The sequence below is a fragment of the Pseudomonas sp. NBRC 111124 genome, assembly GCF_001320245.1.
Taxonomy (GTDB): domain Bacteria; phylum Pseudomonadota; class Gammaproteobacteria; order Pseudomonadales; family Pseudomonadaceae; genus Aquipseudomonas.
In genome coordinates this window covers 164170-220850 of the sequence record NZ_BCBA01000107.1, presented here as the reverse complement: position 1 = coordinate 220850, position 56681 = coordinate 164170, and the positions used below count along the sequence as shown (strand labels likewise).

Sequence of the window (56681 nt, the reverse complement as noted above, 5' to 3'; positions counted from 1 at the left end):
GGCCAGGCCCTTGAGGTCGTCGCGCTTGGCCAGCAGGCGTACCTGCTCGGCGGGCACATGGCCTTCGACGAACTTGCCGTCGATCACCCCGGTGTGGCACGACGCCAGGCGCGGCGCAACGCCCAGGCGCTGCTTGACGGCGCTCATGTTCGGCTCGACATGGTCGTTGACGGTGAAACCGTTGTCGCGCAAATGGCTGATCCAGGCCTTGCAGCAGCCACAGTTGGGGTCGCGATAGACATCGATGGTTTCGGCGGCCTGGGCCAGGCCGGTGATGGCCAGCAGGCCGAAGGTGAGCAGGTGTTTACGCAGCATGGTCAGGCAACTCCTGGGGCAATCAGTGAATTCAAGGCCAGGCAGTGGCCGGCCTGGCGGATTGTCATCAATGCACCTGTCAGCTGGCTGAGGTGCAGATTACGCTTTTGTCAGGTGACCTGTTCATCACCCCCGAGGTCACGCATGAGCAGGCCGTACTCTAACGTAACTTGCTCGGGAATCGGCAGGTACACCACATGGCCGTCGCCGGGTGCCACCTCGATGGCCTGCTGCTGACGGTCGAACAGGTGGTGCAGGTCAAAGTGATAGTTACCGCGAGGGGTCATCAATTCCAGGTGGTCGCCCAAGGCGAAGCGGTTCTTCACCTTGACCTCGGCCAGGCCATCGACGCGCCCCCCCGTCAGCTCACCGACGAACTGCTGGCGCTCGGACAGCGAGTTGCCACGCAGGTAGTTCTGGTACTCATCGTGCACATGGCGGCGCAGAAAGCCTTCGGTGTAGCCGCGCTGCGCCAGCGATTCGAGGTTGTCCATCAGGGCCATGTCGAACGGCCGCCCGGCTGCTGCATCGTCGATGGCCTTGCGGTACGACTGGACCGCCCGGGCGCAGTAGAAGTGACTTTTGGTACGGCCTTCGATCTTCAGCGAATGCACGCCCATGGCCGCCAGGCGCTCGACATGCTGGACGGCGCGCAGGTCCTTGGCGTTCATGATGTAGGTGCCATGCTCGTCCTCGAAGGCCGGCATCTCGCTGCCCGGGCGGTTGCTCTCCTGCAACAGGAAAACCTGCTCGGTGGGCGTACCCAGGCCCAAGGTCGGCTCGATTTCGCGGACGATATCGCCCGTGGCGTTTTCCGTGGCTGGCATGGCCTCGTATTTCCAGCGGCAGGCATTGGTGCAGGTGCCTTGGTTGGCGTCGCGTCTGTTCAGGTAACCTGACAGCAGGCAACGGCCGGAGTAGGCCATGCACAGTGCACCGTGAACGAACACTTCCAGCTCCATGTCCGGAACGTGCTGGCGGATTTCTTCGATTTCCTCCAGCGACAGCTCGCGCGACAGGATCACCCGGCTCAGGCCCAGCTGCTGCCAGAACTGCACGCTGGCCCAGTTGACCGTGTTGGCTTGCACCGACAAGTGCACCGGCATTTGAGGAAAATGCTGGCGCACCAGCATGATCAGGCCTGGGTCGGACATGATCAGCGCATCGGGCGCCATCTCGACCACCGGCGCCAGGTCCTTGAGAAAGGTCTTCAGCTTGGCGTTGTGCGGGGCGATGTTGACTACCACATAGAAGCGCTTGCCCAGGGCATGCGCCTCGGCAATGCCCAGTGCCAGGTTGGCGTGGTCGAACGCGTTGTTACGCACCCGCAGGCTGTAGCGTGGCTGGCCGGCGTAGACCGCGTCGGCACCATAGGCGAAAGCATAGCGCAGGGTCTTGAGGCTGCCGGCGGGGGCAAGCAGTTCGGGCTTGGCGGGTAGGTTCATGGGCGCACCGGGGCAAAGGCGCGGATGCTAACGGCTGACCAGCGGCGGGGTATTGATTTGAATCAAGACCGCTGCGGCACTTTTGCGCAGGTGGCGTGCACTAACAACCATGACACTTGAGGAGTCGCCATGAACCAAGACGCTCTACAGAACAAAGCCCTGGCAGTACTCCTGACACTGGTGACCATCGCCTTCGTGTGGATCCTGCTGCCGTACTACGGTGCCATCTTCTGGGCGGTAATTCTCGGCATCCTGTTCGCGCCGTTGCAGCGTCACTTGCTGATCCGCTTTGGCCGCCGCCGTAACCTTGCTGCGCTCGGCACCTTGCTGGTGTGCCTGCTGGTAGCCGTGTTGCCGGTGATCATCACCAGTGCCCTGCTGGTGCAGGAAGGCGCCAACTTGTACCAGCGTATCGAGAGCGGGCAGCTGGATATCGCCGGTTACGTCGAGCGTGGCAAGGACCTGCTCCCGGCCTTTGCCCAGCACGGCCTGGACCAGATGGGCATGGGCAACCTGGACGGGCTGCGCGACAAGATCACCAAGTGGGCTACCCAGGGCAGCCAGGTGCTGGCGAGCCAGGCGTTCAACTTTGGCCAGGGCACCTTCGAGTTCCTGGTGAGCTTCGGCATCATGACGTACCTGCTATTCTTCTTCCTTCGCGAAGGCGCCGACGTGGCGCGCCGGGTGCGCCTTGCGGTGCCGCTGCCGGAGCACCAGAAACGCCGCCTGCAATTGAAGTTCAACCGGGTGGTGCGGGCCACGGTCAAGGGCAATGTGTTGGTGGCCATTACCCAGGGTGCGCTGGGTGGTTTCATCTTCTGGGTGCTGGATATCCCCAGCGCACTGGTGTGGGGTGTGCTGATGGCCTTCCTGTCACTGTTGCCGGCGGTGGGGGCGGGGATCGTCTGGGCGCCCGTGGCGGCGTATTTCTTGCTCACCGGGGCGATTTTGCCGGGGGTGATCCTCGCCGCGTTCGGGGTACTGGTGATCGGCCTGGTGGACAATGTGCTGCGGCCGATCCTGGTGGGCAAGGACACGCGCATGCCCGATTACCTGATCCTGGTGTCCACCCTCGGTGGGCTGGCGGTCTTCGGGCTCAATGGCTTTGTGATCGGGCCGTTGATCGCGGCGCTGTTCGTCTCCAGTTGGGCGATTTTCGCCGCGACCAAACCACAGGTGCAGTTGCCGTCCTGAGTGGATGATTCAGCGGAAGCTGTAGGAAACACCGGCATAGACGGCAAAGCCTTCGCCCGGTGTCGAGCGTGCCACGTCCTGCCCGGCATCGTCGTAGCCCGGCGTCACCGTTGCCGCGTAGCGCGTGTTGGTGAGGTTGCGCAGGTCCAGCCAGGTTTGCCAGTCCTGCTTTGGCGAGTCCCAGCCCAGGCGTGCACCGAGAAGGGCATAGGCATCGGCATGGTAGCTGTTGGCGTAGTCGACCTGCACCTTCGACGCCATCTGCGTGTTGACCCCGGCGTAGAACCCGCTCGGCCAGTCGTAGCGTAGTTCGCCCTGGTAATAGTGCATGGGGATGCCGGGCAGGCGGTTGTCGTCGAACTTGTCGTCGTCGCGGTAGTGGAAGTCGCTGAAGGTGTAGGCCTGGCGCAGGCTCAGCTTGCCTGTGCCGGGTTGCTCCCAGAGGATGCTGTCGAGGCCGGCTTCGACGCCCTGATGCACGGTGGGGCTGGCGTTGAATTCCTTGAACGGCAAGCCTTGCACGACTTCTACGTTCAGCAGTTCATGACGCACCTGCGAGTAGTACCAGGCCAAGTCCCAATGCCCCAGCGCCGAATCGCCGCGCGCGCCCAGTTCCAGGGTGGTGGCGGTCTGGTTCTGCATCTTCATGGGCTGGTTGTTGACCGGCGCACTCCAGACCAGTGACCACGGGTGCGGTGGCTCCACCGAGCGGCTCAGGTTGCCATAGACCTGCAGATCCGGGCGAATGTCGTAGCGCAGGCCAACGCGTGGCGCATAGTCCCAATCATGCTGGCTGACCTTGCCGCCATCGGCCGGGTAAGTGACATCGCTTTCGCGGCGGGTGTAGATCATCGCAAGGCCAGTGGACAGCCACAGGTCGGGGATCAGCTCCAGGTCATTGCCCACATGCAGTACGGTGTCCGAACCCTGGTAGGTGAAGTCGCGCGTGCGGGCACCGACCACGTCGTTGACCCGCGAGAACTGCGAGGCGCCGCTGTTGGGCAGGTGCTTGGTGGTACGCCAGCCGACGGTGGTCCTGCTCTCGTGGCCGAACAGGGTGTCGCGGCGGAAGTAGTTCAGCGTGCCGCTGACATCGGCATAGGCCACCTTCAGGCGCATCGCGCCCTCGCGCAGGTCCATCGGATAGTCGTGATAGACCAGCCCGGTCTCCAGGCGCGAATCGTCATCGAGGAAAAAGGTGGTCTTGTTGCCCACCCAGGTGCTGCCCGGCTGCGGGCGGCTGTCGTTGCGCGACAGGTAGCCCGGGTTGGCAGCGCGTGGGTCGTGCTTGATCTGCGCCTTGGTCAGGCGCCCGGCCAGTTCGTTTTCGGTTTCCCGGTAGCGCAGGTAGAAGCGTGTTTCCAGGTTCGGGTTAAAGCGATAACCGACGTTGGCGGCGATGCCTTTGGCGCTACCGCTGCTGTGCGTCTGGTAGCCGTCGTACTCCGAGTCGGTCAGGGCCACATAGTAGTCGAGGTTGCCCAGCACTTGCCCGGAACTGATCTGTCGGTGCTGGTAACCGCGGCTGCCGGCCTCATAGCGCACCTGCAGCGGCGCGGCATCGTAGCCGGTATGGGTCACGTAGTTGATGGCCCCGCCCAGGGCCAGTGAACCTTGATCGAAGCCGTTTGCCCCCCGCAGCACTTCGGCGCGGCTCAGCCACAGCGGCTCAAACAGCTCATAGGGCGTACCGCCCGGCCCGGTAAGGGGCAGGCCATCGAACATTGTGTAGACCCCGGAACCATGGGCGCCAGGCGCACGGTTGATGCCCGAGCCGCGGATCGACAGCTTGATGCCGTCGTTACCCGCCGACTGCGCGAACACGCCAGGCTGGTAGGCCAGCACATCCTGGTTGCTGGCGACCCGGCCTTGCCCGACACGTTGCATGTCCACCAGGTTGCTGGCGCCAGGCACTGCTCGGAGGCGTTCGCGGGCGTTCTCCAGTTCGCTTTGTTCCTCGCCATTGATCAGCACCTGGCCCAGTTCGATGGCAGGCGCTGCCGTGGCTTGCTGACCGACGGTGAAGAGGGCCAGCAGGCCTAGGTAAGACGAGAGGGGCAAAACGGGACGCATCGTACAACTCCAGGCGATAGGCAGACGGACAACGGCGTTGTGACGCGCGAAAAGCCGATCGAAGCACGGCGATAAGAAATTTTCCTGTGTAGTTCGTGTTGGACGGATGTGTAAGACGGTTCTTTACAAGTTGCATCGCTGGAGCGGGCATGGCCGGCCTCCGTAAGGTGGCCCCTAGGCGGCAGCACTCCGCGCTGCCCAATCTGGCGACTACTTGGGGAACTCAGTGATGGATACCAACCTGCGACGGACACCTGAAAGCCATACCGGTGCGCCGATTCACCTGACACCGCGCGAACAGCAAGTGCTGTTGTGGTGCGCCTACGGCAAGACCTCATGGGAGATCGGTCAAATCCTGCAGTGCAAAGAGTCGACGGTGAACTTTCACATTTCCAACCTGCTGCGCAAGTTCGATGTGCCCACGCGCGTCGCAGCCGTCATCAAAGCCATCCGCTACGGCATGTTGGCCGAGTAGTGAGGAACGACATGCGTGCTGAACACATAATCCCGCAATCACCAACCGAGCCTTCGTACAAGGCTTCACGGTTTCCTGATTGCCACGATCCCTTCTGGCCACGCATCGAACTGAGCGTGGTACGTGAAAACCTGCAGCTTGGCGAGGAGGTCAGTGAGGCTCGCCTTGCCTTGGCGGTGCGCTGCGCCGCCATCGATGCCGCCAGGGAATTTGCAAGCTGGCGCAGCGTTATGCGTCGCCGTGGTTACCGTCGCCTTGAAGAGGTGGCCGGGCATGCCAGCGGCAGGGCGCTGTCTGTCTGCTATCGATACTTCATCGCCGCTGCGGTAAGGCGTGAGCTGCATGGCGGGCCGGCAGCTGGCGGAGGCACTGCACATGGATGAGCCTTATCTGATGGAGGCCGCCATCGCTGCCTTCTACGAATTGCTGGATACCGAAGGCCGGGCGTTGTTTGGTGCACTTTTGGGGGCCTTGCTGGTAAGCGCTGCCCGAGACCGGTTCATCATCGTGTCGCGCAGGCGGCTGACTGCCCGCAAGCAGGTGCTGCTGGTGTTTTTGACCCTGGGGGTCGGTTACCTGTTCGAGCCGCTGTTGCACGCGGTGGTGCCAATGCTGTCCCGTGGCATGGCCGCGTTCGCCGCTGCGGTGGTGGTTATCCCGATTACCTTGAAGGTGCTCGTCTGGCTGGACTCGGTGGACCTGCGCGAACTTGTCCAGCGCTGGCGCCGCCGGGGCTGACCCTACGGTGCCGCAGAGGCGCGTCTTGCCAGCTCCTGCAATTGCTGCTCGAGCTGACGGATACGTTGCTTGTCTTCGATATAAAGCAGTACTGACTGGCGGTCTGAATGGGAAAGCTCGCGCAGCCGGTCGAGCATGTCGCTCTGCCAGCTGTCCTGGCTTTCCACCACACGGCTGTCATCACGCTCACCCAGAAGCAGCCAATCCAGCGAGCAGCCGTGCTGCCGGGCAAGGTCTATGCAAAGTGAGTAAGGAATGCTGTCGCGTACCTTCCAGCTGCTCAGTGTCTGCGGGCTGACATTCAGAGCCCTCGCCAATTGAACGTCGGTCTCGGAGCCGGTAAGTAGCTTGAGGCGCACCAGCACCGATGCAAACAAGTGGCTACTCATAACAAATAATCCATGAGTGGTTTAACAACATTCCTTGGGCTTAAAATACTCGATATGAATATGCGCCCTTTGATTTGAGGAGATATCTTGGCATGAGAAGTAAACTGATGAAAAACCTTTCTATGACCGTAGCCAATGCTCGAGCCAATAAGAGGCTTTTCTTACAGCTTGATGGTTCAGGCAGCACATGCAGGTACGTTGCGTGAGCACTTATAAACTGGTCTGCCCCCACTGCAACAGCCGTATGCGCATTCGGACCAGTGAAGGTCGCCATGTCTTCCTGCGCGTAGCCTACTTGCAATGTATCAACGAGGCCTGCGGCTGGTCGGTGAGGGCGGAGTTTGAAATGACCCACGAACTGTCACCCAGCGGGATGCCGAATCCGGAAGTGCACTTGCCTTCGGCCAGCAAGGAGCTGCGCAAGTCTGCTGCCTTGGCGCGCAATGAAAGCTCGCCTGCTGGCTCAGGGCTGGAAAAGCCAATCGAGGTAGCCACCAAACGCAGATAAAAAAACACCCCGCATGAGCGGGGTGTTTGTTTTTCAGCAGGGATCAGCCCAGCAGTTGCAGGCCAGCGTGCTGGACCATGTCCAGCAGTGGTTGCGGATACACGCCCAGGACAAAGGCGAGAATGGCGATGGCCAGCAGCATCACGCCGCCGGTGCGCTGTTCCCACTTCAGCGGGGCGTCGTGGCGACGCAGGTTCGGCTCGACCAGGTACAGGGTGACCATGACACGCAGGTAGTAGTAGACGCCGATGGCGCTACCAATCACCAGGGCACCGACCAGCCACCACAGTTGCGACTCGACGCCGGTGGCGATGATGTAGAACTTGCCGATGAAGCCAGCGGTCAGCGGGATGCCGGCCAGCGACAGCATCATCACGGTCAGTACCGCAGTCAGGTACGGGCGGCGCCAGAACAGGCCGCGGTACTCGTACAGCGCGTCGGCGTCACGGCCGGCATAAGGCGAGGACATCAGGGTGATGACACCGAAGGCGCCGAGGCTGGTGATCACGTAGGTGACCAGGTACACGCCCATGGCTTCCAGGGCCAGGCCTTTGCTGGCAACCAAGGCGATGACCAGGTAGCCGAAGTGGGCGATTGACGAGTAACCAAGCAGGCGCTTGAGGTTGCTCTGGGTCAGCGCCAGCAGGTTGCCGATCAGGATCGACGCCACGGCGATCACGCCCAGCACGGTGCTCAGCACGCCGCTGCTGGCAGCAGGGGAGAGCATGAACAGGCGCACGACCACGGCGAACACAGCCACCTTGCTGGCGGTGGCCAGGAAGGCGGCGACCGGCGCCGGAGCACCTTCGTACACGTCCGGAGTCCACAGGTGAAACGGTACCAGCGACAGCTTGAAGGCCAGGCCGACCAGCATCATGCCCAGGCCCAGCTGAGCCAGCAGGCTAGGCATGCTGGTGGCGGCCAGGGCCTTGCCCAGCTGGTCGAAGGTCAGGCTGCCAGCATCCGCGTACAGCAGGGCCATACCGAACAGCAAGAAGGCCGAACCTGCGGCCGACAGCACCATGTATTTGATGCCGGCTTCCAGCGAGCGCTTGTTGAAGAAGGCATACGCCACCAGGCCATACACCGGAACCGACAGCAGCTCCAGGCCGATGAACAGGCCAGCCAGGTGGTTGGCGCTGACCAGCACCAGGCCACCGAGGGCAGACATCAGCAGCAGCAGGTACAGCTCTTCACGGTTGCCCGGGAAGCCCTTGGCGCCCTCGCCGAGGTAAGCGTGGGCAAGGGTGACGCAGGCCAGCGTGGCGACCAGGATGATCGCCATGTACAGGCAGGCGAACTTGTCGATGGTGATCAGCGAGGTGACCGCCAGCGGCGCGACCTTCAGCGCCGGCAGGATCGACAGTAGGGCCAGGTTCAGGCCCACGGTGGACAGCAGGAAGGTCTGCGAGTGGTTGCGCTTCCAGGCGATCGCCAGCATCACCACCACCGTGGTGAGGGTGGTGATCAGCATCGGCGCCAATGCGATGAAGTGTTGAGTGGTGAATTCCATAGCGCTCTTACCGGGCCGAAGCGAGTTGAGTGAAAGCGGAACCGAGCCACTGCTGCACACCACTCATGGTGGCGGCAGAGGTGTCGAGGAACGGCTGTGGATACACGCCCAGCAGGATCAGCAGCCCGGCGAGGCCGAGGACCATGATCAGCTCGCGATTGTCCATGCCGGCCAGCACGGTATCGGCCTTGGCCGGGCCGAAGTAGGCGCGGTGGATCATGATCAGCGAGTACACCGAGCCGAACACCAGGCCGGTGGTGGCGATCACGGTGATCCACGGTACGTGCACGAAGCTGCCGATCAGGATCAGGAACTCGCCAACGAAGTTGCCGGTGCCTGGCAGGCCCAGCGACGCGGCAGCGAAGAACAGGCTGATGGCCGGCAGGTAGGCGATGCGGTGCCACAGGCCACCCATCTGACGCATGTCACGGGTGTGCAGGCGCTCGTACAGCTGGCCGGACAGGATGAACAGCGCGGCAGCCGACAGGCCGTGGGCCAGCATCTGGATCACCGCGCCTTGCAGGGCTTGCTGGCTGCCGGAGTAGATACCGATCAGCACGAAGCCCATGTGCGAGACGCTGGAGAAGGCGATCAGGCGCTTGATGTCGGTTTGCGCAAAGGCCAGGAAGGCGCCGTAGAAGATACCGATCAGGCCCAGGGTCATGGCGATCGGCGCAAACTCGGCCGAGGCGTTCGGGAACAGCGGCAGGGCGAAGCGCAGCAGGCCGTAGGCCGCAGTCTTCAGCAAGATACCGGCCAGGTCCACGGAACCTGCGGTCGGTGCCTGAGCGTGAGCGTCAGGCAGCCAGGAGTGGAACGGCACCACCGGCAGCTTCACCGCGAAGGCGATGAAGAAGCCCAGCATCAGCAGGTACTCGGTACCGGCGGGCAGCTCGGCCTTGAGCAGGTCGCTGTAGTTGAAGGTGATCACCCCGGTGTTGCTGTAGTTGACCAGCACCAGGCCGAGGATCGCCACCAGCATGATCAGGCCGCTAGCCTGGGTGAAGATGAAGAACTTGGTCGCCGCGTAGATCCGGGTCTTCTTGCCGTCTGCCGAGCTGTGACCCCAGAGCGCGATGAGGAAGTACATCGGCACCAGCATCATTTCCCAGAAGAAGAAGAACAGGAACAGGTCCAGGGCCAGGAACACACCGACCACGCCGCCGAGGATCCACATCAGGTTGAGGTGGAAGAAGCCGACGTGGCGCTGGATCTCTTTCCAGGAGCACAGTACCGACAGCACACCGAGCAGGCCGGTGAGCAGGATCATCAGCAGCGACAGGCCATCGAGGGCCAGGTGGATGCTGATGCCGAAGCGCTGGATCCACTGGACTTTGTATTCCAGGGCCCAGGCAGGCTCGCCACCCGGAGCAGGGGCCAGGGTGTAGTCGCCATTAGCCCACAGGTACAGGCCGATGCCGAGCAGCAGGGACATGGTCAGCAGCGCGATCCAGCGCGGCAGGGTGGCGCCGAAGCGCTCACCCAGCCAGCACAGCAGGCCGCCGATGAAGGGGATCAGGATCAGCCAAGGCAAAATCATGACGGGTTGGTTTCCTTTCGCAGAGTCGCAAGGTTCGCAAAGTTCATGGTCATACCGCTGCCACTACCACAGCGCCGAGTACCAGCACTGCGCCAACGGCGATCGAAGCGGTGTACCAGCGCAGCTGGCCGGTCTCGGTCTTGCTCATGGCGACGTTGCCGCCGCGAGCCAGGCGCGGGATGAGGCCGATGCTGCGGTCAACCGGATCCTTGCGCAGGACGTGGCTGATCAGCAGGTAAGGTTTGACGAACAGCTTGTCGTAGATCCAGTCGAAGCCCCAGGCAGCGAACCACCAGGCCGACAACACGCGACCGATGCCGCTGTTGGCGACCGCGCTGACGAAGCTGCGCTTGCCGAGGAACAGCAGGGCCGACAGCAGGATGCCGGCGATGGCGATGGCACCCGAGGTGATCTCCAGCGCGTGCTTGGCTTCGCCACCGGCGTGGCCGGCGCTTTCCGGCAGTACGCCTGCCAGTGGCGGGGTGATCCAGGCACCGACGAAGGTCGACAGCACGATCAGCACGCCCAGCGGCAGCCAGTGGCTGATGCCGTGGCCAGCGTGGGCTTCGGTCTTCGCTTCGCCGTGGAAGGCGATGAAGATCAGGCGGAAGGTGTAGAGCGAGGTCATGAACGCGCCCACGAGGCCGGCGTACAGCAGGCCGGTGTTACCGCTGGCGAAGGCTTCCCAGAGGATCTCGTCCTTCGAGTAGAAGCCCACGGTCACGATCGGCAGGGCGGCCAGGGCAGCACCACCGACCACGAAGCTGGCGTAGGCCAGCGGCAGTTTCTTCCAGAGGCCGCCCATCTTGAAGATGTTCTGTTCGTGGTGGCAGGCAACGATTACCGCACCGGAGGCAAGGAACAGCAGGGCCTTGAAGAAGGCGTGGGTCATCAGGTGGAAGATCGCCGCGTCCCAAGCACCCACGCCCAGGGCCAGGAACATGTAGCCGATCTGGCTCATGGTCGAGTAGGCGAGGATACGCTTGATGTCGGTCTGCACCAGCGCGGCGAAGCCGGCCAGTACCAAGGTCACGCCACCGACCACGCCCACCAGGTGCAGGATGTCCGGCGCCAGCAGGAACAGGCCGTTGGTACGGGCGATCAGGTACACGCCCGCGGTCACCATGGTTGCCGCGTGGATCAGTGCCGAAACCGGGGTCGGGCCCGCCATCGCGTCGGCCAGCCAGGTCTGCAGTGGCAGCTGGGCCGATTTACCGACCGCACCACCCAGCAGCATCAGGGTCGCCAGCACCATCCAGGTGTCGCCAGCCTGGAACTTCTGCGGTGCCAGCACCAGCAGTTCCTGCACGTTCAGGGTGCCCAGCTGGGCGAACAGGATGAACAGGCCGATGGCCATGAACACGTCGCCGATGCGGGTGACGATGAATGCCTTGAGTGCTGCGTTACCGTTGTTGCGGTTGCTGTAGTAGAAACCGATCAACAGGTACGAGCACAGGCCCACGCCTTCCCAGCCGAAGTAGATGAACAGCAGGTTATCGCCAAGGATCAGGAACAGCATGCTGGCGATGAACAGGTTGGTGTACGAGAAGAAGCGCGAGTAACCGGCTTCGCCACGCATGTACCAGGACGCGAACAGGTGGATCAGGAAGCCGACACCGGTGACCACGCCGAGCATGGTGACGGACAGGCCGTCGACATACAGGGTGAAGTTGGGCGCAAAGCCATCCACCGACATCCACTGCCACAGCAGCTGGCTGTACGCGCCGCCCTCAGGCGGGGCGACGTTGAATTGCCAGATGACGTAGGCGGCCACGGCGGCCGAGAGGCCGACCGAACCGACGCCGATCAGCGCGGACAGGTTCTCCGAGAACCGACCGCGCGAGAACGACAGCAGCAGGAAGCCGATGAGGGGGAAGACGAAAGTCAGGAAGATAAGGTTCATCCGCGCATCTCACTGGCAGCATCGATGTCGAGAGTGTGGAAGCGGCGATACAGCTGCAGCAGGATCGCCAGGCCAATGCTGGCCTCGGCGGCTGCCAGGCTGATCACCAGAATGAACATCACCTGGCCGTCGGGCTGGACCCAACGGGCACCGGCGACGATGAACGCCAGGGCAGAGGCGTTCATCATGACTTCCAGGCTCATGAGCACGAAGAGGATGTTGCGGCGGACCATCAGGCCAACCAGACCTAAACAGAACAGGATGCCAGCGACTGCCAGACCATGCTCGAGAGGGATAGCACCCATGATTTACTCCTTCGCCTCGTTGCGGCCCAGGTGGAAGGCGGTGACCGCTGCAGCGAGCAGCAGCATCGACGCCAGTTCGACCACCAGCAGGTATGGGCCGAACAGGCTGATACCCACGGCTTTCGGGCTGACGGTGGTACCGCTGATGGCCGCGCCGCTCGGCGAGACGAACAGCACGTACAGCAGCTCCAGCAGCAGCAGGGCGCCAAGAATCACGGGCCCCGCCCAGATACCTGGCTTGAGCCAGCCGCGTTCCTGGGCGACCGAGGCCGGCCCGAGGTTGAGCATCATCACCACGAAGACGAACAGCACCATGATGGCACCAGCGTAGGCGATCACTTCCAGGGCGCCGGCGAACGGCGCACCCAGGGCGAAGAAGATCATCGCGACGGAGATCAGCGAAATGATCAGGTAGAGCAGGGCGTGCACGGGGTTGGTGCCGGTCACCACCCGAAGGGTGGAGACCACGGCGATCCCGGATGCGAAGTAGAAAGCGAATTCCATCTTTCTGTCCTTATGGGAGCAAGCTCTTCACGTTGATCGGCTCGGCTTCGTTCTGTGCAGAGCCTTTCGGCTTGCCAGCGATCGCCATACCCGCAACACGGTAGAAGTTGTAGTCAGGGTTCTTGCCGGGGCCGGAGATCAGCAGATCTTCTTTCTCGTACACCAGGTCCTGACGCTTGAACTCGGCCATTTCAAAATCCGGAGTCAGCTGGATCGCGGTGGTCGGGCACGCTTCTTCGCACAGGCCACAGAAGATGCAGCGCGAGAAGTTGATGCGGAAGAACTCGGGGTACCAACGGCCGTCCTCGGTCTCGGCTTTCTGCAGCGAGATGCAGCCAACCGGGCAGGCCACCGCGCAGAGGTTGCATGCCACGCAGCGCTCTTCGCCATCGGGGTCGCGGGTGAGGACGATGCGGCCGCGGTAACGCGGCGGCAGGTACACGGGTTCTTCGGGGTATTGCAGGGTGTCGCGCTTGCGGAACCCGTGGGAGAACACCATCGCCAGGCTGCGCAGCTGGGTGCCGGTGCCCTTAACGATGTCGCCGATATACTTGAACATGGGTCAAATCCTCACTGGGCCGCGACGGCTGGCGTGTTGTAGAGCACGATCGCAGCGGTCACCAGCAAATTGATCAGGGTCAGCGGCAGGCAGAACTTCCAGCTGAAGTCCATCACCTGGTCATAGCGTGGGCGCGGGATCGAGGCGCGCAGCAGGATGAACAGCATGATGAAGAACGCGGTCTTCAGGGCGAACCACAGGAACGACAGTTGCGGCAGGATGCCGAACGGGCCGTGCCAGCCGCCGAAGAACAGGGTCACCAGCAGCGCCGAGATGAGGATGATGCCGATGTACTCACCGACAAAGAACATGCCCCATTTCATACCGGCATACTCGATGTGGTAGCCGTCGGCCAGTTCCTGTTCCGCTTCCGGCTGGTCGAACGGGTGACGGTGAGTCACGGCGACGCCAGCGATGAAGAAGGTGCAGAAGCCGAAGAACTGCGGAATGATGAACCACAGGTTCTGTGCCTGGTATTCAACGATGTCGCGCATGTTGAACGAACCCACCTGAACCACCACGCCCATCAGCGCCAGGCCCAGGAACACTTCGTACGACACGGTCTGCGCCGAGGCACGCAAGCTGCCCAGCAGGGCGTACTTGTTGTTCGACGACCAGCCGGCGAACAGCACCGCGTAGACCGACAGGCCGGCCATGGCGAAGAAGAACAGCAGGCCGATGTTCAGGTCGGCGACGCCCCACAGCGGGGTGATCGGGATCACGCAGAAGGCGATCAGCAGGGCACTCATGGCCACGACCGGCGCCAGGGTGAAGATCATGCGATCGACGAAGGGCGGGTTCCAGTCTTCCTTGAAGAACATCTTCAGCATGTCGGCAGCGATCTGGAACATGCCGAACGGGCCGACGCGGTTCGGACCGTAACGGTCCTGCCACCAGCCCAGCAGGCGCCGCTCGACGAAGCTGAGCAGCGCGCCGCAGACCACCACCGCGAGCAGGACCACGATGGCCCGGACCACGGTGAGGATCACATCGATCACTTCGGGGGTGAACCAGCTCATTGTGCTGCCTCCTGCAGACCTTCGACGGATGCACCGAAGATGGCGGGCGGGATGCCAGCCAGGCCTTTGGGCAACGCAACCAGGCCAGCGCCCAGTTCTTCATTGATGCGCAGCGGCAGGCGCAGGGCCACGCCGGCCACGTTCAGGCTCAGCAGGGCGCCATCGTTGACACCCAGGCGGTCGGCTTCGGACTTGGCCAGGGCCACGTAGGCGGCCGGGATGCGCTCTTGCACCGGGGCGGCGCGCGAGGAGCTTTCTTCGCTGCCGAACAGGTGGAAGAACGGCACGGCAGTCCAGGTGCCACGGGCCGGGTTGAAGGCACCCGGAATGGCGTTGAACCAGTTCAGGCGATCGCCTTGCGATTCGATCAGGCGTACACCCGGGTCACCGGCACGCAGGTGGCCACCGACCTCGTCCTGAAACTTGTTCCAGGCTTGCGGCGAGTTCCAGCCCGGCGACCAGGCGAACGGCACCTGTTGGCGCGGTTCGGCCGAGCCCGAGTAGCCTTCCATGGAGAAGGCGAACGCGGTGTCCTTGTCTTGCGGGGTCCGCGGCTCGTGCACGCTGATGTTGGCGCGCATGGCGGTACGGCCGGAGTAGCGCAGCGGCTCACGGGCCAGCTTCATGCCCTTGATGCGGAACGCGGCGCTTGGCGCGGCGTTGACGATGCCGGCCAGTTGCGGGGCGGCTTCGGCGCAGGCGCTGGTGACGTGGTCCAGCTGGGTCCAGTCGACCGGTTTGTTCAGCAGGGTGGCACGCAGGGCGTGCATCCAGCGCCAGCCTTCGTGAACCAGGATGCTGCTGTCCAGGTATTGCGGGTCGAACACCTGGAAGAAGCGCTGGGCACGGCCTTCCTGGCTGACCAGAGTACCGTCGCCTTCAGCGAACGAGGCGGCCGGCAGCACCAGGTGTGCGCGGTCGACAGTCGGGGTTTTCGAGTGGTCGGCGACGATCACCACCTTGGCCGCGGCCAGGGCTGCGTCGACCTTGGCGGCCGGAACGCGGGCGTACAGGTCGTTTTCCAGCACGACGATGGCGTCGGCCTTGCCGCTGATGACCGCGTCAAGCGCGGCATCGACGGACTCGCCACCCATCATGGCCATGCCGAGGCTGTTGGCCTCAGGCACCACCAGGCTCAACGAACCGTTCTTCTCGCGCAGCTTCAGGGCCTTGGCGATGTTGGCGGCGGCTTCGATCAGCGCTGGGTCGGCCAGCGAGGTACCGGCGATGACCAGTGGGCGCTTGGCAGCGACCAGGGCGTCGGCGATGCGCTGGGCCAGGGCCTTGGCTTCGTCGTCCAGGCCGGCAACTGCCGGTGCGCTCGGGTCGATGGCGTGGGCCACGGCGAAACCGATGCGGGCCAGGTCGGCCGGGGCGGCGTGCACGCATTCTTCGGCAACGTCGTCCAGCTTGGTCTCAGCCAGCGAAGCGATGAACAGCGGGTACAGCGCGTGCTGGCCGATGTTTTTTACCGCCGCGTCGAGCCACGGTTGCACCTTCATGGCTTCGGCCATGGCCTCAGCCTTGCCTTTGGTGGACTGGCGCACGGCCAGGGCAACACGGGCAGCGGTCTGGGTCAGGTCTTCACCGAGCACGAACACGGCGTCGTGGTCTTCGATGTCGCGCAGGGTCGGCACAGGCAGCGGGCTGTTGTTCAGCACCTCAAGGGCCAGGCGTACGCGGGCCAGTTCGCCAGCTTCCATACCGGAGTAGAAGTAGTCGGCGCCGACCAGCTCACGCAGGCCGTAGTTGCTCTCGAGGCTGGCGCGTGGCGAGCCGATGCCGACGATGGTGCGGCCGCGCAGCAGGTCGGCGGCCTTGTCCAGGGCAGCGTCCAGGCCCAGCTTGGTGCCGTCGGCCAGGTGTGGCTGGCGCGGGCGGTCCTTGCGGTTGACGTAACCGTAGCCGAAGCGGCCGCGGTCGCACAGGAAGTACTGGTTCACAGAACCGTTGAAGCGGTTTTCGATGCGACGCAGTTCACCGTAGCGTTCGCCCGGGCTGATGTTGCAGCCGCTGGAGCAGCCGTGGCAGATGCTCGGGGCAAACTGCATGTCCCACTTGCGGTTGTAGCGTTCGGAGTGGGTCTTGTCGGTGAACACGCCGGTCGGGCAGACCTCGGTCAGGTTGCCGGAGAACTCGCTTTCCAGCACGCCGTCTTCGACGCGGCCGAAGTACACGTTGTCGTGGGCGCCGTACACGCCCAGGTCGGTACCACCGGCATAATCCTTGTAGTAGCGCACGCAGCGGTAGCAGGCGATGCAGCGGTTCATCTCATGGGCGATGAACGGGCCGAGGTCCTGGTTCTGGTGGGTACGCTTGGTGAAACGGTAGCGGCGCTCGTTGTGGCCGGTCATTACCGTCATGTCCTGCAGGTGGCAGTGACCGCCTTCCTCGCACACTGGGCAGTCGTGCGGGTGGTTGGTCATCAGCCATTCGACGACGCTGGCGCGGAACGCCTTGGACTCGTCATCGTCGATGGAGATCCAGGTGCCGTCGGAGGCAGGGGTCATGCAGGACATGACGATACGACCACGGGTGTCGTTCTCGTCGGTGTACTGCTTGACCGCACATTGCCGGCAGGCGCCGACGCTACCGAGCGCCGGGTGCCAGCAGAAATAAGGGATGTCGAGGCCGAGCGACAGACACGCCTGTAACAGGTTGTCTGCACCGTTGACTTCGAGCGCTTTGCCGTCTACGTGGATAGTGGCCATTGTTCAAAGTTCTTCGTTGGCCCGCGTGAGCGGGCGTGGCTAATGGAAATCGGTGAGCTTGTGACACGCCACGATCGACTCGGGCCTGCCGGCAAGCTGGCGAGTGGCACGGACCACCCGCCTCAATCATCTTGTTATGCGCCGACCACGATCGGCTTGGCCAGGTTGGGGCGCAGGGCATCGCCAGCCGCAGCTGGAGCGACACCGGCCTCGAACTCGGACCGGAAGTATTTGATGGCACTGCCCAGCGGCTCGACGGCACCCGGTGCGTGAGCACAGAAGGTACGGCCTGGGCCGAGGAAGTTGACCAGCCCCAGCAGCGTTTCGATGTCTTCGGCGCGGCCCTGGCCGTTCTCCAGTGCGCGCAGCATCTTCACGCTCCACGGCAGGCCGTCACGGCATGGCGTGCACCAGCCGCACGACTCGCGGGCGAAAAACTCTTCCATGTTGCGCAGCAGCGAGACCATGTTGACGCTGTCGTCGACCGCCATGGCCAGACCGGTACCCATACGGGTGCCGACCTTGGCGATGCCACCGGCGTACATCTGTGCGTCGAGGTGCTCGGGCAATAGGAAGCCGGTACCGGCGCCGCCTGGCTGCCAGCACTTGAGCTTGAAGCCGTCGCGCATGCCACCGGCGTAGTCTTCGAACAGCTCACGGGCGGTAACGCCGAACGGCAGTTCCCACAGGCCCGGGTTCTTCACTTTGCCAGAGAAGCCCATCAGCTTGGTGCCGTGGTCTTCGCTGCCCTCGCGGGCCAGCGACTTGTACCAATCGTTGCCGTTGGCGACGATGGCGGGCACGTTGCACAAGGTTTCGACGTTGTTCACGCACGTCGGCTTGCCCCACACGCCAACGGCGGCTGGGAAGGGTGGCTTGGAGCGCGGGTTGGCGCGGCGGCCTTCCAGCGAGTTGATCAGTGCGGTTTCTTCACCGCAGATGTAGCGGCCGGCACCGGTGTGCACGAACAGCTCGAAATCGAAACCGCTGCCGAGGATGTTTTTGCCCAGCAGGCCGGCGGCCTTGGCTTCATCGATGGCGCGGTTGAGGTTTTTCGCCGCGGTGGTGTATTCGCCACGCAGGAAGATGTAGCCACGGTAGGCCTTCAGGGCGCGGGCGCTGATCAGCATGCCCTCGACCAGCAGATGGGGCTGTTGCTCCATCAGCATGCGGTCCTTCCAGGTGTTCGGCTCCATTTCGTCCGCGTTGCACAGCAGGTAGCGGATGTTCATGGATTCGTCTTTGGGCATCAGGCCCCACTTCACACCAGTGGGGAAGCCTGCACCACCACGGCCCTTGAGGCCGGAGTCCTTGACGCTTTGCACGATGTCGTCGGCGGACATGTCGGCCAGTGCCTTGCGGGCAGCGGCGTAGCCGTTCTTCGACTGGTACTCGGCCAGCCAGACCGGCTCACCATCGTCACGCAGGCGCCAGGTCAGCGGGTGGGTTTCGGCCGAGCGCGCGATGCGGTTGGCCGGGCCGAAGGAAGTAATGGTCATACGTAACCCTCCAGCAGTTTGGAAACGCCAGCCGGCTGCACGTCACCGAAGGTGTCGTCGTCGATCATCAGCGCCGGGGCCTTGTCGCAGTTGCCCAGGCAGCACACCGGCAGCAGGGTGAAACGCCCGTCTGCGGTGGTCTGGCCGAGGCCGATGCCCAGCTCGCTCTGGATCTGGCTGACCACCGATTCGTGGCCGCCGATGTAGCAGACCATGCTGTCGCACACACGGATGATGTGGCGGCCAACCGGCTGGCGGAAGATCTGGCTGTAGAAGGTGGCCACACCCTCGACATCGCTGGCTGGGATGCCCAGCACTTCGCCGATGGCGTGAATGGCGCCGTCCGGCACCCAGCCACGTTCTTTCTGGACAATCTTCAGGGCTTCGATGGACGCCGCGCGCGGGTCCTCGTAGTGATGCATTTCGTGCTCGATGGCCGAGCGCTCGGTTTCGCTCAGGGCGAAACGGTCTGTCTGGATAAGCGTGCTGTTCATGCTTAGCGGTCCACGTCAGCCATAACGAAGTCGATACTGCCCAGGTACGCAATGAGGTCGGCGACCATGCTGCCTTTGATCACCGAAGGGATCTGCTGCAGGTGCGGGTAGCTCGGGGTACGGATCCGGGTGCGGTAGCTCATGGTGCCGCCATCGCTCGTCAGGTAGTAACTGTTGATGCCCTTGGTCGCCTCGATCATCTGGAACGACTCGTTGGCCGGCATGACCGGGCCCCACGAGACTTGCAGGAAGTGCGTGATCAGGGTCTCGATGTGCTGCAGGGTGCGCTCTTTCGGCGGCGGCGTGGTCAGCGGGTGGTCCGCCTTGTACGGGCCTTCCGGCATGTTGCGCAGGCACTGGTCGATGATGCGGATACTCTGGCGCATCTCTTCGACACGGACCATGCAGCGATCGTAGGCATCGCCGTTGTGGGCCAGCGGTACTTCGAACTCGAAGTTCTCGTAGCCGGAGTAAGGGCGGGCTTTGCGCAGGTCGAAGTCGCAACCGGTGGCACGCAGGCCGGCACCGGTGGTGCCCCATTCCAGGGCTTCCTTGGTGTTGTACGCGGCAACGCCAATGGTACGGCCCTTGAGGATGCTGTTCTGCAGGGCAGCCTTGGTGTATTCGTCGAGGCGCTTGGGCAGCCATTCGACGAAGTCCTTGACCAGCTTGTCCCAGCCGCGTGGCAGGTCGTGGGCAACGCCACCGATGCGGTACCAGGCCGGGTGCAGACGGAAACCGGTGATCGCTTCGATCACGGTGTAGGCGCGCTGGCGGTCGGTGAAGGTGAAGAACACCGGGGTCATGGCGCCGACGTCCTGGATGTAGGTACCCAGGAACAGCAGGTGGCTGGTGATGCGGAAGAACTCGGCCAGCATGATGCGGATCACGTCGACCTTCTGCGGCACCTGGATACCGGCCAGCTTCTCGACTGCAAGCACGTACGGCAGGTTGTTCATCACCCCGCCGAGGTAGTCGATGCGGTCGGTGTAGGGGATGAAGCTGTGCCAGGACTGGCGCTCGGCCATTTTTTCGGCACCACGGTGGTGGTAGCCGATGTCCGGTACGCAGTCGACGATCTCTTCACCGTCCAGCTGCAGGACGATACGGAAGGCACCGTGGGCCGAAGGGTGGTTCGGGCCGAGGTTGAGGAACATGTAGTCCTCGTTGGCGCCCTGACGCTTCATGCCCCAGGCTTCCGGGTTGAAGCGCGCCGATTCCTCTTCAAGCTGCTGCTTGGCCAGGGTTAGGCTGTACGGGTCGAACTCGGTGGCACGGGCCGGGTAGTCCTTGCGCAGCGGGTGACCTTCCCAGGTCGGCGGCATCATGATACGGCTCAGGTGCGGGTGGCCGGCAAAGTCGATGCCGAACATGTCCCAGACTTCGCGCTCGTACCAGTTGGCGTTCGGCCAGATACCGGTGACGGTTGGCAGGTTCAGGTCGCCTTCGCTGAGCGACACCTTGATCATCACGTCGCTGTTACGCTCGACCGACAGCAGGTGGTAGAACACGCTGAAGTCGGCGGCTGGCAGGCCGCGGCGCTGGGTGCGCAGGCGCTCGTCGACGCCGTGCAGGTCGTACAGCATGCTGTACGGTTTGGCCACGCCGCGCAGGAAGCTGAGCACTTCCTTGAGCTGGGCGCGCTTGACCCACAGCACGGGCATGCCGGTGCGGGTTTCCTGGGCGACGAATGCGTCGGCGCCAAAACGGTTGTGCAGTTCGACGACCACATCCTGGTCGTCAGCCTTGTAGGGCGGAATGAAAATAGCGTTGTCCGCTGTCATGGTCTCGGTCGCTTTGGGTCAGCGTTAAGAATGAAGCCAGGCCGCCGGCTCCTCTGGGAGCGGGCGGCAGGTCGCTGGATCAGACTTCGTCGGGGCTGCGCAGGTTGGTTACCGCAATGCGCTGTTCACGACGCAGTTCTTTCTGGGCTGGCATCTCGGCACGGTAGATGCCTTGATCACCAACCACCCAGGAAAGCGGGCGTCGTTCTTGGCCGATCGACTCCTGCAGCAGCATCAAGCCTTGCAGGAAAGCCTCGGGGCGCGGCGGGCAGCCAGGCACGTAGACGTCCACGGGGAGGAACTTGTCGACCCCCTGAACGACCGAGTAGATGTCGTACATGCCACCGGAGTTGGCGCACGAACCCATGGAGATGACCCACTTCGGCTCGAGCATCTGCTCGTACAGGCGCTGGATGATCGGCGCCATTTTGACGAAGCAGGTGCCGGCGATGACCATGAAGTCGGCCTGACGCGGCGATGCCCGGATGACTTCGGCGCCGAAGCGGGCGATGTCGTGGGGCGCCGTGAAGGCCGTGGTCATTTCCACGTAGCAGCAGGACAGGCCGAAGTTGTACGGCCAGAGGGAGTTCTTGCGACCCCAGTTGACCGCGCCACGCAGCACATCTTCGAGTTTCCCCATGTAGATGTTCTTGTGGACCTGGTCTTCGAGTAGCTGGTCGGTGACGGTTTCCCGATCACCTACCGGGTACTGCTCGTTGGGCGCATCCGGATCGATTCTGGTGAGATTGTATTGCATTGCCAAAGCCTCATTGTTTCAGCTTCGCTTGCCGCTTGCGGCGACCTTCGGGTGCCCAGTCAAGAGCTCCGACGCGCCATAGGTAGACAAGACCAGCCAACAGAATTGCTATGAAAACGAGTGCTTCGACGAATCCGGTCCAGCCGCTTTCGCGGACGGACACAGACCATGCATACAGGAAGAGGGCTTCGATATCGAAGATCACGAACAGCATCGCGACCAGATAGAATTTGGCGGACAGGCGCAGGCGGGCGCTGCCGACGGGCAGCATGCCGGATTCGAAGGGTTCGTTCTTGGCGCGGCCCCAAGCCTTGCTACCGAGCAGGCTGGAGAGGCCGAGCATGAAGGCACACAGGCCGACGACACCCAGAAGGAAAATGGCAAAGCCCCAGTTGTGGGCGATGAGTCCTGCCGAATCGGACATGCTAGAGATCCTTATACAGAGACCCAGCTCTGCAGTCTGAAATAAGTAGAGCGGCGACGTGGTGTCGCAGGTGCAGTGACCAAATGTCGCAGCTGAATCAATCGGGCTGATTTTATGGGTAAACCCGGTGCAAGTAAAATTTCCGTTGCAAATTTATTCGTAGGATTTAGAACAAAACCCGCTCCTAACTGGCTGAAACCCTTGAGATTCGGGCATTGCGTACGGTTTTGTTAATTATGTTTCTTGCGACTGGTAACGAATTACCAACTTCGTAATGATAATTAATATCATCTAAGCTGATGCCTTCTAATTTGGCTCTTCTGCGCCTTGTAAAGTTCATCTGCAGATTCCCCCTACTTGTAAATGCGAAAGACTCGTGTTCTAGCAGCTTCCGACGCTGCGCGCACCGCTCTGGGTCAATACTTTATCGGTTGAGTCATGATGGGCTGACGAAGCGATTGCCCACTGGCCGAGCCAGTAGGCGAGGATGATCAGGTAGGGCGCTGCAGCGAACGGGCTGACGAAGCGGTCGATGCCGATCAGGCTATCGGAAAATACGAACAGGCAGGCGCCGAGCGCAGCGACTCCACCGCAGGCCACGGCGCGCCAGAGCATGGCGCTGATGGCCAGGGCGTAGGCCGACACCGGAAGCAATAGCGGGCCAAGACCGTGGCTGGCAAGGACGCCGAACAGGCTGATACCGATGATGGCGCTCGCCACCAGTGCCGGCAGGGCGGGGCGCAACGTCCTGCCGCAATAGGCGCGCAGGTAGGCGAGGTGGGCGCAGAGGAAGGCGGCCAGGCCGAACACGAACAGGTCGGCTGGGATCGCCAGGAGGATGTCGCCGAGTGCCGAGAAGGCCAGGCCGATGGTGATCCAGCGACGGTAGGGTGTGGCGGGGGCGGTGTATAGCCAGGCAATCATTACCAAGACTGGAATGGGCTTGGCCAGCAGACCGAGCACGGCGTTGTCGCTGGCCAGTGCATATATATAGAGGGCAGCGGCGGCTAAGGCGAGAGTCATCAGGTGGCTTGGACGGGGCATGGGCAGTCCTTGCTGCTGGGCTGCCACAAGCATAGCCCTGATCCTGGGAATTGCAGGTCTATCACCGCGCCTGTGGGAGCGGGCGTGCCCGCGAAGAGGCCGGAACAGGAAAAAGAAAGGCCCGGGGCTTTCGCAAGCCCCGGGCCTCTGTCAGCAACCCACTATCAATGGAACTGCTCTTCCTCGGTCGAACCGGTCAGTGCAGTCACCGACGAAGCGCCACCCTGGATCACGGTGGTCATGTCGTCGAAGTAGCCGGTGCCGACTTCCTGCTGGTGCGCCACGAAGGTGTAGCCCTTGCTGGCATCGGCGAATTCCTGCTCCTGCAGCTTCACGTAGGCGGTCATGTCGTTGCGGGCGTAGTCGTGCGCCAGGTTGAACATGCCGTGCCACATGTTGTGGATGCCGGCCAGGGTGATGAACTGGTGCTTGTAGCCCATGGCCGACAGCTCGCGCTGGAACTTGGCGATGGTCGCGTCGTCCAGGTTTTTCTTCCAGTTGAAGGAAGGCGAGCAGTTGTACGACAGGATCTGGTCCGGGTACTCCTTCTTGATCGCTTCGGCGAAGCGGCGGGCCTCGTCCAGGTCCGGCTTGGCGGTTTCGCACCAGATCAGGTCGGCGTATGGGGCGTAGGCCAGGCCGCGGGCGATGGCCTGGTCGAGGCCGGCACGCACCTTGTAGAAGCCTTCACGGGTACGCTCGCCGATCACGAACGGCTGATCGTACGGGTCGCAGTCGCTGGTCAGCAGGTCGGCGGCGTTGGCGTCGGTACGTGCCAGGATGATGGTCGGCACGCCCGATACGTCGGCAGCGAGGCGCGCGGCCACCAGCTTCTGTACGGCTTCCTGGGTCGGTACCAGTACTTTGCCACCCATGTGGCCACATTTTTTCACCGAGGCCAGCTGGTCTTCGAAGTGCACGCCGGCGGCGCCTGCTTCGATCATGTTCTTCATCAGCTCGTAGGCGTTCAGCACGCCACCGAAACCGGCTTCGGCATCAGCCACGATCGGCGCGAAGTAATCGATGTAGCCTTCGTCGCCTGGGTTCTTGCCGGCTTTCCACTGGATCTGGTCGGCGCGGCGGAACGAATTGTTGATGCGCTTGACCACGGTCGGTACCGAGTCGACCGGGTACAGCGACTGGTCAGGGTACATGGACTCGGCCGAGTTGTTGTCAGCGGCCACTTGCCAGCCGGACAGGTAGATGGCCTGGATGCCGGCCTTGACCTGTTGTACTGCCTGGCCGCCGGTCAGGGCGCCCATGCAGTTGACGAAATCTTTTTCTGGGCGGAAGGATGGGTGGGCACCCTGGGTGACCAGCTTCCACAGCTTTTCTGCACCCAGGCGGGCCAGGGTGTGCTCCGGCTGAATGGAGCCACGCAGGCGAACGACATCGGCGGCGGTGTAGGTACGGGTCACGCCTTTCCAGCGCGGGTTCTCGGCCCAGTCTTTCTCGAGGGCTGCAATTTGCTGTTCGCGTGTCAGTGCCATGGAAATAAACCTCGTCGCATCGATCTTGGGTTAATTGTGCTGATGCTCGGGGCCGATCAGGGACCTGGCGGCTGTCCTGTCCGGGGGAGTGCGGCGGCGAACGCGAAGGCTCGAAGGGGAAGGAGATGCAGGCCAGGCGCAAGTGTGCTCCGGCAGGTTGGCTCGTGGTTGCCTTGCTGCGGTGCTACGCGATTGCCAGAACTGCGGTGATGCGCTTCCGTCCCTCGGGACAACTTCTTCGTTGCAGTCGCAATCCCGTCGAACCGCCTTTTGGGCCGTATAGACACGAGGCGCCTCCAGGGGTGGGAGGAGAACGCCTCGAAGGCCCTTGCCAGGGCCCCTGATTAGCGGGAGCGAGGCCATCATGCCCTTGGCCAAAAGACCCTGTCAACGATTTTGTAGTGCTTTTTTTGGCTTACTACATCTTTGGTCTCATGCGACTCGGCGGTCAGTTTCAAGGCCGTTGGTCGAGGCCTTGAATTACCTGGGATCAGTCCAGAAGGTCGACTTTGACACGCAATGTCATGTTTTCGCCCCGTTGCGTGCTGTAAGTGCGACTTGACGGGTTGCGGTCGGCTTGGCTCTGCTGGTTGTAGCCGGCCAGAGTGATCCACTCGCCAAGCCGCCCGCTGATTGTCGTGTCGGTACTTTGCACTTTCACTACATCGGCACGTTCCTGGCTCATTCGGTCGTTATTGGTGCTTATTTGCAGATGAACGGTATCGCCGCTCAGGCTCGGTGTGACGTAGAAACCCTGAGTAACATTGCGGTATTCGGTGTTGCTCTGGATGCGGCCGTAGCCGTCGGTGCTGGTGCTGGTGATCGGGATGCTCTGGCCGATCTGGATCAGCGCGGGCTGGCCTTCGCTGGCCTGGATCTGCTGCAAGCCGCCGTCGCGGTTGCTGGTGCCGTAGCGGATGACCTGGCCGTTGCCGCGGGTGTCCTGGTAGTTGCTGTCATTGTTATCGACGCTGATCAGCAGGCGCTTGGGCGTGGTGTCCAGCTGTTGCAGCAGGGCACGCAGGTCGTCGATACGCTCGGGGCTGGCGTTGACGATCAATTTGTTCTCAAAGGCGCTGACCGTGCCATCGCGGCCGATGAAGGCCTGGGCGGCAGGCAGCAGTTCGGCGCTGCTGCGATGCTGCAGGGGCACCACCTCGGTGGCGGCCTGGGCGGTGAGGCTCGCGGCCAGCAGCAGGGCAGTGAAGAGGGGGCGTAGCGGCATGTCCGTGATCTCCGCGGGTGGAATCAACATGATGGCAAATTTGTCAGCAGTTTGCCGTGCCTGGATCACAGCTACCCGTCTGCATGGCTGCCATGGAAGGGGGCAAGGGTGTTTTATCTGCTTTTATCTTGTAGGCTATAAATTATAGTTAGAGCGATAATTGAGGATAATGGCATGTCTCCCTCCCGTCCGCTGCTGCGTCGCGATCAGTTGGCCATGGCCCTGGCCCAAGACCTGGCCGGCGAATCGCTGGTCGATTACAGCTCGGGTATGTTCCTGGCTGCGCCTCGGCGTACCGGCAAAAGTACCTTCCTCAACAACGACTTCATCCCCGAATGCGTGCAGCGTGGCTGGCTACCGGTGTATGTCGACCTGTGGTCGGACCGCGACGCCGCCCCGGCCGACCTGATCAGCGGCGCGATCGGCACCGCGCTGGGCGGTTTCGAGAGTGCGCTGGCCAAGGCCGCGAAAAAAGCGGGCATCGACAAGATCAACCTGCTGCGTACCCTCAGCTGGGACTTCACTCGCCCACAACTGCCCGCCGGTACCACTCTGGCTCAGGCGCTGGCGGTGCTGCACCAGGTGTCTGGGCAGATGGTGGTCCTGATCATCGATGAAGCGCAGCACGCGCTCAACAGTGAAGACGGCCTCAATGCCATGTTTGCCCTCAAGGCCGCGCGCGACCACCTCAACCGGGGTGACCGGCCGGACGGTCTGCGCCTGGTGTTCACCGGTTCCAGCCGGGACAAGCTCGCCAACCTGGTGCTCAAGAGCAAGCAGCCGTTCTTCGGTGCCAGCATTACCCCGTTCCCTTTGCTTGGGCGCGAGTACGTCGGCTTCATCACCGAACTGTGGAACCGCCGCTTGGCCGACAGTAACCAGTTCAAGGCCGAGGACCTGGAGTACGCCTTCGAGTTGGTGGGGCGGCGGCCAGAAATGCTCAACAAGTTGCTGGCCGAGGTCAGCGTAGGTCTGGGCGAGGCGGCCAACCTGGGCGAGTTGTTGCGCACCGGCGCGCTCAATCACCAGGCTGGGGTGTGGAGTGATTACGAGAGTGCCTGGAATGAGCTGTCACCTCTGCAACAGGCAGTGCTTGAGATCATGGCCGAGCGTGCGCAGGGGCGGCAGCCGTTCTCGCCGTTCACCGAACAGACCTTGATTGATGTCGCACGCAAGCTGGAGCAGGTCGGGGCCGACGTCAACGCCAGCACGCCCAACGTGCAGAAGGCCCTAGATGCTCTGCGCGACAAGGAACTGGTGTGGAAGGCCAACCGTGGCGAGTACGCCCTGGAGGACGCATCAATGGCGCAATGGCTGACCCGCACAGGCCGATGACACGGCTTACGGTGGCCGCTCTCAGACAAATTCCGTAACATCGCGCCCCTTGTTTTTCGTACCGTCCGCCTGGACAGCACCACAGGATGCCCATGAAACCCGCCCGACTTCGCGCCGACCTGCTCGCCGGCCTGACCACCTCGTTCGCCCTGGTGCCCGAGTGCATCGCCTTTGCCCTGGTGGCCCACCTCAACCCCTTGATGGGCCTGTATGGCGCCTTCATCATCTGCACCCTGACGGCGTTGTTCGGTGGTCGCCCGGGCATGATTTCCGGAGCCGCAGGCTCCATGGCGGTGGTCATCGTCGCCTTGGTGGTGCAACACGGTGTGCAATACCTGCTGGCCACGGTGCTGCTGGGTGGGGTGGTGATGATCCTGTTCGGTCTGCTGCGCCTGGGCAAGCTGGTGCGGTTGGTGCCGTACCCGGTGATGCTTGGCTTCGTCAACGGCCTGGCCATCGTCATCGCCATGGCCCAGCTCGAGCATTTCAAGGAGGGTGAGCACTGGCTCAGCGGTGCACCGCTGTACCTGATGATCGGCCTGGTGGCGCTGACCGTGCTGGTTGTCTACGTGCTGCCCAAACTGACCCGTGCAGTGCCGCCGGCGTTGGTGGCGATCCTCGGGGTTGGCCTGCTGGTGTACCTGCTCGACCTGCCGACCCGTACTCTTGGCGACATGGCGCACATTGCCGGTGGGCTGCCGCAGTTGGCCTTGCCATCGGTGCCGTGGAACCTGGAAACCCTGAAGATCATCGCCCCGTACGCGGTGCTGATGGCCATGGTCGGCCTGCTGGAAACCCTGCTGACCCTCAACCTCACCGATGAAATCACCGAGAGCCGCGGCTACCCGGACCGCGAATGCTTGGCCCTGGGGGCGGCCAACATGATCTCCGGCCTGTGCGGTGGCATGGGCGGCTGCGCGATGATCGGCCAGACCGTGATCAACCTCAGTTCCAACGGCCGTGGCCGGTTGTCGGGCGTGGTGGCCGGGGTGATGATCCTGCTGTTCGTATTGTTCCTGTCGCCACTGATCGAGCGCATTCCGCTAGCGGCGCTGGTCGGGGTGATGTTCGTGGTGGCTCAGCAGACCTTCGCCTGGGCTTCGCTGCGGGTGCTGCACAAGGTGCCGGTGAGCGATGTGCTGGCGATCATCGCGGTGACTGTGGTGACAGTGTTCACCGATCTGGCTATGGCGGTGCTGTTCGGTATCGTCATCGCGGCGGTGAACTTTGCTTGGCAGCATGCCCGCGAGCTGTACGCCGACAGCCACGAGGACGCGGAAGGGGGCAAGCATTACCAGGTGCATGGCACGCTGTTCTTTGCCTCGACCGCGCCGTTTCTCAACCAGTTCGACCCGGCCAATGACCCGGCCAAGGTCACGCTGGATTGCCGGCATTTGAGCTTTGTCGATTATTCGGCGATCGCTGCGTTGCAGACCCTGCGTGAGCGTTATGCCAAGGCAGGCAAGCATCTGCGCGTGGTGCACTTGTCGGAGCGCTGCAAGAAGCTGCTGAAGCGGGCTGGCGAGCAGCACTGACTATTTGGGCTCTCATTGCCGGCCTCTTCGCGGGGCAAGCCCGCTCCTACAAAGATCGCATATCCCTTGTAGGAGCGGGCTTGCCCCGCGAAGAGGCCGGTACAGGAAAACCGCTTATTCCCCGCGGTTCTTCTTGACGATGGCATCGGCAATGCTAGCCGGTGCCTCGGCATACCGGGTGAACTCCATTGAGAAGCTGGCCCGCCCCTGAGTCATCGAACGCATCGACGTGGCATAGCCAAACATCTCACCCAACGGCACCTCGGCGCGGATCACCTTGCCGGCCGGCGTCTCGTCACCGTCCTGGATCATGCCCCGACGCCGGCTCAAGTCGCCGAGGATATCGCCCTGATACTCCTCCGGCGTCACCACCTCGACTTTCATCACCGGCTCCAGCAACACCGCGCCGCCTTTCTGCGACAGCTGCTTGGTGGCCATGGACGCGGCGATCTTGTAGGCCATTTCGTTGGAGTCGACGTCATGGTAGGACCCGTCGAACACCGCTGCCTTGAGATTGATCAGCGGATAGCCGGCCAGCACGCCGTTCTTCATCTGCTCCTCGATGCCTTTCTGGATCGCCGGGATGTACTCGCGTGGTATCACGCCACCGACGATATCGTTGATGAACTCCAGGCCTTCCTTGCCTTCATCGCCGGGGGCGAAGCGGATCCAGCAGTGGCCGTACTGGCCGCGCCCGCCGGACTGGCGAACGAAGCGGCCTTCGATCTCGCAGGTGTTGCGGATCTTCTCGCGGTAGGCCACCTGCGGCTTGCCGATGTTGGCCTCGACATTGAACTCGCGGCGCATGCGGTCGACGATAATGTCCAGGTGCAGTTCGCCCATGCCCGAGATGATGGTCTGGCCGGTTTCTTCATCGGTGCGCACGCGAAATGACGGGTCTTCCTGCGCCAGCTTGCCCAGGGCGATACCCATCTTCTCCTGGTCGGCCTTGGTCTTCGGCTCCACCGCGACCGAGATCACCGGGTCGGGGAAGTCCATCCGTTCGAGGATGATCGGCTTGTCCATGTCGCACAGGGTGTCGCCGGTGGTGACGTCCTTCATGCCGATCAGGGCGGCGATGTCGCCGGCGCACACGTCCTTGATCTCGGCACGCTGGTTGGCATGCATCTGCACCATGCGGCCGATGCGTTCCTTCTTGCCTTTCACCGAATTGAGCACGGCGTTGCCTGAACTGAGCACGCCGGAATACACCCGGGCAAAGGTCAGGGTGCCGACGAAGGGGTCGGTGGCGATCTTGAAGGCCAGGGCAGAGAAGGGCTCCTTGTCGTCGGCGTGACGTTCCAGGTGCTTGTCTTCGTCGTCCGGGTCGGTGCCCTTGATTGCCGGGATTTCCGAAGGGGCGGGCAGGTAGTCGATCACCGCGTCGAGCATCAGCGGTACGCCCTTGTTCTTGAACGACGAGCCGAGAATGGTCGGGACGATTTCATTGGCGATGGTGCGCTGGCGCAACGCTGCCTTGATTTCATCGACACTCAGCTCCTCGCCTTCGAGGAACTTGCTTAGCAGCTCGTCATTGGCTTCGGCAGCGGCCTCGACCATATGCGCGCGCCATTCGTCGGCCAGTGCCTGCAACTCGGCAGGAATGGCCTCTTCGCGGTAGCTGGTGCCGTTGTCCGCGTCATTCCAGTAGATCGCCTTCATCTTCACCAGGTCGATCTGGCCGATGAAGTTCTCCTCGCTGCCGATGGCCAGCTGGATCGGTACCGGGTGGTGGCCCAGGCGCTGGTCGATCTGCTTGACCACGCGCAGGAAGTCCGCGCCCTGGCGGTCCATCTTGTTGATGTAGGCCAGGCGTGGCACGTGGTATTTGTTGGCCTGGCGCCAGACCGTCTCGGATTGCGGCTCGACGCCGTCGGCGCCGCTGAACACCACCACCGCGCCATCGAGCACGCGCAGTGAGCGCTCCACCTCGATGGTGAAGTCGACGTGGCCGGGGGTATCAATGATGTTGAACCGGTATTTGTGATCGAACTGTTTGGTCGAGCCTTGCCAGAAGGCCGTGGTCGCCGCGGAGGTGATGGTGATGCCGCGTTCCTGTTCCTGGGCCATCCAGTCCATGGTCGCGGCGCCATCGTGCACCTCGCCCATCTTGTGGTTGACCCCGGTGTAGAACAGGATGCGTTCGGTGGTGGTGGTCTTGCCGGCGTCCACGTGGGCGACGATGCCGATATTGCGGTACAGCTCGATGGGCGTTGTACGGGCCATGGCGGACTACCTGCGGATGGGCGGATTCTCCCACGTTAGCAGACAGGCAGAATCCTGCCGTGCCGCCGGGCCGTCAGTCAGCCTGGGCTTGCAGCATCCACTGGCCGTCGACTTCGCGGGCCAGGCCGCTGGCCGGCAGCAGGGCCAGCAGACGCTCGTGCAGGGCGGCTTCGGTGAAGGTCTTGAGGGTGCCGAGGTCCAGCGCGCCGATCAGGCTGAGGTCGGCCTTGGTGTATGACAGCCAGGCCTTCTTCAGCACTTGGGCGACGTCGCTGCCGGCGGTGCTGGCAAAGCGTCGGTGCCAAGGGCGGCCTTCGAAGGTGAAGCTGTGGGCGTGGCTGTAGCTGCTTTCGTCACTGCCTTCGGCGCAGCGGTAGCAGCGGCACGGGCCTTCGCCAAAAGCGTTGCGCAGGTAGCTGTTGAAGTCCACGACGGGCTTGAGGGTCAGGCGTTTGTCGACCTCGAACAGGTCGGCGATCAGGGGTTCTTCGGCGCTCACTCAGGTGTCCTCGTGTGGTATGGCGTGCATCGGCGGGCACCCTAACAGATCGGGGCAGCTTTTGCAGGCCTGGCCTCTTCGCGGGGCAAGCCCGCTCCTACAAGGACCCGGTGATCCTGTAGGAGCGGGCTTGCCCCGCGAAGAGGCCGGTAGAGACAACAGAGGGCGCCTGCCGTACTCTACGCGCCCATAAATCCAGACACCCGTTCGAGGTAACCCCGTTTGAGCACCAAGTACCCTTATACCGCCACCGTGACCATCAGCGCCGAAGACCGCGGCGGTGACACCGAAGCCTCGGAAAACACGGGCATGCGCGTCGGTCTGGAAGCGGTGACCGAAACCCTGAAGAAGGTGCATTTCGTCGGTACGCTCGCGGCCCCCGAGAAAAACGCCACGCACATCTGCGTGACCCTGGAAAACGGCCTGACCTACTACGGCCCGATCGTCAACGGCCACGCCGAACTCGAAGGCGGCTGGATCGCCTTTGAGTCCGACATGCTCACCCCTGAAGAACTGGGCCTGTAAGCCCCGATTCAGTTCAGCTCGGCCAGGCACTGCTCGAGGATATCCAGCCCCTCCTCGAGCACCTCGGCCTCGATGGTCAGCGGTGCCAGCAAGCGAATGATGTGCCGCGCCTTGCCGCTGGGCATCAGCAGCAGCCCCTTGGCCCGCGCCGCTTCCATCACCTTGGCCAACTGGGCCGGCGCCGGGTTGCCGTCGACGTTGACCAACTCGATGCCGCGCATGGCGCCGGTACCGGTCAAGCGGCCGATGTACGGGCTGAGGTGTGAGGCCTTCCAGCGGGCGTGACGGCCAACGATCGCTTGCTCCTGGCGTTCACCCCAGGTGGCGACGTTCTCGTCGGTCATCTGTGTCAGGCTCGCCAGCGCCGCAGCACACGCGATCGGGTTGCCCGAATAGGTACCGCCCAAGCCGCCTTTGGGCAGTGCCGCCATCAAATCCTGACGCCCGACCACGGCGCCCAGCGGCATGCCGCCGGCGATGCTTTTTGCCAGCAGCAGCAGGTCCGGTTCGATCCCAAGGCGCGGGAAGGCGAAGCGTTGGCCGGTGCGGCCGAAGCCGGACTGGATCTCGTCGATGATGATCAGGATCCCGCGCTCGTCGCAGAAGCGCCGCAGCGCCTGGGCAAAAGCCGGGTCAAGGGCCAGGAAACCGCCTTCGCCTTGCACCGGCTCGAAGATGAACGCTGCCACGTCCTCTACCGCCAGCTCGACGCTGAACAGGCGGTCCATGGCCTTGAGTGCCTGCTCGCAGGTGACGCCGGTATCGGCGCTGGGGTAGGGCAGGTGGTAAACCGGCCCCGGCAGTTCGCCAACCTTTTGCTTGTACGGCGCGACCTTGCCATTGAGGTTCAGGGTGGCCAGGGTGCGGCCGTGGAAGCCGCCGTCGAAGGCGATGATGGCGCGTTTGCCGGTAGCGCCGCGGGCGACCTTCAGGGCGTTTTCCGCTGCTTCCGCGCCACTGTTGGTGAGCATGCCGGCCAGTGGGTAGCTGACCGGAACGAACTGGCGCAAGCGCTCCATCAGCTCCAGGTACGGGCCATGGGGGGCGGCGTTGAAGGCGTAGTGGGTCAGGCGGCTGGCCTGGGCCTGAATCGCTTCGACCACGGCCGGGTTGCAATGGCCCAGGTTGAGCACGCCGATACCGCCGACGAAGTCGATATAACGTTTGCCGTCGGTGTCCCAGACTTCGGCATTGCGGCCATGGGAAAGTGTGATCGGATGAACGATGGCAATGGATTGGCTGATACTTTCCAGATTCATGGGCACGCAGACCTTGTTCGAGTTTCTTAATATCCAAGCGCGCCACGCTATTATTCCGCAAACGAATTATTCGATTGCGATCATTCCCTAGATTCGCGAACTCCATTGATCGTCTTCGGCGACACGCTCGCGGATCCATTGCACGAAGGCCTTGACCTTGGGCACTTCAGCGGCGTGTTCGGCGTGGGCAATGAAGTGCCGGCCGTTGCTTGCCACCGGGTGGTCCCAGGCCACCACCAGCTTGCCTTCGCTCAGTTCCTCAGCCACCAGGTAGCGCGGAATCAGGGCGATGCCACACCCGGCAATGGCGGCCCGGATGCACAGGTAGAACGTGTCGAAGCGCGGCCCGTGGTAGCTGTTCTGGCTATGCAGGCCCAACCCCAGAAACCACTCGTGCCACGCCTCCGGCCGTGATGCGCACTGCAACAGCCGGTGTTCGGTGAGCGCCTCGGCGCTGTCGAAACGGTGCCGGGCCAGCAGCTCGGGCGCGCACACGGGCACCACTTCCTCGCTGAACAGCTCGATGCAAGTGGCCCCCGGCCAGGTGCCCTGGCCGAAGAAGAAGGCGATATCGGCCTTGGCCTGCACCAGGTCGAACGGCTCCAGCTCATTGCGGATATCCAGGTGGATGCGCGGGTGGCGGTCGCCGAAGCCCTTGAGCCTGGGCACCAGCCAGCGCGCGCCGAAGGTCGGCTGGGTAGCGATGCGCAGCACTTCGGTCTCGTCACCGTAGCTGAGGATGTAACGGCTGGAGATGTCGATCTGAGTGAGGATCTTGTTCACCTCGGTGAGGTACAGCGCGCCGGCCGGGGTCAGGTGCAGGCGCCGGCGAATCCGCTGGAACAGCGAGTGCGAGAGCATGTCCTCAAGCTGCGCGACCTGTTTGCTGACAGCGCTCTGGGTCAGGTGCAGCTCCTGCGCTGCGCGGGTGAAGCTCAGGTGCCGGGCGGCGGCTTCGAAGCACTGCAGGGCGGTGGTCGAGGGCATCAGGCGTTTGGACATGGCAGGCGCGTACCGAGCAAAAAAGGAAGAAGTTCATTCCGTAACGGAATCATGTGCTTCGAAAAGGTCGTTTGTTGACCTTGCCCTATAGATTAATACTGACCTCGATCAACGATTACAACCGGTACGTCGAAGAGGAGGAAAGTGCGCGACCGGCGACATAAAACAACAACAACGAGCACTACGACTTACAAGAATTCTGCTCCAACTTTCAGCCGTCGACGGCATCACGACCGCGCGCCGGCCGACCCATTCGAGGGTTCTCCATGGCTTCGCTACACAACAACAAACAGCGTTCCTTGCAGCACGGTCTGACCTCGCGTCAGGTGTCCATGATTTCCATTGCCGGGATTATCGGTGCCGGCCTGTTCATCGGTTCTTCCAACGCCATCGCCACTGCCGGCCCGGCCATCCTCATCTCCTACGCCATGACCGGCTTGCTGGTGCTGCTGGTGATGCGCATGCTGGGCGAAATGGCCATTGCCAACCCCAACAGCGGTTCGTTCTCCACGTACGCCTCCGAGGCCATCGGCCCCTGGGCCGGCTTCACCATCGGCTGGTTGTACTGGTGGTTTTGGGTATTGATCATTCCGGTCGAGGCCATCGCCGGTGCAGACATCCTGCATGCCTACTTCCCGGGCGTGCCGTCCTGGCTGTTCGCCTTCCTGATCATGGTCCTGCTGTCGGGCAGCAACCTGGTCAGCGTGAAAAACTTCGGTGCGTTCGAGTACTGGTTCGCGCTGGTCAAGGTGGTCGCGATCATCGCCTTCATCGGGGTCTGCAGCCTGGCCGTGTTCGGCTTCTGGCCGCTGGCCGAGGTGTCCGGCATCAGCCGCCTGTGGGATAACGGCGGGTTCATGCCCAACGGCTTTGGCACCGTACTCGGTGGCGTGCTGATCACCATCTTCTCGTTCTTCGGCGCGGAGATCGTCACCATTGCCGCCGACGAAACCGCCAACCCGAAAGACAAGATCCGCCGCGCCACCAACCTGGTGGTGTACCGCATCGCTATCTTCTACCTGGCGTCGATCTTCCTGGTGGTGTCCCTGGTGGCCTGGAACGACCCTAGCCTCAAAGCGGTAGGTTCGTTCCAGCGCGTGCTGGAGGTGCTGAACGTGCCGGGCGCCAAGTTGCTGGTCGACCTGGTGGTGCTGGTAGCGGTGACCAGCTGCATGAATTCCGGCCTGTACACGGCTTCGCGGATGCTCTATTCGCTGGGCGCCCGAGGCCAGGCGCTGAGCATGACCAAGCGCATTTCCGGTGCCGGCGTGCCGACCGTGGCGGTGATCCTCTCGACCCTGGCCGGCTTCGTCGGTTGCTTCGTCAACTATGTGCTGCCGGGCAAGGTCTTCGGTTTCCTGCTGTCCACCACTGGCGCCATTGCCTTGCTGGTGTACCTGGTGATCGCGGTGTCGCAGCTGCGCATGCGCGCCCGGGCCGAGCGTGAAGGGCGCCCGCTGGAGCTGAAGATGTGGCTGTTCCCATGGCTGACCTGGCTGGTGATCGGCACCATCGTCATGGTCCTGGGCTACATGCTGTTCAGCGATGCCTACCGCTATGAGACGCTGATGACCGCCGGGGTGACGCTGTTCATCCTGCTGGTGTCGCTGACTCAGAAGGGCGGCAAGGTGGTTGCCCAGCCGGCTTGAGGTTTCTGCTTTAATGGGGGCGTTTCGCGCCCCCATTCCAACAAGCACAAGGCTGCGTATGAACGATTACTCCCTTTCCCTACAGGCCCTTGCTGCCCCCGAAGGCACCTGCTTCGGCTGCGGTTGCTCCCATCCCTCCGGCCTGCACCTGCAAAGCCACTGGGATGCCGATGGTATTCACCTGCTGTGCCGGCACTCACCCGACAGCACCTACATCGGCTGGCCCGGCCTGGTCTATGGCGGCCTGCTGGCCATGCTGGTCGACTGCCATTCGAACTGGACCGCCATGGCCTACCACTACCGCGCCGAAGGCCGCGAGGCGGGCAGCCTGCCCCGCATCGACTGTGTTACCGGCAGCCTCGGGCTGAATTACCTCAAGCCCACGCCAATGGGCGTAGAGCTGCTGCTCAAGGCGCGTGTGGAAGGCGAGGTCGGGCGCAAGACTCGGGTCATCTGCGAGGTCTGGGCGGGCGATGTGCTGACGGTCAGCGCCGACTCGGTGTTCGTGCGGGTGGACACCGAAAAACTCAAGCTCAAGGCGCATGGTCAGGCGTAGCTGGGTATGACACTTCAAAGTCCCAGCACTGAACCTGGACCTTTTCATCATCATGATTCCAGATGAACTCGAACTCTCCTTTTAACGAGCACTGGTCGAAATCGATCGATTCAAGCGTGAACTTACCGTTTTCAATTGGCTGGACATCAAGATTGTAGAGACCGAACTCGATAAGTAGACAGTCTTTACGACCCTCGTCGCGATCAAGTTGGTATGTGCCATTGCGCGGTGCATTCTGGCCCGTCAAGCGCAGCCAGTATTGAGGTTGCTGATGGTGCTCTTCACTGATAGCTTCGATGTCGAAGCCGTCCTCCCACCAGTCTTGCCGATAAACTCTAAGTTGCGCTGGCGAGGTTCTTGTCCGTCCATTGAGCATCAGGTTGATTTCGAGTGGCTTGGGCATGGTCCGTTCCCCTGGGGCCAGCACACCAATGTGCTGTGCCTATAGCTCGACGATATGACTAGAGCGTAGGGGCGTCTACTGGCAGAAATGTCAGGTATAGGCAGTACTGCGCAGACTCTTGCGCAACACAGAGCAATTTCCTTGCAATGACAAGTTCCACTCTTGCAGGGACTAAGCTTGTCCGATCTGACCTGAAAATCCCCGCCCTGAGGTGTGGTCTTGGGTCTCGAAAGGGCTGCGAAGCAGCCCCTGCAATATGTGCAACAACGCTGAGATCCTGGGACCGCTATGCGGCCCATTCGCGGCACAAGGCCGCTCCTACAAGGCCCGTGTTTCCATTTAGAAAATCTGGTTCAGCAGCCAGTACAGGCTGCCGGCCAACAGCATCGCTGCCGGCAGGGTCAGCACCCACGCCATCAGCAGGTTGACCAGCGTGCGCGTCTGAACCCCCGAGCCGTTGGCGACCATGGTCCCGGCCACCCCCGAGCTCAGCACGTGGGTGGTCGACACCGGCAGCCCGAACATGTCCGCCGCACCGATGGTGCACATGGCAACCACTTCCGCTGAGGCGCCCTGGGCATAGCTCAGGTGGGTCTTGCCGATCTTCTCGCCCACCGTCACCACGATCCGTTTCCAGCCGACCAGGGTGCCCAGGCCCAAGGCGATGGCCACGGCCACCTTGACCCAGAGCGGGATGTAGCGGGTGGCATCGTCCAGTTGCGTCTTGAACAACAGCACATGGCTGTGGGTGTCGGCGTCGAACGCCACCAGCTGTTTCTTCTCGATCAGGCGGATGGTTTCGCTGGCCAGGTACATGTCGTTGCGCACATTGGCCATGGCTTCGGCTGGCACGCGCTTCAGTGAGCCGTAGCCTTTGACCTGGTCACCGATCATGCCGGTGAGCGCGGCCAGTGCCGGCACCAGTTGCGGGTTGGCCTTGGGCTCGGCGATGAAGGCGGTCAGCGCCTGGCGCGGGTTGGCGGGGGCCGGCCCGGGCGCCGTATGTACCAATGCCTGACGAGTCACTTCGGCAACGGCGGAGAACTGCAGCGCCTGCTCGCTGGGCATGGTCTTGTTCAGGGCGTAGGCCATCGGCAAGGTGCCCACCAGGATCAGCATGATCAGCCCCATGCCTTTCTGCCCGTCATTGGAGCCGTGCGCGAAGGAGACACCCGTGCAGGTCAGGATCAGAACGCCGCGGATCCACCAAGGTGGCGGCGTGCGGCCTTCTGGCGCCTGGTACAGCTCCTTGCGCTTGACCAGCGCGCGCAGCGCTAGCAGCAACAAGGCGGCGCAGGCAAAGCCGATCAGCGGCGAGAACAGCAGGGCATAGCCAACTTTACTGGCCTGGGCCCAGTCGACCCCGCTGGTGCCGTCGCGCCCGTGCATCAGCGCGTTGGCCACGCCGACACCGATGATCGAGCCGATCAACGTGTGCGAAGAGGACGCCGGCAACCCCAGCCACCACGTGCCGAGGTTCCAGATGATTGCCGCCAGCAGCAAGGCGAAAACCATGGCAAAGCCAGCCGTGGAACCGACCTGTAGAATCAGCTCTGCCGGCAGCAGGGCGATGATGCCGAACGCCACCGCGCCGCTGGAAAGCAGTACGCCCAGAAAGTTGCACAACCCGGACCAGACCACCGCCACTGGTGCCGGTAGCGAATGGGTGTAGATCACCGTGGCTACCGCGTTGGCGGTGTCATGGAAACCGTTGACGAATTCGAAACCCAGGGCAATCAGCAGTGCCAGGCCCAGCAGCAGAAAGGGCGTGACAGTGGTGATCACCGTGCCGCTGGCGGTTACGTCCTGCTTGAGGCTCCAGGCGGTGTAGGCGATACCGGCCAGCAGCAGGCCGAAGAACAGCACGAGGGTGGCGCGCCCGGGTTTGTGCGAAAGCTGCGGGCGGGAATCGCTGTGGGCCAGTGGCTGCTGGCTGGCCAGGGACGGGGTTGCCATGGGGGCTCCGATTGGCGTCGGCGAGGGTGGCACTGAGCATAGAAACAATTGCTCGACTGGACGTGACCTCGGTCAATCAATTACCTAGTCTCAAGACAGACGGTAAAGGCAGGAGAACCCCATGATTCGCTGCAAGCGCGTCTACGACGCGCAAGAGAACAGAGATGGCCAGCGCGTGCTGGTCGACCGCCTGTGGCCGCGCAACAAGCGCAAGGACGAACTGCATGTGGAGCGGTGCGGCCTAGGCAGTTCCCCGGTGTGCTATGCCCGTTGAGCTGATCGCCGCGAGCGATGCCTGGTGCACCTTCGCCCGCGACCTCACACGGCGGGCGATGCTGCCCTATTACCGCGAGTTTGGCCTGCTGTGGATCGAAGAAGCGTTCGATGAGGCCTGGAGCTGGCGCGAGCAGTGGCTGGTGATGGAAGGGGAGGCCGTGCTGGGTTTCTGCAGCCTCAGCCAGGACCGGCAGGCGTTGTTCATTCGCGAGTTGCACCTGGTGCCGGAACAGCGTGGGCGAGGGGTGGGCAGTCAGGTGCTGGAGACGTTGGCCGAATGGGCTGCGCAGCGGCGGCTGCCGCTGTTGAGGCTGATGGTGTTCAAGAGCAACCCGGCGCGGCGATTGTACCTGCGCCATGGGTTTGTCGAGATGGGTGAGGATGACTGTTTTGTGAGAATGCAGCGAGTCATCGGTTGACCTTGTGCCGGCCTCTTCGCGGGGCAAGCCCGCTCCTACAGGAGCGCTACAAATTGGGAGACTTGCGCAGATTCTGTAGGAGCGGGCTTGCCCCGCGAAGAGGCCGGCAGATTCACTGCTGCCTCACCCGCACAGTCTCACCCTGGCGAACCGTGGCCTCGAGCAACTGCCCCTGCAACGGCAACAAATCGCCAATCAACAGGTTCTGCAACAACGGCTTGCCATCGAAGCTGTTGCCCCCCAGCACCACATCCTTCACACCCTCGACCCGCACCAGCGCCTTGCCGACCCGGCCCAGGCGGTTGCCGCTGAGCACCAGCGGCCCGGCCAGCGGCGTGGCGTTGCGCAGGCTGATGGCATATTCCGCGGTGTTGCCGATGCGGTTGTCGAGCAACGCCACGGCGCCCACCTCGCTGGCATCAACCGCGCTGCCTTGGCTGCTGGCCAGCAGGTTGTCGTCGATCACCAGCGGCGCCGCAACGGTGGGCGCCAAATTGCGCAGCTGGATGCCATTGCCACGGCTGTCACCGATGCGGTTGCCGGCCAGCAGCACCGCGCCCTGTTGCTCGCTGACTTCGATGGCGGCTTTGGTCGCGCCAAGAATCAGGTTGCCTTCGACCAGGGCGCGGGTCTGGCCGCGCAGGCGCACGCCGCTGTTGTTGTCGATGCCGCGCAGTTGGTTGCCTTGCAGCTTGACCTGGCTGTTCTGCACATCGATGGCGTACTGCTGCGACTGCTCGAACTGGCTGCCGGTGATGGTCGCCTGGCTGTGCTGCAGTTCCACCGCGCTGGACATCTCGCTGAACTGGCTGTCGCGGATGATCACCGTGGCCGGGCGGGTACTGGCCGCCTGCTGGGTGCTCAAGGCGGTGGTCAGGCCACGGGAAAGGTTGGCGTTGTAGCCCAGGCGCTTGAGCGTCGAGCCGAGCACCTGGGTATGGCTGCCGGCCCAGGCCACCACGAAGGGCCGCCAGGCTCGGTCGGTGCTACCGGGCTTGTCGCCGGCCATGCTCTCCAGGCTGGACTGGTTCAGCCCGAGCCAGCCCTGGTTGATCAGCGCCGTGCCGGAAAAACTCGACAGGTACAGACTGGTGCCTTCGAGCACCAGACCGGCATCGCTGCCGATCAACAGCGGGTAGCTGAGCAGGTAGCCATCCTTGTAGCGCTTGAGCACGCGCGGGTCGTTCAGCGCGTCGTGCAACTGCGCCAGGGTGATGCTGCCGCCGCGTAGCATCACCACTTGTGGGTGGTGTGCCTGGTAGCCGGCGATGGCGCGGAACAGACCGTTGTTGACGAACGGCTCGAACGGCCAGCTGCCAGCCTGGGCCGAGAACATCGGCTGCAGGCTGACACTGGCGCGCCCGGCCGGGCGTTGCCGTTCGGCCTGCTGGAAGGCCACGGCCTGGCGCACCTGCTGGCGCACCTGGTCGGCCTTGAGCTGGCGTTGCTCGCGGGGCAGGGTGTCCACGGTCTGGTTGAGCGGCAGCGACTGGCTGGCGGCCTGGGCAGTGCCGGCCAGGCACAGGGCCGCCAGGCAAGTGAGGGAAAAGCGGGCGAGGGCAGCCATGGGTCAGCTCCTTGATCCGGGCAGTGAGGGGTAGAAGGCTTTGATCGGGCCGCCGAGCTGGCTGTAGTTGTCCACCTCGCCGTCTTCGTTGTCGTAGAGCTGACGCGCCAGCGCATGGCCGGGGTTGCGCTGCAGGAACGGAATCAGCCAAGCCATCTTGTACGGTGCCACATCCGCCTGGGACTGGCCCTTGAGTTCGGGCAGGTCGCCCGGTGCGAGCACCGTGCGGGCAGCGAAGTTGGCCAGCAGGTCGAGGGTTTGCTGGTCGCCGTGGCTCCACGGCAGGCCGTTGGCGCGCGCCGATTCGGCCAGCAGCACCAGCGGCACCAGGGCGTACTGGCTGTAGTTGGCTGCCAGCTTGCTGCGAGCCACTTCCAGCGGCAGGTAGGCGTAGGTGCCGTTGCTGGCGCGCACGGCCTGGGCCAGGCCACGGCGCAGGTTGCCGTCGGCCCACTGGATGAAGTCGTCGCGGCCGACCAGCATGCCGGTGGCGGCCACGGCCCAGGCTGCCCAGTAGTCGTGGTTGTTGAAGTACACACCGCTGGCGCTGCGGCGTGGGTCGTACTCGTGGATGACCAATTCGCCGAGGCGGGTGAACCAGCTGCGCTGCGCCTCGCTCAACTGCAGCTTGCCGTCACTGGCCGACTGGGTCAGCAACACGGCACCGGCCATCGCGGCCAGCGCCCATTTGCGAGCGGCCATGCCGGTACCGCTGGCATCGGGGTTGAGCAGGGCACCGGCTTCGGCCCAGTGTTGCAACCACTGGTCCTGGCAGGCCAAGGCCATGTTGGCGTCCTGGGGTTTCTTGGCGCCCTGGAAGCGTTTGCTGGCGTAGATCAGGCCGCCGACGAATTGCTTGACCTGCTTGCCGATGCGTTCGCTGTCGGCGTCGGGGCTGCTGCGCAGGGTCGACTTGCTGGCGTCGCGCTGGTCGTACTTGCTTTCCAGGCGCAGGCTACCGGTGTAGGGCGCGGGGGGTTCCTTGGTGCAGGCCAGGGTGCGGTAGTCGGCGATCATGGCCGACTGTGGGGTGCTGTGGGCGGGCCAGATGGACTGGGCCGCTTGCGCCAGTGGGCTGATCAGCAACAGAGCAGCCCCAATCAGCGGCATCACAGGCATAGCCGAGTCTCCACATCGGTCGCGGCGGTCCCTGGCTTGGTCGGCTCCATGAACACCGACAGCAGGTTGGCCCCGGCAAACTCCGGCGCCTTGCTCAGCTCCAGGTAATACTGGCCACCGGTCACCGCCGCCTCACGGCGGAACCACACCTTGTCCCGCGCCCCGTTGTCGTAATAGACGATGATGTAGAAGTCCTTGACGTTCTTGTCGCTCAGGCGAATGTCGAGAAACCCCTTCGACAGCGCCTGGCGGCCACTGCCGGCATTGCTCAGCAACTCGATGCGCTCACCCACTTTTAACGCCGGGCGCTGCAGTTTCGCCCCGAGCACTTCCTGGCTGGCCGCACAGCCACCCTGAACGGCCGGCACCAGCTGGCGATACATCAACGGCGAATCAAGGCGGTAGTTGGCGGGCAGTTCCCAGACGATCAGCTTGGGCGGCGCCTTGGGCTTGTAGTCGCTGGACAGCAGGTACTCCAGCAGCGAGCCGTCCTCACCCACACCGGGCAGGGCATAGTTGAGCACATCGACGTTGAGGTACTGCTTCAGGTAACCGTCGAAGTTGAACTGCTTGCTCTCGTCCTCACGGGCCGCGGCGTTACTGTCGCCGACCAGGATCACCTCTGGGTCTGGCGCTTCGTCGAACAAGGCGTCGCCACCGCTGGCCACCGGGATGGTCTGGTAGCCGCGCACATACTGGAAACCGTAGTTGTTGCCACACAGCGAACTCATCGCCAGGTTCAGGGTGCCGTCCTTGGGCACCATCACCCCCGGCTCGGTGCGGTATTGCTTCTTGGTCAGCCCGGCATAGAACGGCTGGCGGCGGATTTCTTCGGCCATCAGCCTGGCCGTGGCCTCGGCACCAGTGGGTGTCCAGTGGTGGTCGCGACGGAAGAAGTACTCGCCCTTAGGCGGCTGCTGCACCAGCTGCATCATCGGCGCCACCACCGCGCCGCCCTGGCGCAGCTGGCCCAGGTAGGTGGCGAGGCTGTTGCTGGCGCGGGCATAGTCAAAGCCGTGCAACTGGTCGGCGAACAGCTTGTCGCGGTGCATCAGCCCGCGGGTCGGCTGGATCGCCATGGCCACATGGATGCCCTGGCGTTCGAACGCCTGCATCAGGCGGGCGAACTCAGGGCGCATCGGCGCGGGGATGCCGAACTCGTTGGTCAGGTCGACGGCCGAGCGGAACAGCCAGCGGTCCTTGCCAGGCACGATCTCGCGCATCAGCTTCATGCGCCCTTCGGCATAGCGTTGCGGGTCGCTCATGGCCGGGCAGACCATGCACTGCAGGTTCTCGCAGCCAGGTTTGGTCGCCGGGTCAGCCTGTGCAGCCTGGCCTGGCAGGCTGAGCAAGGCCAGGGCAGCGCTCAGGCCAAAAGGTACAAGGGTCTTCATGTGCCATTCATCCTTGCAGGGCAATCATCACTCGGTCGGGTCGATGCTGTTGGCCAGGGTCATGCTGCGGTTGCCCGGCAGCAGCACGTAGCTGTACGAGCGGCCCTTCTTGAGGAACTGCTCATCGAAGCTGGCGACCTTGGTGTCCTGCTGGTAGGCGGCGAAGTCGATCTTGATCTCGTTGACCATGCGCGTGCCGGTCTCGCCGTTGCCCAATGTTTTGACCACTTCGTGCTTGCCATCGGAAGTCTTCAGCGCGGCCTGACTGGTGGTCAGGTTGTAGAAGGCGATCTGCGCCTTCTTCGGCTCGTTGACGTACTTGTCGCTGATCAGCTTGAGCTGCTTGCCGTCGTAGACCACGGTGCTGGCGGCATTGGCCTTGAGCTGTGGCTCGATCGATTTGCCGCCGACGGCGATCTTGTGCGGGCCGGCGGGGGTGAAGCGGTAGCCGCTGAGCTGGCCGGCGGCGACGCGCTGCGGGTTGACCTTGCCGCTGAGGGTGACGTCGATGTTGCTGTCGGACAGGTTCAGCACCCGCACGAACGCCGAGTCGGCTGGGGCCACGGCGTCGTAAAGGTCGGCGTTGCCTTCGGCGGCCAGGGCGGTGTGGCTGGCTACGACCAGGGCGATGGCGGTGAACAGTGGGGCAAGTTTCATCAGGCTCTCCTTGATTCTTCAGAAATGCTGGGGCGCAGCGCTGCGGCTGAGCGAACCGGGGCGGTGGGCGAGCAGGGTGCGCAGGGGGAATTCCCAGACCACGGTGTCGATCTGTGTGTTCGCCAACTGGTCGCTGGCGAGGAACTGGTTCATCGCCTCGAACGGGCCACGGGCCTCCACGGCGATGCTCAGCAGGTCGCGGTTGAGTGCTTCCTTGAGGAAGCCGACGAAGTTCCAGTCGTCGATCTTGCTGTAGCTGGTGCCGACCAGCAGCAGGCTCTGGTCTTCCTCGGCAAACAGGTCGTCAGTGCCTTGCGAAGCCTTGAGGGTTTCGTACAGGGCGATGGGGTTGGGGCCGAACTGCGGCGCCAGGCGCGCATGGTCGAACTGGATGTAGTTCATCAGGTCACCCTTGACGCTCTTCTCGCCGGCCTTGCGCGACACGTACACCTGGTCACCCAATAGTTGCGGGCGCTGGCGTGCCAGTTCGTAGGCCGAAAGCCGTGCACCTTCCGGGCTCCAGTGGGTGTCGGACTTGAGGAACAGCTGCGGGCCATTGAGGTTGGCGAGGAAGGCGGCGCGCAGCGGCACCACGTCCAACTGGCGGCTTTGCAGCTCGCCGACGAAGTGGTCGTAGAGGCTGGTCACTCGTGGGTCGAAAGCGTGCTGGGCATGGGCCGCATACACATCCAGCTTCATCGGCAACGGCAGGATCACCAGTTGTTTGCCATGCTCGGCCAGTTGCGCGTGGACCTTGGCGATCTGCTCCAGCTGGCTCGCCACGTTGGCTTCGAGGTCGTTGGGCACGCGGTATTCCTGGTTGGTGTAAAGCCAGCCATCCTTGCCCAGCACCACACCCTTGGTGCCTTCACCGAACAGGTGGAACTGGGCGTCGGCCCACAGCTCCACCGACGGGTCACGCAGGAAGAAGCGCTTGTCGTAGGCCTGCTCGAACTTGCGCAGCAGCTTGCCATCGACGAACAGGTTCCAGGTGTCGGTGGAGGTGCGGGCAAAGCTGAACACCGGTGGCAGCGAATAGACGAACATCGCCGCCAGCACCACCACGAACACAATGCCATTGGCCTTGCTGGCCGAATTCATCACCGGGTACATGGCGCGCTCCTAGAACTGGAAATACAGGAAGGGTGAGAACGAGTTGGCCGCCAGGCTGCTCAGCGCCAGCAGGAAGCCGCCCCACAGCAGCACGCTGTTAAGCGCGCCGACATGGCGCATGAAGTAGCCTTCCTTGTTGCCGGCGTAGAAGCGCACGTTGTTGATCCCGGCCAGCACCAGCCAGGCCAGCGCCACCAAGGCAAAGGCCATGGCCATCTTCGAGGCGCCGAGCACATACAGCTCCAGCGAGCCGAAGCCGTTGAAGCCGAACAGCGCCTTGTAGATGTCGATGCTGTGGCGCAGGTCCATGGTGAAGAACAGCGGCATGCTCAGCAGGATCAGCACCCCGGTGCGCAGGTTGCGGCCCGGGTGGTAGGGCGTGGTGACCTTGGTCGCCAGGTTGAACTTGCGCTCGATGACCATGCCCACGCCGAAGAACAGCCCCCAGCAGATGAAGGCGAAACTCGCGCCGTGCCACAGGCCCGACAGCAGCATGGTCCAGATCAGCGCGGGCAGGGCGCCGGCCACGCGCTTGCGCACCAGCGGCATGTACACGTAGTCGCGCAGAAAATGCGCCAGGGTCATGTGCCAGCGTGCCCAGAACTCGGTGATGCTCTGCGCCACATAGGGCTGGTTGAAGTTCTCCGGGAAGCGGAAGCCCATCATCAGCGCCAGGCCCAGGGCCATGTGGCTGTAACCGGCGAAGTCGAAGTACAGCTGCAGGGTCGAGATCACCAGGCCGAACCAGGCATCGCTGAACTGCAACGTGCCTTCGCTGACGAACAGCATGTTGATCGGCGCCAAGCGGTCGGCGATCAACACCTTCATGATGAAGCCGAGCATGAAGCGGCACACGCCCAGCGAGAACAGCTCCAGCGAGTGGGTGCGTTCGCGCAGCTGCGGCGCCAGCTGGCTGTAGCGCAGGATCGGCCCGGCCACCAGGTGCGGGAACAGCGCGACGAAGGCGGCGAAGTCGATGAAGTTGCGCGTGGGCGTGGCGTCCTTGCGGTAGATGTCGACGATGTAGCTCAGGGCATGGAACACGTAGAACGAAATGCCCAGCGGCAGGAAGATGTTCTCCAGCGTCCAGGTGTTGATGCCCAGCGGCGCCAGCAGCATGGCCAGCACCTCGGCGCCGAAGTTGGCGTACTTGAAGTAGCCCAGGGTCGACAGATTGCCGGCCACACCGATCCACAACATGCGCAGGGCCATGCGCTTGTTGCCTGCATCCAGACGTGCCTTGATGCGCAGGCCGAACCAGTAGTTCCAGTAGGTGATGCCGACGAACAGCAGCAGGAAGTCCGGCCGCCACCAGGCATAGAAGATGTAGCTGGCGGCCACGATCACCGTGGAGCGCCACTGCGCCTTGGCCAGGAAGTACACGGCCAGGAACAGCGGCAGGTAGAGGAACAGGAACACGTTGGAGGCGAAGATCATGGCACGGCCCTTCCTTAGTAACTGATCACCACGCCGACGCTCAGCTGGTAGTCATCGCCGGTTTCCAATGCACTGCCGGCATTGAGGTAACTGGCGCTGACCAGCGCGTTGACGTCCAGGTGCTTGCCATCGATAGCCACCGGAAACATCTTCCAGTAGTAGTTGAGGTCGATCATCTGCCCGACGTTGCGCCCGTTGCCGTGGGTGCCTTGGCTGATGGCGCGGTTGCGCTCGGTGCGCTGGTCGCCGTTCATGCGGATTGGCAGGGTGCCGTCGGCATCGCGCAGGTCGAGCTGAGTCACCCGCAGGTCCAGCGCACTGCGCGGGGTGGGGCGGGTTTCCACGGCGAAGCCGTAGTAGCTCAGGTTGCGCAGGTCGAGGGCGACGAACGAACTGGTCAGGCGCGTGCTGTAGGAGCCGGTGCGGGTGATGCGGTCGGACTGGATGGCGTTCAGGCGGAAGCCATCGTTCTCGTCGCTTGGCTTGTCGGTCAGGCCACCGCGCAACGCCACGCGTGGGGTCCACGCCAGGTCGTCGAAGCGCTTGCCGACTTCGCCCAGCACCGCCCAGCCCTTGCTGCTGTGGCCAGTGCTGGTGACGCCGTTGCCGTCGGTGTTGTCCATCTTGCCGTCCAGCGCCGCGAGTTCCAGGTGGTAGTCGCTGAGCACCGGGTAGGCGAGGTTGTCGCCCTTGAAGAACAGCCCGTAGCGCACGCCCTTGAAGTCGTAGCGGTCGTCGGCGTCGTGGCCACTGTGGTCGTTCTCGTGCATCAGGCGCACACCGACCTGGTTGTTCTGGCTCCAGCGGTAGGCGTACTGGCCCATCAGGTAAGTGGTGCGCTCTTCGCTGTCGGCCAGGCGGTTGACGTCGGTGTTGTAGTTGTGGAACTTCTGGCCGACGGCGAAGAACGCCTCGCTGAAGGTGTCCTGGTAGTTGAAGCGCAGCGACTCGAGGCTGTCGTCCCACCAGATGCCGTAGTCGTCATAGAAGCGCTGGCGGCCGAACGAGGCCGAGAAGCGCGGGTCGTCGCCGATCAGGTTGCGCTTGACGTACAGTTCGCGCAATTCGGCGTACCAGCCTTCGGGCTGCTCGCGCGCGGTGCTGTTGGTGGCTTCGTTGGTCAGGTTGCTCGACTGGCTGGAGTCGTAGTTCAACCATAGGCGGCCGTAGACCATCCATTTGGCCCAGCGTTTTTCTGGCGAGTACCAGGCGAACGACGGTTCGTAGCGCAGGCTGTAGAACATCTCGCGGTCGCTGCCGACCTGGGAGTCTTCGGGGCCGTAGCCGGTCTGCACGGTGAGCTTGTTGAACACTTCCGAGGTAATCACCGGCTCGCTGCCATCCAGTGCGGCGACGCGCACTGGCTCGTTACTGTCGGCCTCGGGGCCGGTAATTTCTTCGGCAGCGAAGGCCACTGGCAATGGCGCCAGGGCCAGCAGGGCGCCGAACAGGGGGTGGTGCGCTTTCACAGGGTGGCCTCCTTGAACAGCCCGTTGCGAGCGGCCAGGGCGCGCTCGATGTCATCCTTTGGCAGGGTCTTTTCCAGGCGCTTGATCAGGCTGCGTGCGCCGCGTTCGCCCAGGTCGAGGGCGACGCGGGCGTAGGTGTAGGCCTTGACCGGGTCGTGGCACAGGGCACGGCCGTAGGCGTGCAGGGTGGCCATGCGGTACCAGGCGGCGGTGTTGCCCTTGTCGGCTTCGGCCTGGAACAGCGCCAGGGCCTTTTCCTGGTCGGGCTGGTCCTCGACGCCTTTGCTGTAGTACTCGGCCAGCAGCAGGCCGGCACCGGGGTAGCCGCTGGCGCGCAGCTCATCGATCAGCGCGCGGGCCTTGTCCGGGTCCATCGTCAGCCAGTTGTTGACCATGTAGAACTGCGCCTGCAGGGCCTTGGCCCGGGTCGGCTCGCGCTCGCGCACCTGGTCAATCAGCGCCTGGGTTTCCTCGGCGTTGTGCTCGGTCGGGTTGGAGATCATGTAGTTGGCCTTGGACACCATGGCCGGCACGAAGCCGCGAGCCACGGCCACATCGCGCCAACGCTGGACACGGGCGGTGGCCAGGTTCAGCGCATCGTCCTGGGCTTTTTCGCGGGCCAGTTGCTCGGGCGTCGGCGGCAGCTTCTCGATGCCGGGTGCGCTGGCCTGGTTCTCGTAGCGATCGGCCTCCTGTTCGGCGCGCTGCACGCTGGTGATGCTGTCGAGCAGCGCGGCGACGCGGTGGATGATTTCCACCGGCAACTGCTCGCGCTCGGGTTCCAGCTGGTCGGCGAAGGGCGGGAACAGGCGGTCCTGCTGCTCGCCAAGGAAGGCGTAATAGCGGTCGAGGGCGCGCACGTCCACGCGTACCGCCTGGCGATACCAGCGCTCGGCGCTGGCGCGGTCGCCCTGACGCTCGGTGAGCACGGCGTGGTACAGCTCAGGGCGGCAGTTGAGCAGGCAGGCCTGCTCATACAGCGCCAGCAGCTGGGCCGCCTGGGCAGTGTCGACCAGCTCCGGGTAGGTCAGGAACACTTCCAGCGTGGTGCTGGTGTTGCGCGGGTCGAGGTTGGCCGGGTAGCGCGTCAGGGCTTGCGCCATCCACGGCCGCTGCGCCTCGCGCAGGCTCGGCGTACGGTCGATCAGGCGGGCCAGCGAAGCCAGTGCCGGGACCATGCCATGGCCATCGGCGAAGGCTTTCTGGTACAGCGCCACCACTTCCGCGCGGCTGGCGTCTTCACGCCCGGCCAGCACATCACCGAGCAGCAAGGTGCTGGCCAGGTCGCCACGGGCAGCCAGCTCGCGCAGGTCGGCGGTGACCTCGGCCGACGGGTCCTTGTACAGCGCGTAGCGGATCTGTTCCAGGCTCTGCCCGGCACTGGCCGTGCTGGCGCAGGCCAGCACCAGGCCAGCCAGCAGCAGGCGGGGGGGCATATTCGCGGTCATGGCGTCTTCATCCTCGGCCGCTTAGCGCGCAGCGCCAAACGGCAGGCCCAGGTACAGGTCGACCGCCACCGCTTTCTGGTAGGCATCGGCCGGCAGCGGGCTGTCGGGCTGGATGGTCAGTGCCAGGTTGCGATTGAGTTCATCCACGCGCGCATCGACCACCTTGCCGCTGTAGTGCTGGTCGAGGCCGTACACCTGCATGTCCACCGACTTCACTCGGTCGACATCGGCGAGCTTGTCGAACGGCACGTTGGCACGCACGAACAGGCCCTGGTCCTTGGGCAACAGGTGCATCAACGGGGCTTCTTTATAGCCGTAGCCGTCCAGGCGCTGGGTCGGGTAGTAGACCGTGCAGTCGCACGGGCTGTTGATCACCGTCTCGATGGTGGCGCGGCCGAGCAGGGTCTGCAGGTCACCCGGCGACAGGTCGGCGACCGCCTTCATGTCCGCAGGGCTGGTGAAACTGGTGGCCAGTTGGGTGGAGATGCTGGCCAGCGGCTGGCCGGCCTGCACGTCGGTGGTGCCGGCGGGCAGCAGGTACTTCACGTAGCCGTTGTCGGGCATGCTGATGACCTGGGCGTTGGTTGCCACCTGGGCTTGCAGCGCCGGGATGCGGAAGAACAGCAGGTAGCCCTTGTAGCCGACGAAGGCCAGCGCGGCGACGCCGGCGGCGGTGTACAGCAAGGTGCCGGTCAGGGCCTTGAGGCGGGCGCCCGGGGTGCGTGCGCTGGCGTGCTTGTGCTTGCGCTCCTTGATGTAGTTCTCGCGCTGCATGACATTGAACAGGCCATTGATGTCGGCGATCTCGCCGGACATGTAGGCGCTGATCAGGTAGCGCAGGATGTCGCGCTTCTGTGCATCGAGTTCGACGAACTGCGCGCCCACTTCGCTGCCACGTTGCGAGACGATGCGGATCTTGCTGTCGATGTTCAGGTCGACCTGGTTCAGGCGCAGGCGGATCGAGGCGTCGTACAGCGTGCCGACTTTCAGCGGCGCGTCGTAGGTAAGGCCCAGGCCGCCCAGGGAAATATCCTGCAGGGCCACTTCGAACGGGGCCTGGCCGCCACTGGCCAGGCGCACCCGCGCGTTCATCCGGGTGCGCACGTACTGGCGCTCGTCGACCGCCTCGTGGACGATGTTGGCCGCTGTCTTGCCCGGGGCCGCGGGAATGTTCGTGGTACTCATGTGCAGGCGCCTTTCCTTAACGTTGCGAGAGTTCTAAAAGAACGGTGATGACCCCGAAGAAGATCGCGATCGACGAGCACAGCATCGCCTTCGAGGACCAGCGGTTGAGGCTGGCGTCGAAGTCGACGCTGCCAGTGGCCAGGGTGGTCTTCTGTCGCGTCCAGCTTTGCTGGTCCATGTGGAACATCGCGTAGACCTTCATCAGCGAACCGACGATCTGGTTGTAATAAAGAACGAAGGGGTACATCGGGCTGACCGGGTGGCCGGCGAAGACGAACAGCACGGTCACCAGGCTGCGCGAGATCAGCACCCAGAACAGGTACACCAGCAGGTACTGGATACCGAACACCAGGCCGGCCACCACCGAGGCGGTGAGGCCCATCAGGCAGGTCCACATCGACACGCGCTGGTCCAGCAGCACGTACAGGGTGAACAGCCCCAGGCGGGCGCGGCCGAGCAGGGCGGTAGCGCGGAAGTTCTGCCGCAGCGAGTTGCCATACCAGCGGAACATCAGCTGGCGGGTGGCGACCAGGAAGCTGTCGCTGGGTGGGTGCTCGACGGTCAGGGTGTGGCTGTCGGGCACGTAGAAGGTGTTCCAGCCGGCGCGCATCAGGCTCAGCCAGCTCGACTTGTCGTCGCCGGTGAGGAACTGGAAGCGGCCCAGGCGCCAGTGTTCGAGAAAATCGGCTTCGACGTCGCGGATGAAATCGGGGTCGGTCATCACTTCGGCGCGGAAGAACGACAGCCGCCCGGTCAGGGTCAGCACCCGGTGCGACAGGGCCATCGAACACATGTTGATGTGGCGCTGGACGAAGCGCATCGAGTGCCACTGGCGCATCCAGCGGCTGCCTTCGACTTCGCAGAATTCGTTGGTGGTCAGGCCGCCCACGTCCGGCAGTACGGCAAACAGCTTGACCGCACGCTCGACACAGCCGGGCAGCATCATGGTGTCGCCATCGACCACGCCGACCACTGCGTCATTCAGCGGCATCTGCCGCGACAGTGCGCGGAAGGCATGGGCCAGGCCGTCACGCTTGCCGGTGCCACGGGCGCGGACGATCACCAGCTTGATGTCGTCGCGGTCCTTGACCTCGTTGCGCATGATCTCCTTGATGAAGGTCTCGTCGCCTTTCTCGACGATCGAGGCGATCACCGTGCACGGCACGTTCAGCCGCTGCACTTCCTGGAACACCGACTGGTAGACCTTGAACGTGGTGGTGGTGGGGATGCGGAAGCTGGTAACCACCATGAACATGTGCGAGGGCAGAGCAGCATCGCCCAGGCGATCGACCTGCCGGCGCATGCGCGGGAACTTCCAGTGCAGGAAGTACATGCCGCGCAGGTAGTGAACGATGGCGTTGCCATAACGCCACATGCCCAGCGTGCCGATGATGAAGATGAACAGGTGGTGGTTCGGGTCCAGGTACTGCGGCGCGACCATCTCCGAGGCCAGCGCGATCAGCCCGGCCAGGCACGCCCAGCCGAAGAAGCTGGCGGCTGCACGCAGGTAGCCGGGTGCCACGAAGGGTGGTTGCTGTCGATCCATGTCGCCTTGACTCCTGTTTTGCGGTGCCCGCGCGCCGCCCCGCCCAGGTGCGGGCCTGAGGCAGGTGGCGCGCGGTGGGTGCCGGGTGTGTTACCAGCAGATGCCTTGGGTACGGCTGTCGCTCAGGCCGGGCATGAAGCCGACCAGGTCGATCACCTGCTTGCCGTGGTCGGCTTGCAGGGCGCTGGCGAAGCGCGGGTCGTTGTTGCCCAGGATGATCACCTCGGCGTCATCGATCACTTGCTGCAGGTCGCTGTGCAGCAGCGACGAAACATGTGGGATCTTCGACTCGATGTATTCCTTGTTCGCCCCGTGCACGCGGGCGTACTCGACGTTCTCGTCGAAGATGCGCAGCTGGTAACCCTTGCCGATCAGGCGCTCGGCCAGTTCCACCAGTGGGCTTTCGCGCAGGTCGTCGGTGCCGGCCTTGAAGGCCAGGCCCAGCAAGGCGACTTTGCGTTTGTCCTGGCGCTCGACGAGGTCGAAGGCGTTCTGCACTTGCGACACGTTACTGGCCATCAGCGAATCAAGCAGCGGCGCTTTCACATCCAGGCTGGCGGCGCGGTAGGTAAGGGCGCGCACGTCCTTGGGCAGGCACGAGCCGCCGAAGGCGAAGCCCGGGCGCAGGTAGTAGCGCGACAGGTTGAGCTTGTGATCCTGGCAGACCACATCCATCACCTCGCGGCCATCGACGCCGGCAGCCTTGGCGATGTTGCCGATCTCGTTGGCGAAGGTGACCTTGGTCGCGTGCCAGACGTTACAGGTGTACTTGATCATCTCGGCGACTTCGATGGTCTTGCGGATCACCGGCGCGTCGAGTTCGGTATACAGCGACTCGAGCAGGTCGCCCGACTGGCTGTCCAGTTCACCGATTACCGTCATCGCCGGGAAGTCGTAGTCCTGGATCGCCGTGCTTTCGCGCAGGAACTCCGGGTTGACCGCCACGCCGAAGTCGACGCCGGCCTGTTTGCCCGAATACTGCTCGAGGATCGGCACTACCACGTTCTTCACCGTGCCTGGCAGCACGGTGCTGCGCACCACCACGGTGTGGCGGCTGGCCTTGTCGCGCAGGGCGGTGCCGATTTGCTGGCATACCGCTTCCATGTACACCAGGTCCAGGTCGCCGTTCTTCTTGCTCGGGGTGCCAACGCACAGCAGCGACAGGTCGGTGGCGAGGATTGCCGCCTGCACGTCGGTAGTGCCGCGCAGGCGGCCTTTGCTGATGCCGTCCTGCAGCAGCTGTTCCAGCCCTGGCTCGACAATCGGCGACTTGCCCTGGTTGATCAGCTCGATTTTCGCCGGGGAGATGTCCACCCCCAGCACGTGATGGCCGCGGGCCGACAGGCAACCCGCGCAGACTGCGCCAACATAACCAAGTCCAAAGATACTGATGTTCATAGGTCCCTCTCCCTGGGGCACGGCAAAGCCGGCCGAGATACATCGTTCATGAAGTTGTCTTAACTGGCAGACGCGCAGAAGTAAGCCGCGCTCGGAAGTGGCGTTTCAGGCTGTTTCTTAGTGGTCTTATTACAGCCTAAGGTCGTTTTTATTTTCATTGCAAGCGTTCATATCTGCTTGTTTGAAAATAACTTACGCCTTCTCTGTTAAAGTTTAAAAACCTTTAAAAATCAACAAGTTAAAGTTGCTGTTAGTTGGGCGTCAAAAAACGGTTAACTCTGTCTGTGGCAGTAAAGTGACGCCAAATGGGTGGCGCTATCCTGCTTTTTACCTTGCGCTATCCAGCTCGTATTGCTTGGCCAGGGATGCTTGGAAGCCCTTTGGATCAAGGCCCCGCGGCGTGTGGGTAATGGCGCAATACTGGCTTGCGACGCTGGCCGGTGATGGGCATAGTGACCACACAGTCTGCAACTGCTTACAGGGTTGTGAGCAGCACCCATGACGGCAAAGAAATCAGGAGAAACGTCATATGAAAGGACTCGGGCCACGTCTGCGCGAAGAGCGTGAGCGGCTGGGCATGACCCAGCGGGTATTCGGTGACATCGGCGGTGTCGAGCCTAATGCCCAGGGTAAGTACGAAAGCGGTGAGCGCACCCCTCGGGCGGATTACCTGGCGGCGCTGGCGACCCGGGGCGTGGATGCGCTGTACGTGCTTAGCGGTGAGCGCACGCCGGCACCGCTGGAAAGCCTGACGGCGGATGAAAGCGGTCTGCTTGGCGCGTTTCGGCGCTTGCCGGCGGCCGACAAGGCGGCGTTGTGGCATCTGCTGGGGCGCCTGGCGGGTGAGGGTAGCGGTGGTGAGTGGGGGCGGCAGGCGCGTCCTGAGCGTCAGACGTTTCTGAAGGAAGTTTTACGCTAGGTCCGCCATGAAAAATTTTGTTAAGGTGGCGGGATCCAATCGCCCTGTTGACGAGGTGTCTGCTTGATTAGGGTCCTAGTGGTCGACGATCACGATCTGGTTCGAACCGGAATTACTCGCATGCTGGCCGATATCGATGGCCTGCAGGTGGTGGGTGAGGCGGATTCGGGCGAATCGGCGCTCAAGCTCGCCCGGGAACTGAAGCCAGACGTCGTGCTGATGGACGTGAAGATGCCTGGAATCGGCGGTCTGGAAGCCACCCGCAAACTGTTGCGCAGCCACCCCGACATCAAGGTGGTGGCTGTAACCGTATGTGAAGAAGACCCGTTCCCCACCCGCTTGATGCAGGCGGGCGCCGCGGGTTACCTGACCAAGGGCGCAGGGTTGGACGAAATGGTCCAGGCCATCCGCCTGGCCTTTGCCGGGCAGCGCTACATCAGCCCGCAGATCGCCCAGCAGCTGGCGCTCAAATCGTTCCAGCCCCAGGGCTCGCCGTTCGATGCGTTGTCGGAGCGGGAAATCCAGATCGCCCTGATGATCGTAGGCTGCCAGAAAGTGCAGATCATCTCCGACAAGTTGTGCCTGTCGCCCAAGACCGTCAATACTTACCGTTATCGGATCTTCGAAAAACTCTCGGTCACCAGCGACGTCGAACTGACGTTGCTGGCCGTTCGCCACGGTATGGTTGACGCAAGCCTGTAAACCCTCATGTCACAAGTCTTTGATGCCAGCGCCTTCCTGGCGACCTGCAGCGGTCGGCCAGGCGTATACCGGATGTTCGACGCCGAGGCGCGGCTGCTCTATGTGGGCAAGGCCAAGAACCTCAAGAAGCGCCTGGCCAGTTATTTTCGCAAGACCGGCCTGGCGCCGAAAACCGCCGCGCTGGTGGGGCGCATCGCCCAGGTCGAAACCACCATCACCGCCAATGAGACCGAGGCGTTGCTGCTTGAGCAGAACCTCATCAAGCAGTGGCGGCCGCCGTACAACATTCTGTTGCGCGACGATAAATCCTACCCGTACGTATTCCTGTCGGACGGCGAATTCCCTCGCTTGGGCATCCACCGTGGGGCGAAGAAAGCCAAGGGGCGCTATTTCGGGCCATACCCCAGTGCTGGCGCCATTCGCGAGAGCCTCAGCCTGTTGCAGAAAGCCTTTTCAGTGCGCCAGTGCGAAGACAGCTATTTCGCCAACCGCACCCGCCCGTGCCTGCAGTACCAGATCAAGCGCTGCAAAGGTCCATGCACCAACCTGGTCACGCCCGAGGAATATGCCGAGGATGTGCGCCATTCGGTGATGTTCCTTGAGGGCCGCAGCCAGCAGTTGGGCAACGAGCTCAACGAAGAAATGGAAAAGGCCGCCATGGCCCTCAATTTCGAAAAGGCCGCCGAATTGCGCGACCAGATTGCCCTGTTGCGCCGGGTTCAGGATCAGCAATACATCGAAGGCGGCTCCGGCGACGTCGATGTGGTGGCTGCCTTCGTCAACCCGGGCGGTGCCTGCGTGCATCTGATCAGCGTGCGCGGCGGTCGGGTGCTGGGCAGCAAGAACTTTTTCCCGCAGGTGGGCATCGAGGAGGAGGTGGCCGAAGTCATGGCCGCGTTCCTGTCGCAGTACTACCTGGGCAATGCCGAGCGTGAACTGCCTGGCGAGTTGATCGTCAACGTAGTGCACGAAGACTTCGAGGCCATCACCGAAGCCGTGCAGACGTTGCGCGGTCGCGAGCTGACCATCAGCCACCGCGTGCGCGGCACCCGTGCGCGCTGGCAGCAGCTGGCGGTGACCAATGCCGAGCAGGCACTCAATGCCCGCCTGGCCAACCGCCAGCACATGGCGGCGCGCTTCGAGGCCCTGGCCGAAGTGCTCGGCCTGGACGAAGTGCCG

General features: G+C 63.2%; 51 protein-coding genes and 1 pseudogene (2 of these 52 only partly in view). 15 read left to right on the top strand and 37 right to left on the bottom strand.

From position 1 onward, the window contains the following. Positions 1 to 315: the 5' portion of a DUF411 domain-containing protein gene (locus tag APH28_RS27445; RefSeq protein ID WP_060513535.1), read on the bottom strand. Its footprint begins 114 nt before the window's first position; only the first 315 of its 429 coding nucleotides appear in the window; the start codon lies at positions 313 to 315; the stop codon falls past the left edge of the window. Positions 316 to 425: 110 nt separating this feature from the next. Continuing rightward, positions 426 to 1760: a tRNA 5-hydroxyuridine modification protein YegQ gene (yegQ, locus tag APH28_RS27440; protein WP_060513534.1), complete on the bottom strand. Its 1335-nt coding sequence runs from the start codon at positions 1758 to 1760 to the stop codon at positions 426 to 428. 129 nt (positions 1761 to 1889) lie between these two features. Between yegQ and APH28_RS27435 the strand changes: the two genes are divergently transcribed. Beyond that, on the top strand, positions 1890 to 2954 hold the full coding sequence (locus APH28_RS27435) for an AI-2E family transporter (protein ID WP_060513533.1): 1065 nt from the start codon (positions 1890 to 1892) through the stop codon (positions 2952 to 2954). A 9-nt stretch (positions 2955 to 2963) separates the two neighbouring features. Here APH28_RS27435 and APH28_RS27430 read toward each other — a convergent pair whose 3' ends face one another. After that, on the bottom strand, positions 2964 to 5027 hold the full coding sequence (locus APH28_RS27430; RefSeq protein ID WP_060513532.1) for a TonB-dependent receptor domain-containing protein: 2064 nt from the start codon (positions 5025 to 5027) through the stop codon (positions 2964 to 2966). Between the two features lie 229 nt (positions 5028 to 5256). Here APH28_RS27430 and APH28_RS27425 point away from each other — a divergent pair, with 229 nt between their 5' ends. From APH28_RS27425 to APH28_RS27415, 3 genes are read left to right on the top strand one after another with little or no spacing between them, the layout of a single operon-like run. Further along, the gene (locus APH28_RS27425) at positions 5257 to 5502 is read left to right on the top strand and encodes a helix-turn-helix domain-containing protein (RefSeq protein WP_060513531.1); all 246 of its coding nucleotides are present in this window, start codon (positions 5257 to 5259) and stop codon (positions 5500 to 5502) included. An 11-nt stretch (positions 5503 to 5513) separates the two neighbouring features. After that, a complete protein-coding gene (locus APH28_RS28495; RefSeq protein WP_082432406.1) occupies positions 5514 to 5885 on the top strand; it encodes a head completion/stabilization protein in 372 nt (123 codons plus the stop codon). Next, the gene (locus APH28_RS27415; protein WP_060513554.1) at positions 5878 to 6240 is read left to right on the top strand and encodes a hypothetical protein; all 363 of its coding nucleotides are present in this window, start codon (positions 5878 to 5880) and stop codon (positions 6238 to 6240) included. Before APH28_RS28495 ends, APH28_RS27415 begins: the two co-directional genes overlap by 8 nt. 2 nt (positions 6241 to 6242) lie before the next feature. Here APH28_RS27415 and APH28_RS27410 read toward each other — a convergent pair whose 3' ends face one another. Beyond that, complete coding sequence (locus APH28_RS27410; protein ID WP_060513529.1) at positions 6243 to 6629, bottom strand: helix-turn-helix domain-containing protein; 387 nt, start codon at positions 6627 to 6629, stop codon at positions 6243 to 6245. 202 nt (positions 6630 to 6831) lie between these two features. Here APH28_RS27410 and APH28_RS27405 point away from each other — a divergent pair, with 202 nt between their 5' ends. After that, positions 6832 to 7137 (top strand): ogr/Delta-like zinc finger family protein, encoded by a 306-nt coding sequence (locus tag APH28_RS27405; RefSeq protein ID WP_060513553.1) that lies wholly within the window; start codon positions 6832 to 6834, stop codon positions 7135 to 7137. 43 nt (positions 7138 to 7180) lie between these two features. On the opposite strand, the gene nuoN is transcribed toward APH28_RS27405, so the two are convergent. The 16 genes from nuoN to APH28_RS27325 all read right to left on the bottom strand — a co-directional run bounded on the left by nuoN (position 7181) and on the right by APH28_RS27325 (position 25938). Further along, entirely contained in the window at positions 7181 to 8650 is a 1470-nt protein-coding gene (gene nuoN, locus APH28_RS27400; protein WP_060513528.1) for an NADH-quinone oxidoreductase subunit NuoN, read from the bottom strand. Between the two features lie 7 nt (positions 8651 to 8657). Next, the gene (gene nuoM / locus APH28_RS27395) at positions 8658 to 10190 is read right to left on the bottom strand and encodes an NADH-quinone oxidoreductase subunit M (protein WP_060513527.1); all 1533 of its coding nucleotides are present in this window, start codon (positions 10188 to 10190) and stop codon (positions 8658 to 8660) included. Between the two features lie 49 nt (positions 10191 to 10239). Then, positions 10240 to 12093, bottom strand: coding sequence for an NADH-quinone oxidoreductase subunit L (nuoL, locus tag APH28_RS27390; RefSeq protein ID WP_060513526.1), 1854 nt, complete (start codon positions 12091 to 12093; stop codon positions 10240 to 10242). Next, on the bottom strand, positions 12090 to 12398 hold the full coding sequence (gene nuoK / locus APH28_RS27385) for an NADH-quinone oxidoreductase subunit NuoK (RefSeq protein WP_008096201.1): 309 nt from the start codon (positions 12396 to 12398) through the stop codon (positions 12090 to 12092). The genes nuoL and nuoK overlap by 4 nt, the downstream gene beginning before the upstream one ends. A gap of 3 nt (positions 12399 to 12401) precedes the next feature. Beyond that, positions 12402 to 12902, bottom strand: coding sequence for an NADH-quinone oxidoreductase subunit J (nuoJ, locus tag APH28_RS27380; protein WP_060513525.1), 501 nt, complete (start codon positions 12900 to 12902; stop codon positions 12402 to 12404). Positions 12903 to 12912: 10 nt separating this feature from the next. Continuing rightward, the gene (nuoI, locus tag APH28_RS27375) at positions 12913 to 13461 is read right to left on the bottom strand and encodes an NADH-quinone oxidoreductase subunit NuoI (RefSeq protein WP_003251442.1); all 549 of its coding nucleotides are present in this window, start codon (positions 13459 to 13461) and stop codon (positions 12913 to 12915) included. Positions 13462 to 13472: 11 nt separating this feature from the next. After that, entirely contained in the window at positions 13473 to 14480 is a 1008-nt protein-coding gene (nuoH, locus tag APH28_RS27370) for an NADH-quinone oxidoreductase subunit NuoH (protein ID WP_054884882.1), read from the bottom strand. Further along, on the bottom strand, positions 14477 to 17191 hold the full coding sequence (gene nuoG, locus APH28_RS27365; RefSeq protein ID WP_060513524.1) for an NADH-quinone oxidoreductase subunit NuoG: 2715 nt from the start codon (positions 17189 to 17191) through the stop codon (positions 14477 to 14479). The genes nuoH and nuoG overlap by 4 nt, the downstream gene beginning before the upstream one ends. A gap of 134 nt (positions 17192 to 17325) precedes the next feature. Beyond that, complete coding sequence (gene nuoF / locus APH28_RS27360; protein ID WP_060513523.1) at positions 17326 to 18690, bottom strand: NADH-quinone oxidoreductase subunit NuoF; 1365 nt, start codon at positions 18688 to 18690, stop codon at positions 17326 to 17328. After that, positions 18687 to 19184 (bottom strand): NADH-quinone oxidoreductase subunit NuoE, encoded by a 498-nt coding sequence (gene nuoE, locus APH28_RS27355; protein WP_003251433.1) that lies wholly within the window; start codon positions 19182 to 19184, stop codon positions 18687 to 18689. The genes nuoF and nuoE overlap by 4 nt, the downstream gene beginning before the upstream one ends. A gap of 2 nt (positions 19185 to 19186) precedes the next feature. Further along, positions 19187 to 20968, bottom strand: a complete 1782-nt coding sequence (nuoC, locus tag APH28_RS27350; RefSeq protein WP_027920599.1) for an NADH-quinone oxidoreductase subunit C/D — start codon at positions 20966 to 20968, stop codon at positions 19187 to 19189. Positions 20969 to 21047: 79 nt separating this feature from the next. Next, positions 21048 to 21725, bottom strand: coding sequence for an NADH-quinone oxidoreductase subunit B family protein (locus APH28_RS27345; RefSeq protein WP_060513522.1), 678 nt, complete (start codon positions 21723 to 21725; stop codon positions 21048 to 21050). 10 nt (positions 21726 to 21735) lie between these two features. Beyond that, positions 21736 to 22149, bottom strand: coding sequence for an NADH-quinone oxidoreductase subunit A (locus APH28_RS27340; protein WP_011534614.1), 414 nt, complete (start codon positions 22147 to 22149; stop codon positions 21736 to 21738). Between the two features lie 381 nt (positions 22150 to 22530). Next, complete coding sequence (locus APH28_RS27335; protein WP_060513552.1) at positions 22531 to 23193, bottom strand: lysoplasmalogenase; 663 nt, start codon at positions 23191 to 23193, stop codon at positions 22531 to 22533. Positions 23194 to 23357: 164 nt separating this feature from the next. Then, on the bottom strand, positions 23358 to 24683 hold the full coding sequence (aceA, locus tag APH28_RS27330) for an isocitrate lyase (protein ID WP_060513521.1): 1326 nt from the start codon (positions 24681 to 24683) through the stop codon (positions 23358 to 23360). 490 nt (positions 24684 to 25173) lie between these two features. Beyond that, a complete protein-coding gene (locus APH28_RS27325; protein ID WP_177334307.1) occupies positions 25174 to 25938 on the bottom strand; it encodes a secretin N-terminal domain-containing protein in 765 nt (254 codons plus the stop codon). A gap of 144 nt (positions 25939 to 26082) precedes the next feature. Here APH28_RS27325 and APH28_RS27320 point away from each other — a divergent pair, with 144 nt between their 5' ends. Together APH28_RS27320 and APH28_RS27315 are read left to right on the top strand one after the other, a co-directional pair. Then, on the top strand, positions 26083 to 27243 hold the full coding sequence (locus APH28_RS27320) for a hypothetical protein (protein ID WP_060513520.1): 1161 nt from the start codon (positions 26083 to 26085) through the stop codon (positions 27241 to 27243). A gap of 92 nt (positions 27244 to 27335) precedes the next feature. Next, a complete protein-coding gene (locus tag APH28_RS27315; protein ID WP_060513519.1) occupies positions 27336 to 28778 on the top strand; it encodes a SulP family inorganic anion transporter in 1443 nt (480 codons plus the stop codon). A 114-nt stretch (positions 28779 to 28892) separates the two neighbouring features. Here the strand turns inward: APH28_RS27315 and fusA are convergent, their stop codons facing one another. Further along, positions 28893 to 31004, bottom strand: a complete 2112-nt coding sequence (gene fusA / locus APH28_RS27310; protein WP_060513518.1) for an elongation factor G — start codon at positions 31002 to 31004, stop codon at positions 28893 to 28895. A gap of 73 nt (positions 31005 to 31077) precedes the next feature. Next, positions 31078 to 31503 (bottom strand): hypothetical protein, encoded by a 426-nt coding sequence (locus APH28_RS27305; RefSeq protein WP_060513517.1) that lies wholly within the window; start codon positions 31501 to 31503, stop codon positions 31078 to 31080. A gap of 222 nt (positions 31504 to 31725) precedes the next feature. On the opposite strand from APH28_RS27305, the gene APH28_RS27300 reads away from it, so the two are divergent. Then, positions 31726 to 32028, top strand: a complete 303-nt coding sequence (locus tag APH28_RS27300; RefSeq protein ID WP_060513516.1) for a hypothetical protein — start codon at positions 31726 to 31728, stop codon at positions 32026 to 32028. Positions 32029 to 32036: 8 nt separating this feature from the next. Here APH28_RS27300 and APH28_RS27295 read toward each other — a convergent pair whose 3' ends face one another. Continuing rightward, on the bottom strand, positions 32037 to 33287 hold the full coding sequence (locus APH28_RS27295; protein ID WP_060513515.1) for an aspartate aminotransferase family protein: 1251 nt from the start codon (positions 33285 to 33287) through the stop codon (positions 32037 to 32039). An 87-nt stretch (positions 33288 to 33374) separates the two neighbouring features. Further along, positions 33375 to 34289 carry a transcriptional regulator GcvA gene (gene gcvA, locus APH28_RS27290; RefSeq protein WP_060513514.1) on the bottom strand — a complete coding sequence of 305 codons (915 nt, stop codon included), beginning with the start codon at positions 34287 to 34289 and terminating at the stop codon, positions 33375 to 33377. A gap of 266 nt (positions 34290 to 34555) precedes the next feature. Between gcvA and APH28_RS27285 the strand changes: the two genes are divergently transcribed. After that, on the top strand, positions 34556 to 35938 hold the full coding sequence (locus APH28_RS27285) for an amino acid permease (RefSeq protein WP_060513513.1): 1383 nt from the start codon (positions 34556 to 34558) through the stop codon (positions 35936 to 35938). Between the two features lie 58 nt (positions 35939 to 35996). Continuing rightward, on the top strand, positions 35997 to 36494 hold the full coding sequence (locus APH28_RS27280) for a PaaI family thioesterase (protein WP_060513512.1): 498 nt from the start codon (positions 35997 to 35999) through the stop codon (positions 36492 to 36494). Here APH28_RS27280 and APH28_RS27275 read toward each other — a convergent pair. Both APH28_RS27275 and APH28_RS27270 read right to left on the bottom strand, forming a co-directional pair. Further along, positions 36472 to 36897: a hypothetical protein gene (locus tag APH28_RS27275; protein ID WP_060513511.1), complete on the bottom strand. Its 426-nt coding sequence runs from the start codon at positions 36895 to 36897 to the stop codon at positions 36472 to 36474. The two genes, APH28_RS27280 and APH28_RS27275, sit on opposite strands and share 23 nt — an antisense overlap. Before the next feature lie 339 nt (positions 36898 to 37236). Then, on the bottom strand, positions 37237 to 38853 hold the full coding sequence (locus APH28_RS27270) for an inorganic phosphate transporter (protein WP_060513510.1): 1617 nt from the start codon (positions 38851 to 38853) through the stop codon (positions 37237 to 37239). A gap of 121 nt (positions 38854 to 38974) precedes the next feature. Here APH28_RS27270 and APH28_RS28490 point away from each other — a divergent pair. Then, positions 38975 to 39079 (top strand): annotated as a pseudogene (locus tag APH28_RS28490) (DUF488 family protein); the annotation flags it as partial. 37 nt (positions 39080 to 39116) lie between these two features. Continuing rightward, positions 39117 to 39548 carry a GNAT family N-acetyltransferase gene (locus APH28_RS27265; protein WP_060513509.1) on the top strand — a complete coding sequence of 144 codons (432 nt, stop codon included), beginning with the start codon at positions 39117 to 39119 and terminating at the stop codon, positions 39546 to 39548. Between the two features lie 112 nt (positions 39549 to 39660). On the opposite strand, the gene APH28_RS27260 is transcribed toward APH28_RS27265, so the two are convergent. The 11 genes from APH28_RS27260 to APH28_RS27210 all read right to left on the bottom strand — a co-directional run bounded on the left by APH28_RS27260 (position 39661) and on the right by APH28_RS27210 (position 53881). After that, positions 39661 to 41115: a right-handed parallel beta-helix repeat-containing protein gene (locus tag APH28_RS27260; RefSeq protein WP_082432405.1), complete on the bottom strand. Its 1455-nt coding sequence runs from the start codon at positions 41113 to 41115 to the stop codon at positions 39661 to 39663. A 3-nt stretch (positions 41116 to 41118) separates the two neighbouring features. Next, complete coding sequence (locus tag APH28_RS27255) at positions 41119 to 42234, bottom strand: polysaccharide lyase (protein ID WP_060513508.1); 1116 nt, start codon at positions 42232 to 42234, stop codon at positions 41119 to 41121. Beyond that, the gene (locus APH28_RS27250) at positions 42225 to 43628 is read right to left on the bottom strand and encodes an alginate biosynthesis protein AlgX (protein ID WP_060513507.1); all 1404 of its coding nucleotides are present in this window, start codon (positions 43626 to 43628) and stop codon (positions 42225 to 42227) included. Before APH28_RS27250 ends, APH28_RS27255 begins: the two co-directional genes overlap by 10 nt. Before the next feature lie 27 nt (positions 43629 to 43655). Continuing rightward, the gene (locus tag APH28_RS27245) at positions 43656 to 44285 is read right to left on the bottom strand and encodes an alginate O-acetyltransferase AlgF (RefSeq protein ID WP_060513506.1); all 630 of its coding nucleotides are present in this window, start codon (positions 44283 to 44285) and stop codon (positions 43656 to 43658) included. Between the two features lie 18 nt (positions 44286 to 44303). Continuing rightward, positions 44304 to 45398 (bottom strand): alginate O-acetyltransferase, encoded by a 1095-nt coding sequence (locus tag APH28_RS27240; protein ID WP_060513505.1) that lies wholly within the window; start codon positions 45396 to 45398, stop codon positions 44304 to 44306. Positions 45399 to 45407: 9 nt separating this feature from the next. Beyond that, positions 45408 to 46835, bottom strand: coding sequence for an MBOAT family protein (locus APH28_RS27235; RefSeq protein ID WP_060513504.1), 1428 nt, complete (start codon positions 46833 to 46835; stop codon positions 45408 to 45410). Between the two features lie 14 nt (positions 46836 to 46849). Beyond that, positions 46850 to 48304 (bottom strand): alginate export family protein, encoded by a 1455-nt coding sequence (locus tag APH28_RS27230; RefSeq protein WP_060513503.1) that lies wholly within the window; start codon positions 48302 to 48304, stop codon positions 46850 to 46852. After that, positions 48301 to 49752 (bottom strand): tetratricopeptide repeat protein, encoded by a 1452-nt coding sequence (locus APH28_RS27225; RefSeq protein ID WP_060513502.1) that lies wholly within the window; start codon positions 49750 to 49752, stop codon positions 48301 to 48303. The genes APH28_RS27230 and APH28_RS27225 overlap by 4 nt, the downstream gene beginning before the upstream one ends. 21 nt (positions 49753 to 49773) lie before the next feature. Beyond that, positions 49774 to 50937, bottom strand: a complete 1164-nt coding sequence (locus APH28_RS27220) for a PilZ domain-containing protein (RefSeq protein ID WP_060513501.1) — start codon at positions 50935 to 50937, stop codon at positions 49774 to 49776. 16 nt (positions 50938 to 50953) lie between these two features. After that, positions 50954 to 52483, bottom strand: coding sequence for a glycosyltransferase (locus tag APH28_RS27215; RefSeq protein ID WP_177334306.1), 1530 nt, complete (start codon positions 52481 to 52483; stop codon positions 50954 to 50956). Positions 52484 to 52573: 90 nt separating this feature from the next. Continuing rightward, positions 52574 to 53881 (bottom strand): nucleotide sugar dehydrogenase, encoded by a 1308-nt coding sequence (locus APH28_RS27210; protein WP_060513500.1) that lies wholly within the window; start codon positions 53879 to 53881, stop codon positions 52574 to 52576. Positions 53882 to 54410: 529 nt separating this feature from the next. Here APH28_RS27210 and APH28_RS27205 point away from each other — a divergent pair. The 3 genes from APH28_RS27205 to uvrC all read left to right on the top strand — a co-directional run. Next, the gene (locus APH28_RS27205; RefSeq protein WP_060513499.1) at positions 54411 to 54800 is read left to right on the top strand and encodes a helix-turn-helix domain-containing protein; all 390 of its coding nucleotides are present in this window, start codon (positions 54411 to 54413) and stop codon (positions 54798 to 54800) included. A 63-nt stretch (positions 54801 to 54863) separates the two neighbouring features. Next, positions 54864 to 55502 (top strand): UvrY/SirA/GacA family response regulator transcription factor, encoded by a 639-nt coding sequence (gene uvrY / locus APH28_RS27200; protein WP_027920570.1) that lies wholly within the window; start codon positions 54864 to 54866, stop codon positions 55500 to 55502. A gap of 6 nt (positions 55503 to 55508) precedes the next feature. Further along, positions 55509 to 56681, top strand: partial view of an excinuclease ABC subunit UvrC gene (uvrC, locus tag APH28_RS27195; RefSeq protein ID WP_060513498.1) — the 5' portion only. It continues 651 nt past the right edge of the window; 1173 of the gene's 1824 nt are visible here — the first part of the coding sequence; it begins with the start codon at positions 55509 to 55511; its stop codon lies off the right edge, out of view.

What these genes read in the sequence shown, in the direction of transcription:
- yegQ (WP_060513534.1), bottom strand. Translation starts at nt 1,760, where the DNA reads ATGAACCTACCCGCCAAGCCCGAACTGCTTGCCCCCGCCGGCAGCCTC.
- APH28_RS27435 (WP_060513533.1), top strand. Translation starts at nt 1,890, where the DNA reads ATGAACCAAGACGCTCTACAGAACAAAGCCCTGGCAGTACTCCTGACA.
- APH28_RS27430 (WP_060513532.1), bottom strand. Translation starts at nt 5,027, where the DNA reads ATGCGTCCCGTTTTGCCCCTCTCGTCTTACCTAGGCCTGCTGGCCCTC.
- APH28_RS27425 (WP_060513531.1), top strand. Translation starts at nt 5,257, where the DNA reads ATGGATACCAACCTGCGACGGACACCTGAAAGCCATACCGGTGCGCCG.
- APH28_RS28495 (WP_082432406.1), top strand. Translation starts at nt 5,514, where the DNA reads ATGCGTGCTGAACACATAATCCCGCAATCACCAACCGAGCCTTCGTAC.
- APH28_RS27415 (WP_060513554.1), top strand. Translation starts at nt 5,878, where the DNA reads ATGGATGAGCCTTATCTGATGGAGGCCGCCATCGCTGCCTTCTACGAA.
- APH28_RS27410 (WP_060513529.1), bottom strand. Translation starts at nt 6,629, where the DNA reads ATGAGTAGCCACTTGTTTGCATCGGTGCTGGTGCGCCTCAAGCTACTT.
- nuoN (WP_060513528.1), bottom strand. Translation starts at nt 8,650, where the DNA reads ATGGAATTCACCACTCAACACTTCATCGCATTGGCGCCGATGCTGATC.
- nuoM (WP_060513527.1), bottom strand. Translation starts at nt 10,190, where the DNA reads ATGATTTTGCCTTGGCTGATCCTGATCCCCTTCATCGGCGGCCTGCTG.
- nuoL (WP_060513526.1), bottom strand. Translation starts at nt 12,093, where the DNA reads ATGAACCTTATCTTCCTGACTTTCGTCTTCCCCCTCATCGGCTTCCTG.
- nuoK (WP_008096201.1), bottom strand. Translation starts at nt 12,398, where the DNA reads ATGGGTGCTATCCCTCTCGAGCATGGTCTGGCAGTCGCTGGCATCCTG.
- nuoJ (WP_060513525.1), bottom strand. Translation starts at nt 12,902, where the DNA reads ATGGAATTCGCTTTCTACTTCGCATCCGGGATCGCCGTGGTCTCCACC.
- nuoI (WP_003251442.1), bottom strand. Translation starts at nt 13,461, where the DNA reads ATGTTCAAGTATATCGGCGACATCGTTAAGGGCACCGGCACCCAGCTG.
- nuoH (WP_054884882.1), bottom strand. Translation starts at nt 14,480, where the DNA reads ATGAGCTGGTTCACCCCCGAAGTGATCGATGTGATCCTCACCGTGGTC.
- nuoG (WP_060513524.1), bottom strand. Translation starts at nt 17,191, where the DNA reads ATGGCCACTATCCACGTAGACGGCAAAGCGCTCGAAGTCAACGGTGCA.
- nuoF (WP_060513523.1), bottom strand. Translation starts at nt 18,690, where the DNA reads ATGACCATTACTTCCTTCGGCCCGGCCAACCGCATCGCGCGCTCGGCC.
- nuoE (WP_003251433.1), bottom strand. Translation starts at nt 19,184, where the DNA reads ATGAACAGCACGCTTATCCAGACAGACCGTTTCGCCCTGAGCGAAACC.
- nuoC (WP_027920599.1), bottom strand. Translation starts at nt 20,968, where the DNA reads ATGACAGCGGACAACGCTATTTTCATTCCGCCCTACAAGGCTGACGAC.
- APH28_RS27345 (WP_060513522.1), bottom strand. Translation starts at nt 21,725, where the DNA reads ATGCAATACAATCTCACCAGAATCGATCCGGATGCGCCCAACGAGCAG.
- APH28_RS27340 (WP_011534614.1), bottom strand. Translation starts at nt 22,149, where the DNA reads ATGTCCGATTCGGCAGGACTCATCGCCCACAACTGGGGCTTTGCCATT.
- APH28_RS27335 (WP_060513552.1), bottom strand. Translation starts at nt 23,193, where the DNA reads ATGCCCCGTCCAAGCCACCTGATGACTCTCGCCTTAGCCGCCGCTGCC.
- aceA (WP_060513521.1), bottom strand. Translation starts at nt 24,683, where the DNA reads ATGGCACTGACACGCGAACAGCAAATTGCAGCCCTCGAGAAAGACTGG.
- APH28_RS27325 (WP_177334307.1), bottom strand. Translation starts at nt 25,938, where the DNA reads ATGTTGATTCCACCCGCGGAGATCACGGACATGCCGCTACGCCCCCTC.
- APH28_RS27320 (WP_060513520.1), top strand. Translation starts at nt 26,083, where the DNA reads ATGTCTCCCTCCCGTCCGCTGCTGCGTCGCGATCAGTTGGCCATGGCC.
- APH28_RS27315 (WP_060513519.1), top strand. Translation starts at nt 27,336, where the DNA reads ATGAAACCCGCCCGACTTCGCGCCGACCTGCTCGCCGGCCTGACCACC.
- fusA (WP_060513518.1), bottom strand. Translation starts at nt 31,004, where the DNA reads ATGGCCCGTACAACGCCCATCGAGCTGTACCGCAATATCGGCATCGTC.
- APH28_RS27295 (WP_060513515.1), bottom strand. Translation starts at nt 33,287, where the DNA reads ATGAATCTGGAAAGTATCAGCCAATCCATTGCCATCGTTCATCCGATC.
- gcvA (WP_060513514.1), bottom strand. Translation starts at nt 34,289, where the DNA reads ATGTCCAAACGCCTGATGCCCTCGACCACCGCCCTGCAGTGCTTCGAA.
- APH28_RS27285 (WP_060513513.1), top strand. Translation starts at nt 34,556, where the DNA reads ATGGCTTCGCTACACAACAACAAACAGCGTTCCTTGCAGCACGGTCTG.
- APH28_RS27280 (WP_060513512.1), top strand. Translation starts at nt 35,997, where the DNA reads ATGAACGATTACTCCCTTTCCCTACAGGCCCTTGCTGCCCCCGAAGGC.
- APH28_RS27275 (WP_060513511.1), bottom strand. Translation starts at nt 36,897, where the DNA reads ATGCCCAAGCCACTCGAAATCAACCTGATGCTCAATGGACGGACAAGA.
- APH28_RS27270 (WP_060513510.1), bottom strand. Translation starts at nt 38,853, where the DNA reads ATGGCAACCCCGTCCCTGGCCAGCCAGCAGCCACTGGCCCACAGCGAT.
- APH28_RS27265 (WP_060513509.1), top strand. Translation starts at nt 39,117, where the DNA reads ATGCCCGTTGAGCTGATCGCCGCGAGCGATGCCTGGTGCACCTTCGCC.
- APH28_RS27260 (WP_082432405.1), bottom strand. Translation starts at nt 41,115, where the DNA reads ATGGCTGCCCTCGCCCGCTTTTCCCTCACTTGCCTGGCGGCCCTGTGC.
- APH28_RS27255 (WP_060513508.1), bottom strand. Translation starts at nt 42,234, where the DNA reads ATGCCTGTGATGCCGCTGATTGGGGCTGCTCTGTTGCTGATCAGCCCA.
- APH28_RS27250 (WP_060513507.1), bottom strand. Translation starts at nt 43,628, where the DNA reads ATGAAGACCCTTGTACCTTTTGGCCTGAGCGCTGCCCTGGCCTTGCTC.
- APH28_RS27245 (WP_060513506.1), bottom strand. Translation starts at nt 44,285, where the DNA reads ATGAAACTTGCCCCACTGTTCACCGCCATCGCCCTGGTCGTAGCCAGC.
- APH28_RS27240 (WP_060513505.1), bottom strand. Translation starts at nt 45,398, where the DNA reads ATGTACCCGGTGATGAATTCGGCCAGCAAGGCCAATGGCATTGTGTTC.
- APH28_RS27235 (WP_060513504.1), bottom strand. Translation starts at nt 46,835, where the DNA reads ATGATCTTCGCCTCCAACGTGTTCCTGTTCCTCTACCTGCCGCTGTTC.
- APH28_RS27225 (WP_060513502.1), bottom strand. Translation starts at nt 49,752, where the DNA reads ATGACCGCGAATATGCCCCCCCGCCTGCTGCTGGCTGGCCTGGTGCTG.
- APH28_RS27220 (WP_060513501.1), bottom strand. Translation starts at nt 50,937, where the DNA reads ATGAGTACCACGAACATTCCCGCGGCCCCGGGCAAGACAGCGGCCAAC.
- APH28_RS27215 (WP_177334306.1), bottom strand. Translation starts at nt 52,483, where the DNA reads ATGGATCGACAGCAACCACCCTTCGTGGCACCCGGCTACCTGCGTGCA.
- APH28_RS27210 (WP_060513500.1), bottom strand. Translation starts at nt 53,881, where the DNA reads ATGAACATCAGTATCTTTGGACTTGGTTATGTTGGCGCAGTCTGCGCG.
- APH28_RS27205 (WP_060513499.1), top strand. Translation starts at nt 54,411, where the DNA reads ATGAAAGGACTCGGGCCACGTCTGCGCGAAGAGCGTGAGCGGCTGGGC.